Annotated in this window: 53 protein-coding genes, 1 other RNA gene and 1 pseudogene (1 of these 55 only partly in view); 15 read left to right on the top strand and 40 right to left on the bottom strand. The window is 62.9% G+C overall.

Annotated elements, in window-relative coordinates; translation table 11 throughout:
* Positions 1-600 carry the start of a glutamine synthetase family protein gene (locus CQW31_RS10460; RefSeq protein ID WP_099814431.1) on the bottom strand. The gene continues 759 nt to the left of window position 1, outside the view, so the window shows 600 of its 1,359 coding nt (coding positions 1-600); the start codon lies at positions 598-600; its stop codon lies beyond the left edge, outside the window.
* 574 nt (positions 601-1,174) lie between these two features.
* Here CQW31_RS10460 and CQW31_RS10450 point away from each other — a divergent pair.
* Positions 1,175-2,551, top strand: coding sequence for a glutamine synthetase family protein (locus CQW31_RS10450; protein ID WP_014592784.1), 1,377 nt, complete (start codon positions 1,175-1,177; stop codon positions 2,549-2,551).
* Positions 2,552-2,701: 150 nt separating this feature from the next.
* Here the strand turns inward: CQW31_RS10450 and argA are convergent, their stop codons facing one another.
* Together argA and argE are read right to left on the bottom strand one after the other, a co-directional pair.
* Positions 2,702-4,000, bottom strand: coding sequence for an amino-acid N-acetyltransferase (gene argA / locus CQW31_RS10445; protein WP_099814430.1), 1,299 nt, complete (start codon positions 3,998-4,000; stop codon positions 2,702-2,704).
* 125 nt (positions 4,001-4,125) lie between these two features.
* The gene (gene argE / locus CQW31_RS10440; RefSeq protein ID WP_099814429.1) at positions 4,126-5,268 is read right to left on the bottom strand and encodes an acetylornithine deacetylase; all 1,143 of its coding nucleotides are present in this window, start codon (positions 5,266-5,268) and stop codon (positions 4,126-4,128) included.
* A gap of 115 nt (positions 5,269-5,383) precedes the next feature.
* On the opposite strand from argE, the gene CQW31_RS10435 reads away from it, so the two are divergent.
* Positions 5,384-6,751 carry a CYTH domain-containing protein gene (locus CQW31_RS10435; protein ID WP_099814428.1) on the top strand — a complete coding sequence of 456 codons (1,368 nt, stop codon included), beginning with the start codon at positions 5,384-5,386 and terminating at the stop codon, positions 6,749-6,751.
* Between the two features lie 100 nt (positions 6,752-6,851).
* On the opposite strand, the gene CQW31_RS10430 is transcribed toward CQW31_RS10435, so the two are convergent.
* Positions 6,852-7,322: an Lrp/AsnC family transcriptional regulator gene (locus CQW31_RS10430; RefSeq protein WP_099814427.1), complete on the bottom strand. Its 471-nt coding sequence runs from the start codon at positions 7,320-7,322 to the stop codon at positions 6,852-6,854.
* A 127-nt stretch (positions 7,323-7,449) separates the two neighbouring features.
* Between CQW31_RS10430 and CQW31_RS10425 the strand changes: the two genes are divergently transcribed.
* The 3 genes from CQW31_RS10425 (at position 7,450) to CQW31_RS10415 (ending at position 9,946) form a co-directional block, all read left to right on the top strand.
* On the top strand, positions 7,450-7,767 hold the full coding sequence (locus tag CQW31_RS10425; RefSeq protein ID WP_099814426.1) for a hypothetical protein: 318 nt from the start codon (positions 7,450-7,452) through the stop codon (positions 7,765-7,767).
* A 98-nt stretch (positions 7,768-7,865) separates the two neighbouring features.
* Complete coding sequence (locus CQW31_RS10420; RefSeq protein WP_099814425.1) at positions 7,866-9,542, top strand: GspE/PulE family protein; 1,677 nt, start codon at positions 7,866-7,868, stop codon at positions 9,540-9,542.
* Between the two features lie 89 nt (positions 9,543-9,631).
* The gene (locus CQW31_RS10415) at positions 9,632-9,946 is read left to right on the top strand and encodes a DUF2388 domain-containing protein (RefSeq protein WP_054883887.1); all 315 of its coding nucleotides are present in this window, start codon (positions 9,632-9,634) and stop codon (positions 9,944-9,946) included.
* 116 nt (positions 9,947-10,062) lie between these two features.
* Here CQW31_RS10415 and gcvP read toward each other — a convergent pair whose 3' ends face one another.
* The 10 genes from gcvP to CQW31_RS10360 form a co-directional block, all read right to left on the bottom strand.
* Entirely contained in the window at positions 10,063-12,936 is a 2,874-nt protein-coding gene (gene gcvP / locus CQW31_RS10405; RefSeq protein ID WP_054883888.1) for an aminomethyl-transferring glycine dehydrogenase, read from the bottom strand.
* 195 nt (positions 12,937-13,131) lie between these two features.
* On the bottom strand, positions 13,132-13,515 hold the full coding sequence (gene gcvH, locus CQW31_RS10400) for a glycine cleavage system protein GcvH (protein WP_054883889.1): 384 nt from the start codon (positions 13,513-13,515) through the stop codon (positions 13,132-13,134).
* 48 nt (positions 13,516-13,563) lie between these two features.
* Entirely contained in the window at positions 13,564-14,646 is a 1,083-nt protein-coding gene (gene gcvT / locus CQW31_RS10395; protein ID WP_099814424.1) for a glycine cleavage system aminomethyltransferase GcvT, read from the bottom strand.
* Positions 14,647-14,769: 123 nt separating this feature from the next.
* Entirely contained in the window at positions 14,770-16,392 is a 1,623-nt protein-coding gene (locus tag CQW31_RS10390) for an iron ABC transporter permease (protein ID WP_099814493.1), read from the bottom strand.
* Positions 16,393-16,533: 141 nt separating this feature from the next.
* Entirely contained in the window at positions 16,534-17,535 is a 1,002-nt protein-coding gene (locus CQW31_RS10385) for an extracellular solute-binding protein (RefSeq protein ID WP_099814423.1), read from the bottom strand.
* Positions 17,536-17,774: 239 nt separating this feature from the next.
* Positions 17,775-18,992, bottom strand: a complete 1,218-nt coding sequence (locus CQW31_RS10380) for a 2-octaprenyl-3-methyl-6-methoxy-1,4-benzoquinol hydroxylase (protein ID WP_178075561.1) — start codon at positions 18,990-18,992, stop codon at positions 17,775-17,777.
* Between the two features lie 9 nt (positions 18,993-19,001).
* Positions 19,002-19,484 (bottom strand): DUF4442 domain-containing protein, encoded by a 483-nt coding sequence (locus CQW31_RS10375; protein WP_054883893.1) that lies wholly within the window; start codon positions 19,482-19,484, stop codon positions 19,002-19,004.
* On the bottom strand, positions 19,481-20,680 hold the full coding sequence (gene ubiH / locus CQW31_RS10370; RefSeq protein ID WP_099814421.1) for a 2-octaprenyl-6-methoxyphenyl hydroxylase: 1,200 nt from the start codon (positions 20,678-20,680) through the stop codon (positions 19,481-19,483). Before ubiH ends, CQW31_RS10375 begins: the two co-directional genes overlap by 4 nt.
* Complete coding sequence (gene pepP, locus CQW31_RS10365) at positions 20,677-22,011, bottom strand: Xaa-Pro aminopeptidase (protein WP_099814420.1); 1,335 nt, start codon at positions 22,009-22,011, stop codon at positions 20,677-20,679. Before pepP ends, ubiH begins: the two co-directional genes overlap by 4 nt.
* A gap of 22 nt (positions 22,012-22,033) precedes the next feature.
* Entirely contained in the window at positions 22,034-22,588 is a 555-nt protein-coding gene (locus CQW31_RS10360) for a YecA family protein (protein ID WP_054883896.1), read from the bottom strand.
* A gap of 182 nt (positions 22,589-22,770) precedes the next feature.
* Between CQW31_RS10360 and CQW31_RS10355 the strand changes: the two genes are divergently transcribed.
* From CQW31_RS10355 to CQW31_RS10340, 4 genes are all read left to right on the top strand, one after another.
* Complete coding sequence (locus tag CQW31_RS10355; protein ID WP_099814492.1) at positions 22,771-22,953, top strand: TIGR02449 family protein; 183 nt, start codon at positions 22,771-22,773, stop codon at positions 22,951-22,953.
* On the top strand, positions 22,950-23,270 hold the full coding sequence (locus tag CQW31_RS10350; protein WP_054883897.1) for a cell division protein ZapA: 321 nt from the start codon (positions 22,950-22,952) through the stop codon (positions 23,268-23,270). Before CQW31_RS10355 ends, CQW31_RS10350 begins: the two co-directional genes overlap by 4 nt.
* A gap of 17 nt (positions 23,271-23,287) precedes the next feature.
* Positions 23,288-23,467: non-coding RNA, 6S RNA (gene ssrS / locus CQW31_RS10345), on the top strand.
* 56 nt (positions 23,468-23,523) lie between these two features.
* Positions 23,524-24,132 carry a 5-formyltetrahydrofolate cyclo-ligase gene (locus tag CQW31_RS10340; RefSeq protein WP_054883898.1) on the top strand — a complete coding sequence of 203 codons (609 nt, stop codon included), beginning with the start codon at positions 23,524-23,526 and terminating at the stop codon, positions 24,130-24,132.
* Between the two features lie 18 nt (positions 24,133-24,150).
* Here the strand turns inward: CQW31_RS10340 and CQW31_RS31300 are convergent, their stop codons facing one another.
* A complete protein-coding gene (locus CQW31_RS31300) occupies positions 24,151-24,300 on the bottom strand; it encodes a hypothetical protein (RefSeq protein WP_176507540.1) in 150 nt (49 codons plus the stop codon).
* Positions 24,301-24,479: 179 nt separating this feature from the next.
* Here CQW31_RS31300 and CQW31_RS10335 point away from each other — a divergent pair, with 179 nt between their 5' ends.
* Complete coding sequence (locus tag CQW31_RS10335) at positions 24,480-24,932, top strand: EVE domain-containing protein (protein ID WP_099814419.1); 453 nt, start codon at positions 24,480-24,482, stop codon at positions 24,930-24,932.
* Positions 24,933-25,093: 161 nt separating this feature from the next.
* Here the strand turns inward: CQW31_RS10335 and CQW31_RS10330 are convergent, their stop codons facing one another.
* A complete protein-coding gene (locus CQW31_RS10330) occupies positions 25,094-25,498 on the bottom strand; it encodes a flagellar basal body-associated protein FliL (RefSeq protein ID WP_027920870.1) in 405 nt (134 codons plus the stop codon).
* Positions 25,499-25,654: 156 nt separating this feature from the next.
* Between CQW31_RS10330 and CQW31_RS10325 the strand changes: the two genes are divergently transcribed.
* Positions 25,655-26,632, top strand: coding sequence for an NADPH:quinone oxidoreductase family protein (locus CQW31_RS10325; protein ID WP_099814418.1), 978 nt, complete (start codon positions 25,655-25,657; stop codon positions 26,630-26,632).
* Positions 26,633-26,719: 87 nt separating this feature from the next.
* On the opposite strand, the gene CQW31_RS10320 is transcribed toward CQW31_RS10325, so the two are convergent.
* The 5 genes from CQW31_RS10320 to trxA all read right to left on the bottom strand — a co-directional run bounded on the left by CQW31_RS10320 (position 26,720) and on the right by trxA (position 32,018).
* Positions 26,720-27,394, bottom strand: coding sequence for a gamma-glutamylcyclotransferase (locus tag CQW31_RS10320; RefSeq protein WP_054883901.1), 675 nt, complete (start codon positions 27,392-27,394; stop codon positions 26,720-26,722).
* A 246-nt stretch (positions 27,395-27,640) separates the two neighbouring features.
* Positions 27,641-28,609, bottom strand: coding sequence for a CDP-6-deoxy-delta-3,4-glucoseen reductase (locus tag CQW31_RS10315; RefSeq protein WP_054883902.1), 969 nt, complete (start codon positions 28,607-28,609; stop codon positions 27,641-27,643).
* Entirely contained in the window at positions 28,609-30,075 is a 1,467-nt protein-coding gene (gene ubiD / locus CQW31_RS10310) for a 4-hydroxy-3-polyprenylbenzoate decarboxylase (protein ID WP_099814417.1), read from the bottom strand. Before ubiD ends, CQW31_RS10315 begins: the two co-directional genes overlap by 1 nt.
* A 123-nt stretch (positions 30,076-30,198) precedes the next feature.
* Entirely contained in the window at positions 30,199-31,458 is a 1,260-nt protein-coding gene (gene rho / locus CQW31_RS10305; protein ID WP_003253661.1) for a transcription termination factor Rho, read from the bottom strand.
* 230 nt (positions 31,459-31,688) lie between these two features.
* Complete coding sequence (gene trxA, locus CQW31_RS10300; protein ID WP_054883904.1) at positions 31,689-32,018, bottom strand: thioredoxin TrxA; 330 nt, start codon at positions 32,016-32,018, stop codon at positions 31,689-31,691.
* Between the two features lie 242 nt (positions 32,019-32,260).
* Here trxA and ppx point away from each other — a divergent pair, with 242 nt between their 5' ends.
* A complete protein-coding gene (ppx, locus tag CQW31_RS10295; RefSeq protein ID WP_099814416.1) occupies positions 32,261-33,763 on the top strand; it encodes an exopolyphosphatase in 1,503 nt (500 codons plus the stop codon).
* Here ppx and ppk1 read toward each other — a convergent pair.
* Positions 33,750-35,981 carry a polyphosphate kinase 1 gene (ppk1, locus tag CQW31_RS10290; protein WP_054883906.1) on the bottom strand — a complete coding sequence of 744 codons (2,232 nt, stop codon included), beginning with the start codon at positions 35,979-35,981 and terminating at the stop codon, positions 33,750-33,752. The two genes, ppx and ppk1, sit on opposite strands and share 14 nt — an antisense overlap.
* A 213-nt stretch (positions 35,982-36,194) precedes the next feature.
* On the opposite strand from ppk1, the gene CQW31_RS10285 reads away from it, so the two are divergent.
* Positions 36,195-36,839, top strand: coding sequence for a DedA family protein (locus CQW31_RS10285; RefSeq protein ID WP_177332348.1), 645 nt, complete (start codon positions 36,195-36,197; stop codon positions 36,837-36,839).
* A 501-nt stretch (positions 36,840-37,340) separates the two neighbouring features.
* Here the strand turns inward: CQW31_RS10285 and CQW31_RS31610 are convergent.
* Positions 37,341-37,739 (bottom strand): annotated as a pseudogene (locus CQW31_RS31610) (sterol desaturase family protein); the annotation flags it as partial.
* A 341-nt stretch (positions 37,740-38,080) separates the two neighbouring features.
* Between CQW31_RS31610 and elbB the strand changes: the two are divergent.
* Positions 38,081-38,746, top strand: a complete 666-nt coding sequence (gene elbB, locus CQW31_RS10275) for an isoprenoid biosynthesis glyoxalase ElbB (RefSeq protein WP_099814415.1) — start codon at positions 38,081-38,083, stop codon at positions 38,744-38,746.
* Here elbB and CQW31_RS10270 read toward each other — a convergent pair whose 3' ends face one another.
* The 12 genes from CQW31_RS10270 to CQW31_RS10215 all read right to left on the bottom strand — a co-directional run bounded on the left by CQW31_RS10270 (position 38,747) and on the right by CQW31_RS10215 (position 49,403).
* Entirely contained in the window at positions 38,747-39,199 is a 453-nt protein-coding gene (locus CQW31_RS10270) for a YaiI/YqxD family protein (protein WP_099814414.1), read from the bottom strand. It lies immediately after the preceding gene.
* 127 nt (positions 39,200-39,326) lie between these two features.
* Entirely contained in the window at positions 39,327-41,270 is a 1,944-nt protein-coding gene (locus tag CQW31_RS10265) for an FTR1 family protein (RefSeq protein ID WP_099814413.1), read from the bottom strand.
* Positions 41,271-41,490: 220 nt separating this feature from the next.
* The gene (locus CQW31_RS10260) at positions 41,491-41,742 is read right to left on the bottom strand and encodes a DUF3077 domain-containing protein (protein WP_054883912.1); all 252 of its coding nucleotides are present in this window, start codon (positions 41,740-41,742) and stop codon (positions 41,491-41,493) included.
* Between the two features lie 16 nt (positions 41,743-41,758).
* Entirely contained in the window at positions 41,759-42,013 is a 255-nt protein-coding gene (locus CQW31_RS10255; RefSeq protein ID WP_054883913.1) for a hypothetical protein, read from the bottom strand.
* Between the two features lie 389 nt (positions 42,014-42,402).
* Positions 42,403-42,687 (bottom strand): helix-turn-helix domain-containing protein, encoded by a 285-nt coding sequence (locus tag CQW31_RS10250; RefSeq protein WP_054883914.1) that lies wholly within the window; start codon positions 42,685-42,687, stop codon positions 42,403-42,405.
* Between the two features lie 17 nt (positions 42,688-42,704).
* Positions 42,705-43,031 (bottom strand): type II toxin-antitoxin system RelE/ParE family toxin, encoded by a 327-nt coding sequence (locus CQW31_RS10245; protein ID WP_054883915.1) that lies wholly within the window; start codon positions 43,029-43,031, stop codon positions 42,705-42,707.
* A 439-nt stretch (positions 43,032-43,470) separates the two neighbouring features.
* Positions 43,471-44,889, bottom strand: a complete 1,419-nt coding sequence (locus CQW31_RS10240) for an efflux transporter outer membrane subunit (protein ID WP_099814412.1) — start codon at positions 44,887-44,889, stop codon at positions 43,471-43,473.
* Positions 44,886-45,761: an HlyD family secretion protein gene (locus CQW31_RS10235; RefSeq protein ID WP_099814411.1), complete on the bottom strand. Its 876-nt coding sequence runs from the start codon at positions 45,759-45,761 to the stop codon at positions 44,886-44,888. Before CQW31_RS10235 ends, CQW31_RS10240 begins: the two co-directional genes overlap by 4 nt.
* A complete protein-coding gene (locus tag CQW31_RS10230) occupies positions 45,758-45,970 on the bottom strand; it encodes a DUF1656 domain-containing protein (protein WP_016392395.1) in 213 nt (70 codons plus the stop codon). The genes CQW31_RS10235 and CQW31_RS10230 overlap by 4 nt, the downstream gene beginning before the upstream one ends.
* Positions 45,967-48,054 carry an FUSC family protein gene (locus CQW31_RS10225; RefSeq protein WP_054883918.1) on the bottom strand — a complete coding sequence of 696 codons (2,088 nt, stop codon included), beginning with the start codon at positions 48,052-48,054 and terminating at the stop codon, positions 45,967-45,969. Before CQW31_RS10225 ends, CQW31_RS10230 begins: the two co-directional genes overlap by 4 nt.
* Positions 48,051-48,503, bottom strand: coding sequence for a MarR family winged helix-turn-helix transcriptional regulator (locus CQW31_RS10220; RefSeq protein WP_054883919.1), 453 nt, complete (start codon positions 48,501-48,503; stop codon positions 48,051-48,053). Before CQW31_RS10220 ends, CQW31_RS10225 begins: the two co-directional genes overlap by 4 nt.
* 105 nt (positions 48,504-48,608) lie before the next feature.
* Entirely contained in the window at positions 48,609-49,403 is a 795-nt protein-coding gene (locus tag CQW31_RS10215; RefSeq protein WP_054883920.1) for a tetratricopeptide repeat protein, read from the bottom strand.
* A gap of 206 nt (positions 49,404-49,609) precedes the next feature.
* On the opposite strand from CQW31_RS10215, the gene CQW31_RS10210 reads away from it, so the two are divergent.
* Positions 49,610-50,167: a WYL domain-containing protein gene (locus tag CQW31_RS10210; protein WP_054883921.1), complete on the top strand. Its 558-nt coding sequence runs from the start codon at positions 49,610-49,612 to the stop codon at positions 50,165-50,167.
* Positions 50,168-50,284: 117 nt separating this feature from the next.
* Here the strand turns inward: CQW31_RS10210 and CQW31_RS10200 are convergent, their stop codons facing one another.
* The 5 genes from CQW31_RS10200 to CQW31_RS10180 all read right to left on the bottom strand — a co-directional run.
* Entirely contained in the window at positions 50,285-51,148 is an 864-nt protein-coding gene (locus CQW31_RS10200) for an ABC transporter permease (protein WP_027919390.1), read from the bottom strand.
* A 12-nt stretch (positions 51,149-51,160) separates the two neighbouring features.
* Positions 51,161-52,024, bottom strand: a complete 864-nt coding sequence (locus CQW31_RS10195; protein WP_054883922.1) for an ABC transporter ATP-binding protein — start codon at positions 52,022-52,024, stop codon at positions 51,161-51,163.
* A gap of 6 nt (positions 52,025-52,030) precedes the next feature.
* A complete protein-coding gene (locus CQW31_RS10190) occupies positions 52,031-53,050 on the bottom strand; it encodes an ABC transporter substrate-binding protein (RefSeq protein ID WP_099814410.1) in 1,020 nt (339 codons plus the stop codon).
* A gap of 17 nt (positions 53,051-53,067) precedes the next feature.
* The gene (locus CQW31_RS10185; protein WP_099814409.1) at positions 53,068-53,967 is read right to left on the bottom strand and encodes a TauD/TfdA family dioxygenase; all 900 of its coding nucleotides are present in this window, start codon (positions 53,965-53,967) and stop codon (positions 53,068-53,070) included.
* Positions 53,968-54,328: 361 nt separating this feature from the next.
* Positions 54,329-55,485, bottom strand: a 1,157-nt coding sequence (locus CQW31_RS10180; protein WP_099814408.1) for an HlyD family type I secretion periplasmic adaptor subunit, incomplete at its 5' end; no start/stop codon positions are given.

Genomic DNA, 55,485 nt, shown 5'->3' with positions numbered 1-55,485 from the left:
GTCGAGGTCCAGGCGCTGCAGTTCGCACCAGTCGTAGACGTCTTCGAAAAGCGGGTCGAATTCGTTGGCGGCTTCGATCGAGAACGACTGGCGACCGGTTTCCGGGCGGCCCGAGCGGCCAACCGGCGGCTGCAGCGGGAAGTCCGGGTCTTCGCTGCGCTTGGTCAGGTAGAACTCCATCTCCGGCGCGACGATAGGCTGCCAGCCCTTGTCAGCGTAGAGCTTCAGAACTTTCTTCAGGACGTTGCGCGGTGAGAGTTCGACCGGGTTGCCTTTCTTGTCGTAGGTATCGTGGATCACCTGGGCGGTCGGCTCGATGGCCCACGGCACGAGAAACACGGCGTCCTGGTCAGGGCGGCAGATCATGTCGATGTCGGCCGGGTCGAGCAGGTCGTAATAGATGTCATCGTCGACATAATCGCCGGTCACGGTCTGCAGCAGCACGCTTTCGGGCAGGCGCATGCCTTTTTCAGCGATGAATTTGTTGGTCGGCGAGATCTTGCCGCGGGTGATGCCGGTCAGGTCGCTGATCAGGCATTCGACTTCGGTGATCTTGTGCTCTTTCAACCATTCGGTGAGCTGGTCGAGGTTGTTACTCATAAATACCTCAGGAGGTAAGGTGGTCCGCGCCCTGATTCTGGATGGAGTAGATGGCTAAAGCAAAAACCCACGCGCAGGCGCACTGTGGATACACTGAAAACAAGCGTGTCCGTAGTGGTGTCAAAGGGCAGGGATACGAGAAGAGCAACGAAAAAGCGTTACGAGGTTTGGTCCGGGTACGCAAAGCGTCAATTATTGCGGCCATGCGGGCCACAGCTCGACTGATGCGTGCGGGAACGGCAGGGATACCCGACTGCACTGCGCAGGCAGCGCATTCAGGTCGCGACAAGCGGACCATGTGACCCTCGTATTATTGTGTTCTGGGTTGAGTCCGAGCTTAGCCTTGTTAATTTTTTTACACAACACCTCCGTAAAAAATAAAACACGGCCGGTCGGAGATAGCCCTTTGCGTGGGAAATAGCGGATAATGGCATGCCCCGATATGCAGCAAATCTGCCGTCGATGTGCCATTTCGAGGCATCATGGGGTTGGCTTGACATCAGTTTGTCTTTTCGATTGACTGGTCCAGCAAGCCCCCCTTGATTGATATTTTTAACAACAAAGGTGTTGCATCATGTCGGTACCCCCGCGTGCCGTTCAGCTTAACGAAGCGAACGCGTTCCTTAAGGAACATCCTGAGGTTCTCTACGTTGACCTTCTGATTGCAGATATGAATGGTGTGGTGCGTGGCAAGCGCATTGAGCGCACCAGCCTCCACAAGGTTTACGAGAAAGGCATCAACCTGCCGGCCTCCCTCTTCGCCCTGGACATCAACGGTTCCACCGTCGAAAGCACCGGGCTGGGCCTGGACATCGGCGATGCTGACCGCATCTGCTATCCAATCCCCGACACGCTCTGTAATGAGCCATGGCAAAAGCGCCCGACCGCGCAGCTGCTGATGACCATGCACGAACTGGAGGGCGAGCCGTTCTTCGCCGACCCGCGCGAAGTGCTGCGTCAGGTGGTGAGCAAGTTCACCGATATGGGCCTGACCATCTGCGCCGCGTTCGAGCTGGAGTTCTACCTGATCGACCAGGAGAACGTGAACGGCCGCCCGCAGCCGCCACGCTCGCCAATTTCGGGCAAGCGCCCACAGTCGACCCAGGTGTACCTGATCGACGACCTCGACGAATATGCCGACTGCCTGCAGGACATCCTGGAAGGCGCGAAAGAGCAAGGCATTCCGGCTGACGCCATCGTCAAGGAAAGCGCCCCGGCGCAGTTCGAAGTCAACCTGCACCACGTTGCCGACCCGCTCAAGGCCTGTGACTACGCGGTACTGCTCAAGCGGTTGATCAAGAACATTGCCTACGACCATGAAATGGACACCACTTTCATGGCCAAGCCCTACCCGGGCCAGGCTGGCAACGGCCTGCATGTGCACATTTCCGTGCTGGACAAAGATGGCAACAACATCTTCACCAGCGAGGATCCCGAGCAGAACGCCGCGCTACGTCACGCTGTCGGCGGTGTGCTCGAGACCCTGCCCGCATCCATGGCTTTCCTCTGCCCGAACGTCAACTCGTACCGCCGCTTTGGTGCGCAGTTCTACGTGCCGAACGCACCGAGCTGGGGCCTGGACAACCGCACCGTGGCCCTGCGCGTGCCGACCGGCTCTGCCGATGCCGTCCGTATCGAGCACCGCGTGGCCGGCGCCGACGCCAACCCGTACCTGATGATGGCTGCGGTGCTGGCGGGCGTGCACCATGGGTTGACCAACAAGATCGAGCCAGGCGCGCCCATCGAAGGCAATTCCTACGAACAGCTGGAGCAAAGCCTGCCGAACAACCTGCGCGATGCCCTGCGCGAGCTGGACGACAGCGAGATCCTGAACAAGTACATCGATCCGAAGTACATCGACATCTTCGTCGCGTGCAAGGAGAGCGAGCTGGAGGAGTTCGAGCACTCGATCTCCGACCTCGAGTACAACTGGTATCTGCATACCGTGTAAACAAAAACGCCGCCCCCATTGTGGGAGCGGCCTTGCGTCGCGATTGGGGTGCGAAGCGCCCCCAAGATTTGTGCATCAAGCTGAAATCGCCGGGGCCGCTTTGCGGCCCTTTTGCGACAAGGCCGCTCCCACAGAGGCTGCGGCACAGGCTTATAGGGATTTCTCGAAAATCTTCGAATTGCGCTGGTAGTTGTACAGCGAAGCCCGCGCCGCCGGCAGGCGCTCCACGCCGCTAGGCGCAAACCCGCGTTCACGGAACCAGTGTGCCGTGCGCGTGGTAAGCACGAACAGGGTATTCAACCCCATCTGCCGCGCCCGCCCCTCGATGCGCTCAAGCAGCTCATCCCCGCGCCCGCCATGGCGGTACTCCGGGTTCACCGCCAGGCACGCCAGTTCACCCGCCTGCGACTCGGCAATCGGATACAGCGCCGCACAGGCGATGATCATGCCCTCACGCTCGACCACGCTGAATTGTTCGATCTCACGCTCCAGCACCTCACGCGAACGACGCACCAGAATGCCCTGCTCTTCCAGCGGGCTGATCAACTCCAGCAAGCCACCGACATCGTCGATGGTCGCCTCGCGCACCACTTCGAACTGCTCCTGCGACACCAGCGTACCGCTACCCTCACGGGTGAACAGCTCGGTCAGCAGCGCACCATCCTCGGCATAACTGACAATGTGGCTACGCGCCACGCCACCTTTGCACGCCTCGGCGGCTGCATCCAGCAGTTCGCCCTGGTAATCGCTGCCCAGGCGCGCCAGGTGAGGAGCGATCTGCTGCGGGCGCAGCTCACGCACCAAATTGCCGTTTTCGTCCAGCAGCCCGGGCTCGGCGCCGAACAGCAGCAGCTTGTCGGCGCCCAGTTCGATGGCTGCGCGAGTGGCAACGTCTTCACAGGCCAGGTTGAAGATTTCTCCGGTCGGCGAATAGCCCAGTGGCGACAGCAGCACGATGGAGCGCTCGTCGAGCAGGCGGCTGATGCCCTTGCGGTCGACCCGGCGCACTTCGCCGGTGTGGTGGTAGTCCACCCCCTCGAGCACACCGATCGGCCGCGCCGTGACCAGATTGCCGGAGGCCACGCGCAGGCGTGAACCCTGCATCGGTGAGGCAGCGATGTCCATCGACAGGCGCGCCTCGATGGCCAGGCGCAGGGCGCCGACAGCGTCGATCACGCAGTCCAGGGTGGCGGCATCGGTAATGCGCATGCCCCGGTGGTAATGTGGGGTCAGGCCCCGATCCGCGAGGCGGCTTTCGATCTGCGGGCGCGAACCATGCACCAGCACCAGGCGCACACCCAGGCTGTGCAGCAGCACCAGGTCGTGGACGATATTGCCGAAATTCGGGTGTTCAACCCCATCGCCGGGAAGCATGACCACGAACGTGCAATCGCGATGGGCATTGATGTAGGGGGAGGCATGACGCAGCCAGTTGACGTATTCGGGCATGACAGGGCCTGTGGATAAAGTGGACGGAGAACGGTGAATGACACGGCGTTCAGGATCATCGTCGGAACAGGCTTGCGGTCACGCGCGGTCTCCTCTAGGCAAGAACGAATCAACAGGGTGGACGTTTAGCTCAGGCAATAATGCCGGATCAGGTCACGCAATAGACGCACGGTAGGCTCGATTCGTGACATTTCAAGGTATTCGCCAGGCTGGTGGGCGCAGGCAATGTCGCCAGGGCCCAGTACGATGGTCTGGCAACCAAGCTGCTGAAGATAAGGCGCTTCGGTACCGAATGCTACCGCTTCGGCGCGGTGGCCGGTGAGGCGCTCGGCCACTTGCACCAGTTCGGCATCGGCGGCCTGCTCGAACGGTGGCACCTCAGGGAACAGCGGAGCGTAGTCGATACGCACCTCATGACGCTCGGCCACCGGCTGCAACTTGCCACGGATGGCGGCGCGCAGCTGTTCGACATCCATGCCTGGCAGGGGGCGCAGGTCGAACTCCAGGGCGCACTGGCCGCAAATGCGGTTGGGGTTGTCACCGCCATGGATGCAGCCGAAGTTCATGGTTGGCGTGGGTACGGTGAACTGCGGGTTGCTGAAGGTCGCCTGCCACTGCCGGCGCAGCCCCATCAACTCACCCATCACCTCATGCATGGCCTCCATCGCGCTATGGCCCAGGCTCGGGTCGGACGAATGGCCGCTGCGCCCGAGGATGTCAATGCGGTCCATGAGGATGCCCTTGTGCATGCGGATCGGCCGCAAGCCCGTGGGCTCGCCGATCACCGCCGCGCGGCCGAGTGGCTGGCCAGCGGTAGCCAGAGCGCGAGCGCCAGACATGGAGCTTTCTTCATCACAGGTGGCGAGGATCAGCAGCGGCTGCTTGAAGTCGTGCTCCAGCAGCGGGATCACCGCCTCGATGACCAAGGCGAAAAAGCCTTTCATGTCGCAGCTGCCCAGGCCCACCCAGCGGCCATCAACCTCAGTGAGCTTGAGCGGGTCGCTGGACCACAGCTGTTCATCGTAGGGCACCGTGTCACTGTGACCGGCCAGCACCAGGCCACCGGGGCCGATACCGCGGCTAGCCAACAGGTTGAACTTGCCAGGGCTGACCTGCTGGAGGTCACAACGGAAGCCCAGATCACCCAGCCAACCGGCCAGCAGGTCGATGACCTGGCGGTTGGACTGGTCCAGGGCGGCTTGGGTGCAACTGACCGAGGGCGCGGCGATCAAGGCGGCAAACTGGTCTTTCAGCGTCGGCAACGGCATGCGCATACTCCTCGGAAGCGTTGCCCATCATAGGACTATCCGCCGTCTGGAATAAACCGTTGGCGGCCGACTCCTGTAGACTGCCCTGCAACGACGCCCCTCCTTCGAGCCTGTGATGCACAAAGAAACCGAACTCAAGCTCCGCGCCAGCCGCGATACCCTGGCCGCACTGCGTGAACACCCTCTGCTGAAAAAGCGCAACAAGTCCGGCTGGCAGACTCGCGAGCTGCTCAACCAGTACTTCGACACCCCCGAGCGCGACCTCTCCGCCGCCCGTGTCGCCCTGCGTCTGCGCCGTGACGGCGAAGAAGTCATCCAGACCCTGAAATGCCGCGGCCAGAGCGTCGCGGGGTTGTCCGAACGCAACGAATACGAATGGCACCTGGACAAGGTCAAGCTCGACCTGAAAAAACTCGACGCCACCTGCTGGCCCGAGCAACTGGCCGAGCTGGACAAGAAAACCATAAAGCCGCTGTTCACAACCGATTTCACCCGCGAATACGCCGAGATCAGCTGGGGCCGCGGCAAGAGCAAGGTCGTGATCGAGGCCGCGCTGGACCAGGGCTTCGTGATTGCCGGCAAGCGCAAGGAAGAGATCAGCGAGGTGGAACTGGAACTGCGCGAAGGCGCCCCTGAAGCGCTGCTGGAGCTGGCCGCAGAGCTGGCCGCGAGCCTGCCACTGATGCCGTGCGATATCAGCAAGGCCGAGCGCGGCTACCGCCTGCTGGAGCCGGACAGCTACGAGCTGGGCCTGCCTTCCACCGAACTAAACGCCGAAATGGCTGTGGACGACGCGTTCACCGCGCTCGCCTGGCAGCTGCTGGGCAGCAGCCAGCGGCTGGCCGAGCAGTACCGCCACAATGGCCATTGGCGCCTGCTGCAAGACTGGGTTCAGTGCCTGGCCGAACTGCGCGCACTGGTTGCCAGCCTGGGCCAGGCCGCGCCACGCGCCACCACCCGCGAACTGCGCGCCAGCCTCGATGCGCTGCTGGAAGACTGGCGTCCGCTGGTGCAGGCCGGCAATGACGACGAAGACATCCGCCGTGCGGCGCCAGAGCAGTTCATCGAAGAACTCGAAGATGTACGCTGGGGCCAGTTCTCCCTGGAAACTTCGCGTTGGCTGCTGGCCCGTGCCTGGACCGTGGAGCGCAAGGGCCGTGGCGAGCGCCAGGGCAAGGCGCAGCTGGCCAGCTGGCTGGCGCACTTGCTGGGCGAAGAAGGCCGCTCGCTGAAGCTGCCGCTGTACACCCAGCGCCCGGAAGACCTCGCCGAACAGCTGCCGCGTATCGAACAGCTGCTGGCCTGGCTGCACCATGCCCGCCAAGTGCTCGAAGCGCCGCAAATGGACCGCCTGTATGGCGACATGAAAAAACTGCATGAACTGGCGGAACTGCCGATCAGCGACGAAGTGCTGGAAGCACGGATCGAGCAGGCTCGGGCCGTGGATCAGAGCCGGGGCTGGAAGCACTTGCTCAAGGCCTGATACCGCATCTGCTTCTTCGCGGGCTTGCCCGCTCCCACGGGTACTGCGCCGCCCTCGCGGCAGTAGATATCCTGTGGGAGCGGGCGAGCCCGCGAAGGCCTCACCGCGATAGTGGCAAGCTGGTAGTGGACTTGATCTCCGACAGCGCCACGATCGAGTTCACTTCCTGAATACCCGGCACGTTCGATAGCCTTTCGAAGAAGAAGCGTTCATAAGCCTCGATATCCGAAGTAACGATACGCAGCAAAAAGTCCACGGCCCCCATCAGCACATAGCACTCCAGCACTTCCGGAAAGCCGCGGATCGCCTCGGTGAACTCGGCGAAGTTGGAACGGCCGTGGGCGTTCAGTTTCACCTCGGCGAAGATCTGCGTATTAAGGCCGACCTTCTTGCGATCCAGCAGGGTCACCTGCCCTCGGATCACACCCTCCTCTTTCAAGCGTTGAATCCTGCGCCAGCAGGGGGACTGTGACAGCCCTACCCGATCGGCGATCTGCGCACTGGACAGCGATGCGTCCTCTTGCAGGAGTTCGAGAATGCGTCGGTCATAGGCATCCAGTTCGTCTTGCATGAATAATTCTCCAAACCACACTTATTCGAATTGAATGATCGGCAGCACCCGCACTTTGATGGAATCATAGCGAAAACATACCGGCCCGGACGTGCAAAAATTTCTCCCATATTTTGCGGAGACCAGCATGAACGCACTCGAACGCCCACTGCCCCGCAGCGATGCCTGGGCCGCCAGCGCCAGCCACAGCAACGTAAGCTATCGCCTGCAGGCCGAAGCCGAGCCGGATACCCTGTGCCGGGTGCTCAACTTGTTTGCCTTGCAGTTCCTCACGCCGCACAGGGTGCATGTCCGCCAGCAGGATGACTGGCTCGATATCGAAGTCGGTATCGGCGGGCTGAGCTGGCATCGGGCGGAGGTGATTGCACAAAAACTGCGCAACCTGGTGTGCGTCGCGGACGTGAGCCTGGAAAACCTGGCGCGCCTGGAGCTGGCGGTGGTCTGACCTGCGCTGGCGCAAAATCCTGACAACCTTTGCCGCGCCTCGCCCAGCCTGGCGCGGCTAGCCTTGCATCAGGATCCCCCGAAGGCACGGACGCCGTTATGTTCCTCCCCAACGAACAACCCCTCGACCTCAAAAGCCTGCTGGATGCCTTGCAAGCCGACCAGCACCTGAACGCCAACGATTGCTGCCATGTCCGCGAACAGGCGTCTCGCTACAGTGCTCACCACCCGCTTGAAACCATCGCGGCCGCGGGCCTGGAAGACCGCAGTCAGCCCGGTCAATGGCTGAATCTGGACACCCTCTGCCAGTGGTTGGCGGGAAAGGTCGGCCAGCCTTACCTGCGTATCGACCCCATGCAACTCGACCTGGCCCAGGTCAATGGCCTGATCTCACCCGCCTTCGCGCAACGCCACGGCATCCTGATCGTGGCCAACGACGCCAACGCCATCACCGTGGCCAGCGCCGAGCCCTGTCAACAGCTGTGGCAGGCCGACCTGGCTCGCAGCCTGGGCAAGCCAATCCGCCGCGTACTGGCCAGCCCGCTGCAAATCCGCCAACTGGGCCAGTCGCTGTTTCGCCTGGCCCACTCGGTACAAGGTGCGCAGCACCAGCAAGCCGCCAGCCTGGGCGAGCTGGAACACTTGCTTGAACTCGGCAAGCGTCAGGCGGAGGCCACGGCAGACGACGCGCACATCGTGCATATCGTCGACTGGCTGCTGCAGTACGCCATCGAGCAACGCGCCAGCGATATCCATCTGGAGCCGCGACGCGAACAAGGCCACCTGCGCTACCGCATCGACGGGCTGCTGCACAGGGTCTACACCTTTCCGGCCAACGTCATGCTCGCCGTGGTCAGCCGCCTGAAACACCTGGGCCGCATGGATGTTGCGGAAAAGCGCCGGCCGCAGGATGGCCGGGTAAAGAGCAGCCTGCCAGGCGGCAGCGAGGTGGAGCTGCGCCTTTCGACACTGCCTACACCCTTTGGTGAAAAGCTGGTGCTGCGCTTGTTCGACCCCCGGCAATTGCAGGAAAATTTCGACCAGTTGGGCCTGGAGGGCGAACAATTGGTCCAGTGGCAAACACTGCTGCAGCGCCGCCAGGGCATGCTGCTGGTCACCGGGCCTACCGGCTCCGGCAAAACCAGCACGCTCTACGCCAGCCTCAAGCAACTGGCTACGCCACAGGTCAATCTATGCACCATCGAAGACCCGATCGAACGACTGGAGCCGGCGTTCAACCAGTTGCAGGTGCAGCCTGCCCTGGGCCTGGGTTTTGCCGATGGCGTGCGCGCCCTGCTGCGCCAGGACCCGGACATCATCATGATCGGCGAAATTCGCGACCGCGAGACTGCACTGGTGGCAGTTCAGGCTGCGCTCACCGGTCATCTGGTGCTTTCGACCCTGCACACCACTGACACCTGTAGCGCCATTACCCGCCTGCTGGAGCTGGGCGTGGCCGACTACCTGATCCGCGCGACCCTGGGCGGGGTCATGGCCCAACGCCTGGTGCGCTTGTTGTGCGACACGTGCCAGGGCCTCCCATCGAGCGATCCTTGCCAGGTCTGTCGGGGTACCGGCTACCGTGGTCGCACAGGCTTGTTCGAATTGCTGATCCCGAGCGAGAGCCTGCGTGCACGAATAAGCGCCAGCACCGACCTGGCAGAACTGCAGCGCCAGGCTCTAGCCGACGGGTTACAGGATTTACGCAGCTGCGGGGAGGCAAAAGCGGCCCGTGGGCTGACCCGCCCCGAGGAGGTATTGCGGGTCTGCTCTTGAGCAAAAAACCCATGTATTCAAGGAACTTGCGCCCGTTTTACTGGATCAAAGCGGCCATCTCCAACCCTCACCCTTCGAGGTGTTTCATCATGCGTCTCAAAACCGCCATTGCAGCGGCTGCCCTGCTTTCGCTGCCTGTTGGCTCTGCCATGGCCGATACCTTCTGGCGTAACGTAATGACCTCCGGCGCGACCACCGCGTCGAGCTATATCACTTCGCACGATCACAAGCTGGTACTCGCGGCGCAGGATGACGCCGGTAGCTTCGTCGCCAGCGAGGGCGCAATTCGTGGGCCGTTCCTGGAACAGGCGCTGCAGCAGGTGCGCGCTGAAAACCCAGGCCTCGAAGCCTCTGATATGGATCTGGCCAACGCCATCCTGGCCAAGAACGCGGTAGCCAAATAACCGCGCCGCCTGCTTCGCGGGCAAGCCTGCTCCCACAGGTATTGCGCATCACTTGAGAGCGGTGCGGTTCCTGTGGGAGCGTCTTTACCCGCAAAGAGGCCTACGCCGATCCTACCTTACCGGTAAGCCTCCACCGGCACGCAAGCACAGAACAGATTCCTGTCCCCATACACATTGTCGACCCGATTCACCGCTGGCCAGTACTTGTGCAAGCGCACGTGGGCACTGGGCGCAATCGCCTGCTCCAGGCTGTAGGGCCGGTTCCAGGGTGCCAATACATCGGCCAGGGTGTGTGGCGCATGCTTGAGCGGATTGTCCTCTGCCGGCCAGTTACCCTCCTGCACCTCGGCGATCTCTGCCCGAATCGCCAACATCGCGTCGACAAACCGGTCCAGCTCGGCCTTCGACTCGCTTTCCGTGGGCTCAACCATCAAGGTTCCCGGCACCGGGAACGACATGGTCGGGGCATGGAAGCCATAGTCCATCAGGCGTTTGGCGACGTCCTCCTCGGTGATGCCGGTCTGCGCCTTGAGCGGCCGCAGGTCGAGGATGCACTCATGGGCCACGCGCTGATTGCGCCCGCGATACAGCACCGGGAACGCGCCACCGAGCTGGCTGGCCAGGTAGTTGGCCGAGAGGATCGCCACCTCGCTGGCATCGGCAAGCTGTGGGCCCATCATGGCGATATACATCCAACTGATCGGCAGGATGCTCGCACTGCCCCAGGGCGCGGCGCTGACTGCAGTGTTGTTCGGGTCCAGCCCCGGCACCGGGACGACCGGATGGCTGGCGACGAACGGCTTCAGATGAGCACGAATGCCAATCGGCCCCATGCCTGGGCCACCACCGCCATGAGGGATGCAGAACGTCTTGTGCAGGTTCATGTGCGAAACATCGGCGCCAATGTCCGCCGGCCGCGCCAGACCGACCTGAGCGTTGAGGTTGGCGCCATCCATGTACACCTGGCCACCATGCTGGTGAACCACTTCGCAGATCTCGCGGATGCCCTCTTCATACACACCATGGGTCGAGGGATAGGTGATCATCAGGCACGACAGCCTGGCCCCGGCGGCATGAGCCTTGGCCTTGAGGTCTTCCAGGTCGACGTTGCCAGCATCGTCACAATCGACGATCACCACCTCCATGCCAGCCATCTGCGCCGAGGCCGGATTGGTGCCGTGGGCTGACGACGGAATCAGGCAAAGCGTGCGTTGAGGCTCATGGCGGCTGCGGTGATAACGGGTGATGGCCATGAGCCCGGCGTATTCACCTTGGGCACCGGAGTTGGGTTGCATGCAGATGGCGTCGAAGCCGGTAATCGCGCACAACCAGCTTTCCAGCTCATCGATCATCGCCTTGTAGCCCATGGCCTGCGCGGCGGGGGCAAAGGGGTGCAGCTGGGCGAAGGCTGGCCAGGTGATGGGAATCATCTCGCTGGTGGCATTGAGCTTCATGGTGCAGGAGCCTAGCGGGATCATCGACTGGTTCAGCGCCAGGTCCTTGCTTTCCAACTGCTTGAGGTAGCGCAGCATCTCGGTTTCGCTGTGATGCAGGTTGAACACCGGGTGGCTGAGGAACGGCGTGCGTCGCACCAGCGCAGCGGGGATGCCTTCGGGCAGCGCCTGCTGGTCGAGCGCGGCGATGTCCAGGCCGTGATCGACGCCCAGGAAGATGTCGAGCAGCCGCTGCACTGTGGCTTCGTTGCAGGTTTCGTCCAGGCTCACACCCAGATGGCCGCGGCCCAGGATGCGCAGGTTGATGCGCGCAGCCTCGGCGCTTTCAATGATCGCTGCCTGGGCGCCACCGACATCGAGGGTCAGGGTGTCGAAAAAGTGCTGGTTGAGGCGCTTGATGCCTTTGGCCTCAAGGCCTGCGGCCAGCACAAAGGTCAACCGGTGCACCCGCTGGGCAATGCGCTGCAGGCCTTCCGGGCCGTGATACACCGCGTAGAAACTGGCGATGTTGGCCAGCAGCACCTGAGCGGTGCAGATGTTGGAGTTGGCCTTTTCGCGGCGGATATGCTGCTCACGCGTCTGCAGGGCCATGCGCAGTGCAGTGTTGCCACGGGCATCGCGGGATACGCCGATGATGCGCCCGGGCATCGCCCGCTTGTACTCGTCCCGGCAGGCGAAGTAGGCCGCGTGCGGGCCACCGTAGCCCATCGGTACGCCAAAGCGCTGGGTCGACCCCAGCACCACATCGGCACCGAGCTCGCCGGGCGGTGTCAGCACCACCAGGCTGAGCAGGTCGGCAGCTACGCAGGCCAAGGCCTGCTGGCTGTGTAACTGGTCGATCAACGGGCGCAGGTCGCGCACCTCGCCGTGGGTATCCGGGTATTGCAGCAAGGCACCGAATACCTGGTGCCTGGCCAGGTTATCCACAGCGTCGATGATCAATTGGAAACCAAACCCTTCGGCGCGGGTTTTCAGCACCGACAAGGTCTGTGGATGGCAATGCTCATCGGCAAAGAACGCGTTGCTCTTGTTGCGCGCCACTCGCTTGGCCAGGGCCATGGCTTCGGCAGCTGCCGTGGCCTCGTCGAGCAATGACGCGTTGGCCAGCGCCAGGCCCGTGAGGTCGATGACCATCTGCTGGAAGTTGAGCAGCGCCTCCAGGCGGCCTTGGGCGATTTCGGGCTGATAGGGCGTGTACGCTGTGTACCAGCCGGGGTTTTCCAGCACATTGCGCAGGATTACCGTAGGCGTGACGGTGCCGTGGTAGCCCATGCCGATGAGGCTGGTCCACACTTGGTTCTGCCCGGCGAAGCCGGCGAGCCTGGCCAACGCAGCCTGTTCATCGAGGGCCGGTGGCAGGTCAAGGGCGCGGTTGAAGCGGATGCCAGGCGGCACGGTCTGCTCGATCAGCTCACTGCGGCTGTTGAGGCCAAGGGTGCTGAGCATTGCTTGCTGCTCCGAGGCGTCGGGCCCCAGATGGCGGCGCAGGAAAGGGTTGAGCTCTTGCAGTTGATGCAGGGATGGCGACTGGGACATGTCGACGCTCTCTTCCTAGACCAGGTCTCGTGGAGACTTATAAGTCTAGGAAGGATTGCCGATTCTGCGGGGAATCTTGCTCTGGCTGTACCGCTCTCTTCGCGGGCATGCCCGCTCCCAAAGGTTAACGAGAAGCCCTGAGGCATACGCTATCCCTGTGGGAGCGGGCGCGCCCGCGAAGCAGGCGACGCGGTCTTACTCGCCGATAGCGGCTTTGTAGCCAGCGGCATCCAGCAGCTTGTCCAGATCAGCCGGGTTGCTTGGCTTGAGCTTGAAGATCCACGACGCGTAAGGTTCTTCGTTGAGCAGTTCCGGGCTGTCGGCCAGCTCCTCGTTGACCGCGATCACTTCGCCGGCAACCGGGGCATAGATATCGGAAGCGGCCTTGACCGATTCGACCACGCCAGCAGCGTCGCCAGCAGCGAACACCTTGCCGACTTCGGCCAGCTCGACGAACACCACGTCACCCAGCGCCTGCTGGGCGTGGTCGCTGATGCCGACGGTGACAGTGCCATCGGCTTCCAGGCGCGCCCACTCGTGGCTTTCGGCGAAACGCAGATCGGCGGGGATATTGCTCATGTCTTGAATTCCTCGTTTGGGTCAGCGGTTCGGCCCGCCGTTGAATGTTCAGATCAAAATCTTGCCGTGGCGCACGAAGGTCGGCTTGACCACCCGCACCGGGTACCATTTGCCGCGGATCTCGACCTCGGCGCGGTCACCGGTGGCCATGGGCACGCGCGCCAGGGCGATGGACTTGCTCAGCGTAGGAGAGAAACTACCACTGGTGATCTCTCCTTCGCCAATCCCGGCTACACGAACCACCTGGTGAGCCCGCAGAACACCGCGCTCTTCCAGCACCAGGCCAACCAGTTTTTCCTGCACGCCACGCTCGATTTCCGCCAGCAGGCTGGTACGGCCGACAAAGTTGCGCTCTGCCGGCTCCCAGGCAATGGACCAGCCGAGGTTCGAGGTCAACGGGGTGTGGCTTTCGTCGATGTCCTGGCCGTACAGGTTCATGCCGGCTTCCAGGCGCAGGGTATCGCGCGCGCCCAAGCCGCTCGGCGCAATGCCGGCGCCGACCAGGTCGTTGAAGAAGGCGACGGCCTGATCGCCCGGCAGGATGATCTCCAGGCCGTCTTCACCGGTGTAGCCGGTACGGGCGATGAACCAGTCGCCTTCGGCAACACCTTCGAACGGGCGCAGTTCACGGATCAACGCGGCACGGGCAGGGCTCAGCAGCGCGGCGACTTTCTCTCGGGCATTCGGCCCCTGGATGGCGAGGATGGCCAGGTCGGGGCGAACGTCGAACGATACGCTGAAACCGGCGCTCTGCCGATGCAACCACTCGATGACCTTGGCCCGGGTGGCCGCGTTGGTGACCAGGCGGTAACCGCTCTGGGTACGGTAAACGATCAGATCGTCGATGACCCGGCCGTCTTCGTTGAGCAATGGGCTGTACAGGGCCTTGCCAGTGCTGTCGAGACGGGCCACGTCGTTGGCCAGCAAACGCTGCAGCCAGGGAGTGGCATCTTCACCGGCGATGTCGATGACCGTCATGTGGGATACATCGAAGACACCGCAGTCGCTGCGCACCTGATGGTGCTCCTCGACCTGCGAGCCATAGTGCAGCGGCATGTCCCAGCCGCCGAAATCGACCGTCTTGGCGCCGAGCGCCAGGTGCAAGTCGTACAAAAGCGTGCGCTGTCCCATGGGTTTCTCCTTCCGGGCGTGGCGAAGCGGCGGCGGTCGATGACGTTTGATCGTCAGCTCTTCTTGTAGGACCCGCCGCGCGAATGCCGCGCATTGTAGCCGCAAGGGCGCAAGCTGGCATCCTTAGTGACTGTGACCCGGACGACGCGCTGAACGGCGGATCAACCCGATGACCGGCAACAGCCCTACCAGCACCAAGGTCAACGCCGGCAGCGAGGCACGCGCCCATTCGCCTTCGCTGGTCATCTCGAATACTCTGACTGCCAGGGTGTCCCAGCCGAACGGGCGCATCAGCAAGGTGGCGGGCATTTCCTTGAGCACATCGACGAACACCAGCAACGCGGCGCTCAAGACCCCTGGCACCAGCAGCGGCAGATACACCTTGAAAAACAACCGCACGCCACCGACGCCAAGGCTACGCGAGGCTTCCGGCAAGGAGGGGCGGATACGTTCCAGGCTGCTCTCCAACGGGCCATGGGCCACGGCGATGAAGCGCACCAGGTAAGCCAGCAGCAAGGCCGCCAGACTGCCCAACAGCAGCGGCTTGCCTGCACCTCGCAACCAGGTGGACAGCGGAATGACCAGCTGATTGTCCAGGTAACTGAACGCCAGCATGATAGAGACCGCCAGTACCGAGCCAGGCAAGGCATAGCCCAGGTTGGCCAGGCCAACGCCAGCGCGAATGCCGGCCGTCGGCGCCTGACGGCGGGCGAAAGCCAGCAGCAATGCCACGCAAACGGTAATCAGAGCGGCCATGCCGCCCAGGTACAGCGTGTGCAGCACCAGGCCGACATATCGCTCGTCCAGGTCATGCCGACCGCGCTGCCAGCACCACACCAGCAACTGCAACAGTGGAATGACGAATGCGCAGGCGAACACCAGCAGGCACCAGCCGCTGGCGAGCAGCGCCTTGGCCCCGCGCAAGTGATAGAGCGCATGCCCGCGCGGGCGTTCGTTGCCGCTGCGGGTTGCGCCACGGGCGCGGCGCTCGCCGTACAGCACCAGCATTACCGCGAGCAGAAGCAGACTGGCCAGCTGGGCCGCGCTGGACAGGCTGAAGAAGCCGTACCAGGTCTTGTAGATGGCCGTGGTGAAGGTATCGAAGTTGAACACCGCCACTGCACCGAAATCGGCCAGGGTTTCCATCAGAGCCAGGGCGATGCCCGCGCCAATGGCAGGCCGCGCCATTGGCAAAGCCACCCGCCAGAAGGCCTGCACGGGCGACAGGCCAAGTACCCGGGCGGCCTCCATCAAACCCTTGCCCTGGGCCAGGAACGCCGAGCGCGCCAACAGGTAGACGTAGGGGTAGAACACCAGCACCAGGACGACGATCACCCCACCGGTGGAGCGGACCCGTGGCAGGCGCATGGGCCCGAACACCTCGCGCAAGGCGCTCTGCACCGGGCCGGCAAAGTCCAGCAGGCCGACGAAGACAAAGGCCATCACATAGGCCGGGATGGCGAACGGCAGCATCAGCGCCCAGTCGAGCCAGCGCCGGCCGGGGAACTCGCAGAGGCTGGTCAGCCAGGCCAGGCTGACGCCGAGCAGGGTCACCCCGATACCAACGCCGACCACCAAGGTCACGGTATTGCCCAGCAGGCGTCCCATCTGGGTGTCGAGCAGGTGCGACCAGATCTGCATGTCGACCGACTGCCAGGACAGCAGCAGCACGCTCAGGGGCAGGAGCACCAGGGCGGCGGTCAGGGTGACCGGGAGGTACCAGCGGCGTTGGGCGGTATGGGGCAAGTGAATGTCTCTGTGGCTGATTGCGACCGCTTTGCGGTCGTTCGCGGGCATGCCCGCTCCCACAGGGATCGAGTATTCCTGTGGGAGCGGGCATGCCCGCGAAGAGGCCCGTGAAGGCCCCGGAAGCTTAAGGCCGGGTGCTTAGTTCCAGCCAGCCCGATCCATCAGGCGAATGGCCTCGGCCTGACGCTTGCCGGCCACTTCCACTGGAATGCTGTCAGCTTTGAAGCTGCCCCAAGCCGCCACCTCATCCGACGGCTTGACCTTCGGGTTGGCCGGGAACTCCTGGTTGATGTCGGCGAACAGCTTCTGCGCTTCCTCGCCGGTCATCCACTCGACCAGCTTCCTGGCGGCTTCCGGGTGCGGTGCATGTTTGGTCAGGCCGATGCCCGACAGGTTGACGTGCACGCCACGGTCACCCTGGTTGGGCCAGAAGATCTTGACCGGCAGTTTCGGGTTCTGGGCATGCAGGCGGCCGTAGTAGTAAGTGTTGACCACGCCCACATCGCACTGGCCGGCTTCGATGGCCTGGATCACCGAGTTATCGTCGGAGAACACATCGGTGGCCAGGTTGCCGACCCAGCCTTTGACGATCTGCTCGGTCTTGGCCTCGCCGTGGTTTTCGATCAACGTGGCAGTCAGCGACTGGTTGTACACCTTCTTCGCAGTGCGCAGGCACAGGCGGCCTTCCCAGTGCTTGTCGGCAAGGGCTTCATAGGTGGTCAGCTCGGCCGGTTTGACCCGCTCGGTGGAGTAGACGATGGTCCGTGCACGCAGGCTCAGGCCGGTCCAGTCATGGGACGAAGCGCGGTACTGCGGGGGAATGTTCTGGTCGATGATGGCCGACTTGATCGGCTGCAGGATGCCCATTTGCTCGGCCTGCCACAGGTTGCCGGCATCGACGGTGAGCAGCAAGTCGGCCACACCGTTCTCGCCCTCGGCCTTGATGCGCTGCATCAGCGGGGCTTCCTTGTCGGTGATGAACTTGACCTTGACCCCCGTCTCGGCGGTGTAGGCGTCGAATACCGGCTTGATCAGCTCGTCGATGCGCGAGGAGTACACCACCACTTCGTCCGCCGCCTGAGCGGTGCCGCCGAACAGGGTCAGGGCCAGGGCGGCCAGTAGGGGCTTGCGTGGCAACATGGAAAGCACTCCTCGGATCGTATGAGAGGCGCAAATGGTAGTGAATCCCATTTTCCAGCTCATCATCAGAGCAGTTACCGGATGTTGCAAAACGAGCGCAAGCGCACCCTGTGGGAGCGGCCTTGTGTCGCGAAAGGGCCGCAGAGCGGCCCCGGCGATATCTGCTGGGAAGCTGAAATCTGGGGCCGCTACGCGACCCTTTCGCGACACAAGGCCGCTCCCACAAAAAAGCGGTGACTTCAGGCCTTGGCCAGTTCCGGCAGGTCCCCGGTCAGCCCCAACGCCTGGCGCACGAACAGCGCCTTGGCCTCCGGCATCTGCTCCACCAGCTTCAACCCGCTGTTACGCAACCAGCGCAACGGCAACGGATTGGCCTGGAACAACCGCTCGAAACCTTCCATTGCCGCCATCAACGCAAGGTTGTGCGGCATCCGCCGGCGCTCATAACGGCTGAGCACTTTCACATCCGCCAACCGCTCGCCGCGCTCGCTGGCATGCTCCAGCACCTCGGCCAGCACCGCAGCATCGAGAAAGCCCAGGTTGACGCCTTGCCCGGCCAACGGGTGAATGGTGTGTGCGGCATCGCCAATCAACACCAGCCCTTCGTCCACGTAGCGCTTGGCGTGACGCTGGCGCAACGGCACGCAGACGCGCGGGTCGGCCTCCAGCACCTCACCCAGTCGCCCCTCGAAGGCCCGCTCCAACGCCTTGAGGAAGGCCGGTTCATCCAGAGCCATGATCTGCTCGGCCTGCTCTGGAGTCGTCGACCAGACAATCGAGCACCAATCCTGCTTGCCGTCACGCGACAGCGGCAAGAAGGCCAGCGGCCCCTCGTCGGTGAAGCGCTGCCAGGCGGTAGCCTGGTGCGCGGCGCTGCAGCGCACGCTGGTGACGATCGCGTGGTGCAGGTAATCCCACTCTCGCGTCTCGCAGCCAGCCAGGCGGCGCACCGCCGAGTTGGCGCCGTCGGCGGCCACCACCAGCGGCGTACGCAACTGACGGCCATCGGCCAGGGTCAGCAGCCATTCGTCACCGGAGCGGCGCAGCTGCTCCAGGCGGGCATTGGGCAACAGGCCGATATCGCTATCGTGCAGGCGCTCCAGCAGACCGTCCTGCACCACCCGGTTCTCGACGATATGGCCGAGGACCTGGGCGTGCACACTGGCTGCCGAGAAATGTATCTGACCGGTACCGCTGCCGTCCCACACATGCATGTCGGAATACGGCGACACGCGCCGCCCGGCGATGCCGTCCCAGGCCTCCAGGCGTTCGAGGATGCGCTGGCTGGCCGCCGACAGTGCACTGACCCGCGGCTCGAACGGTGCATCGGCGTCGAACGGTTTGACCGACAGCGAGCCGCCGTCGAGCAGGAGAATTTCCAGGCCGCTGTGGCGAAGCGCCAGGGCCAGGGCGCTGCCGACCATACCGGCACCGACAATCAACAGATCTGCGCGCATTTCCATGCCTTACGCCTGCCTCGCTTGCGGCTTGAGCCGCACGTATAGGGTTTTATCGACCCGTGCCACCAGCTCGCCGGCTTCGTCACGGATATCGACCTGCACACGCGGCAGGTACTTCTTGCCGGTGGCAGTCTGCTGGCGAATGTCGTCCAGCAGCGCGTCATCGACGTGGAATTCGGCATACACCGTGCCCTTGCCCGGCGCAACGAAATCGATGCTGGCAGCCTTGTCCCAGACAATGTATTCGCGGCCCAACTGCTCGATCAGCAGCAACATGTAGAACGGGTCGACCATCGAATACAGGCTGCCGCCGAACTGGGTGCCGACGTAGTTGCGATTCCAGCGGGTCAGCTTCATGCGTACCTTGACGCTGCGCATGTCCGGGCTGATGTGCTGGATGTGGATGCCTGCGCCGAGGTACGGCGGGTAGAAATTCAGCAGCCAGCGCAACATGCGCGCCCGGCGCGCCAGCCTGCGCGGGTTGCTCATGCCTGGCCCCGCGGATCGGGGCGGGTACCGAGGCCCATGGCCTGGCGAGCGAACCAGCTTTTTGCCGGTGGCAACAGGTCAAGCCCGAGCAGGCCGATATTGCGCCCGGCCGCCAGCAGTGGCTGGTTGCTGCCGAACAGGCGGGTGACCTGGTCGGAGAAGCCGATGGTCAGGGCCTGGTCGAGACGCTGGCGCTGGTGATAGGCCTGCAGAGTGGCAAGGTCGCCCGGAAGCTGTGGGCCGAGCAGCAGCGCGTCGGCCAGCGCCTGCACATCACGCAGCGACAGGTTGAAACCCTGGCCGGCAATCGGGTGCAGGCTGTGCGCGGCGTTGCCCAGCACCACCAGGTGTGGACGGACCTGCTCCTGGGCTTCGATCAGCGCCAGCGGGTAGAGATGCCTGGCACCGACCTGGCGCAAGCCGCCGAGCCGATAACCGAAGGCACCCTGCAACTCGCGCAGGAAACTGCGCTCGTCGATCTCGGCCAGACGCTTGGCATCCATCCCCTGGCGCGTCCAGACCAGCGCGCAGCGGTTTTCCGGCAGTGGCAGCAAGGCCATAGGACCTTGCTCGGTGAAACGCTCAAAGGCTTGGCCGCAGTGGGCCTCGCCGGGTGTGATGTTGGCGATCAGGGCGCTTTGCTCATAGGGCGTACGGCGCACGTGGATTCCCAACTGCTCACGCAGGCCGGAGCGGCCACCGTCAGCCAGCACCGCCAGGTCACATTCCAGGCTGGTGTCGTCGTCCAGCAGCAGGCGGTAGCCACCCTCGATGGCTTGCATCGCCTTCACTTCGGCCGGGCAGCGCCAGCTCACCACCTCGCTGTCCAGCCCTTGCCACAGGCACTGCCCGAGCCAGGCGTTCTCCACCACGTATCCCAGGGCCGGCACGCCTTCTTCCATGGCGTCCAGGCGAGTGGCGCCGAAACGGCCACGGTCGGAAACCTGGATCTGCCGGATCGGCTCGGCGCGCGGGCTGATGGTTTGCCAGAGGCCGAGGTGCTGGTAGATCTGCCGAGTGCCGAACGACAGTGCCGAAGAGCGCGCATCGTAGCTGGGCTGGAAGCTGTCGCCGGGGGCGAACGGCTCGATCAGCAGGATCTTCCAGCCGCGCGCCTTGGCGCCTGCCTGCAGGGCCAAAGCCAGGCTTGCGCCCACCAGCCCGCCACCAATGATCGCCAGGTTGACCCGACTCATGCCGCGTCCTTGCGCGCAGCCTGCATCAGCGCCTCGATCTCGGCAACCGTGCGGGGCACACCCGAGGTCAGAATTTCACAACCTTGCTTGGTCACTACCACGTCGTCCTCGATCCTGATACCGATGCCGCGCCATTTCTTCGCGACCTCCTGGTTGTCGGCGGCGATGTAAATGCCTGGCTCGACAGTCAGGGCCATGCCGGGCTCCAGCACGCGCCATTCGCCACCGACCTTGTATTCGCCGACATCGTGCACGTCCATGCCCAGCCAGTGCCCGGCGCGGTGCATGTAGAAAGCCCGGTAAGCCTCGCTGTCGATCAGCGCCTGCACCTCACCCTTGAGCAAACCGAGCTCCACCAGGCCCTCCGTGATCACCCGCACGGTCGCCTCATGGGCGTGGTTCCAGTGCTTGCCCGGGGCGATCTCGGCAAAGGCGGCAGCCTGTGCCTTGAGCACCAGCTCATAGATCGCCTTCTGCTCCGGCGAAAAACGCCCGCTGACCGGAAAGGTCCGGGTGATGTCGCTGGCATAGCAATCGATCTCGCAACCAGCATCGATCAGCACCAGGTCGCCATCCTTGAGCGGCGCATCATTTTGCTGATAGTGCAGGATGCAGCCATTGCGCCCGGCGGCGACGATCGAGCCGTACGCCGGCATTTTCGCGCCACCCTTGCGGAATTCGTAGTCCAGCTCGGCTTCCAGGCTGTACTCGTGCAACCCGGCCCGGCAGGCCTGCATGGCGCGCACATGGGCGCGCGCAGAGATCTCCGCGGCGGCACGCATCACCTTCACTTCCGCAGCCGATTTATACAGGCGCATATCGTGCAGCAGATGATCCAGCGCAACGAATTCGTTTGGCGGCTGGGCGCCGAGGCGTGCCTTGGAACGGATCACGTTGATCCAGTCCATCAACCGGCGGTCGAACTCAGCGTTGCTGCCCATGGCGCTATAGACCCGCTCGCGGCCTTCGATCAGGCCCGGCAGGATCTCGTCGATATCGGTGATCGGGAAGGCATCGTCCGCGCCAAAGTCACGGATTGCGCCTTCCTGGCCGGCACGCAGCCCGTCCCACTGCTCACGCTCCGGGTTGCGCTCGCGGCAGAACAGCACGTACTCGCCATGCTCGCGGCCAGGGATCAGTGCAATCACCGCCTCAGGCTCGGGGAAGCCGCTGAGGTACTGGAAATCGCTGTCCTGGCGGTACACGTGCTCGACGTCGCGGTTGCGGATGGCGACTGCGGCGGCGGGCAGAATGGCGATGCTGTTGGGGACCATCTGCGCCATCAGCGCCTTGCGCCGACGGGCATACTCGGCCTTGGGTATGTGGCTCATGGGCAGAACTACCCCCGGTTGATCAGTGCAGCGAAGGTTTTGGTGCGGGTGCGGCAGGCGCGGCCAGCTCCGTGTACAGCAGCAGCGGTGCGACGCGCAGGTATTCCATGACTTCCATGTAGTCGCTTTCGCCGTCTTCGGATTCCTCGAGGGCTTCCTGGACCTGCGAAATGGCCACCAGGTCCTGCAGCACTTCCTTGGCTTCGGTAGACAGGTCCTGCCCCCCGGCGTTCAGGCCGAAGCCGGTGATGAAACCCTGGCACCACAGGCCCAGCGCTTCGGCGCGGTCGGCAAGTGCCGCATCGTCGCTCGGCAGCAGCAGGACAATGGCCATGTCTTCGCTGCTCAGCTCGCCCTTGACCATCTCCTGCAGGCCGATCAGGGCATTGCGCACGGCGTCACCGGGTTCGGTTTCCAGCAGTTGGGCGGCATCAGCCAGCCAGGCCTCGGCATCGAAGCCTGCGCCGGCACAACTGCGGCCGATCAACAGGCCGTGCAGTTCGGCAGGGGTTACAGGGTGGCCATTGCTGGAAAGGAGCATGGCGAAGGCAACGTAAGGCGATTGAGTATTAGGCATGGTCGGCTAGGCGCCAGACGGCGCATTTGACTAGAATGAAGACCTTGTATCCTAGCACCGGCAGGCGCGCCAAGACCATCGGCACTGGCCGCCGCTGCGCCGGGAGAGGCATCCTCGCAGGGTGATTCAACGACGGAGCGAATCGAGTGCAACCCACGCAAGAGAACGACCTGCAAGCGCTGATGAGCCGATTCGAGTTGCTGATTGAACGCATCGAGCAACTAAAACGGCAAAATGCACTCCTAGTAGTTCAGGAAAAATCCTGGCGCGAAGAGCGCGCCCACCTCATCGAAAAGAACGAGATCGCCAAGCGCAAGGTCGAGTCGATGATTTTACGCCTGAAGGCCCTGGAGCAAGACTCATGAGTTCAAGCAATAGCGTCACCGTGCAGATCCTCGACAAGGAGTATTCGATCATCTGCCCGCCGGAAGAGCGCAACAACCTGGTCAGCGCCGCGCGCTACCTGGACGGCAAGATGCGCGAGATCCGCAGCAGCGGCAAGGTGATCGGTGCAGACCGCATTGCGGTCATGGCGGCGTTGAATATCACTCACGAGATGCTGCACCGCCAGGAGGATCGCGCCGATGCCCCAGTGAGTGGCACCAGCCGTGAACAGGTGCGGGACCTGCTGGAAAGGGTCGATCAGGCGTTGTCCGACGATGCGGGTACCAAAAACGGCTGAGATTGGTATACTGGCGCCACTCCCTGGGGGATGCGCCAGTCGGTTATGTCCCTGAGCCGATACGCACAACCACGGGGGTTGCACGCTGGGGCAGGTGTGCATGTCCGCCCGACGGAAAGCCTTAACGCCCCCTGCAATCTCCACCTTGAACTTTCGGGTTCAAGGGCTACACCGATAGCGGTCTTATCGGGGAGCCTGATTCCTCCTGCCGAGCGCTCAGCTGGGCAATCCGACACCTGGGATAACCAGTGCCATGACCGAAACTGCGTCGCTTTCCCGCCCCCAGCTTCGTCGCCTGCTTCGCAATGCCCGCCGCGCCCTGACACCCGCACAGCAGCACCAGGCCTCACGCGGCCTGTACCGCCAATTGGCGCAGCACCCCTTGTTTCGCCGCGCCCGGCATATCGCCCTGTACCTGCCCAACGACGGTGAAATCGACCCGCGCCTGCTGCTGCGCGAGGCTCAGCGCCGCGGCAAGCGCACTTACCTGCCGGTACTGCATGCCTGGCCGCGAACGCGCATGGTGTTCCAGCGTTTCGAGCAGGGCGAAAAACTCAAGCGCAACCGCTTCCGTATTCCTGAGCCATTGACCGACCGTCGGCGCCAGCGCCCGATCTGGTCGCTGGATCTGATCCTTTTGCCACTGGTCGGCTTCGATGAGGTCGGCGGGAGGCTGGGCATGGGCGGGGGGTTCTATGACCGCAGCCTGGCCTACCAGGCACGTCGCAAGACCTGGAAGAAACCATTGCTGCTGGGGCTGGCGCATGAGTGCCAGAAGGTCGAGCGACTGGCGCAAGCCAGTTGGGACGTACCGCTGCAAGGGACGGTCAGCGACCGCAGTTGGTACCTGGCGCCGACCTGAGCGGCGTTAGCGGGTAGTTCAGCGTTTCTGCAGGGTGGCGTCGACCGGTGTCTGATAGGCGGTATCCAGCTTGCGCTCCCAGATACCCTGGGCATAACCGGTGGTGACCACACCCAGGCCAAAGATGAAGACCAGGATCCACAGTAGATCCGGTTTGCGTTGGTTCATCGAAGAATGCCCCCCTAGGCATACGTTCAGGCTCGGCGACCTTCTAGGTGCCGCCGGAGCGTCTAGCTTTAAAATCGGCGCATTTTCCGACAACCTGAGTCGTCAACGCAAACGTTGACGCCAACCGGCTGTCGGTTTCGTGCAACAGGTTATTTCAAACCTTTTCAGGAGCAGTATCCATGGCCTATTGGCTGATGAAATCCGAGCCCGAGGAGCTCTCGATCGAAGACCTTGGCCGGCTGGGCGAGGCGCGCTGGGATGGCGTACGCAACTACCAGGCGCGCAATTTCATACGGGCCATGAGCGTAGGCGACGAGTTTTTCTTCTACCACTCCAGCTGCCCGCAGCCGGGCATTGCCGGTATCGCCCGTATCACCACGGCGGCCTACCCGGACCCGACGGCACTGGACCCGCAAAGCCACTACTTCGACGCCAGGGCCAATGCCGAGAAGAACCCGTGGAGCGCGGTAGATGTGGCCCACGTGAAAAATTTCCGTCAGGTGCTGGGGCTGGGTTTGCTGAAGCAGCAGAGTGCGCTGGCAGAGTTGCCGCTAGTGCAGAAAGGCACTCGGTTGTCGGTGATGCCGGTAACTGAAGAGCAGTGGGCGGCGATCATTGCGCTGGCGCGCTGAGCACGAGCAATCGCGACCAACTGCAGGAGCGGCCTTGTGTCGCGAAAGGGCTGCGCAGCAGCCCCAGGATTTCAGCTTCGCCGCTTAGAATGCCGGGGCTGCTACGCAGCCCATTCGCGACACAAGGCCGCTCCTGCAGGCTTCAACTTGAGCATGTTGCGTTATTGAACAATCAGGTTGTTGAACAGCAGATCCTCGACAATCGGCTTGCCCTCTTCCGACTCCATCACCTGCTGCACCTGCTTCAACGCTTCCTGGCGCAGCTTCTCCTTGGCGTCGACGTTGCTCATGCTGTCCACCGTCTGCTGGGTGAACAGTGCCACCAGCTGGTTGCGGATCAGCGGCTCCTGGTGCTTGACCGCAGCCGCTGCGGCGTCGCCCGTTACGCGCAGGGCCACATCGGCCTTGTACACACGCAGCTTGGGGCTGCCATCGAGGGCGTAGTTGCCGACGAAGGGCGGGCTCAGGGTGATATAGGAAACCTTCGGCTCCCCTTCCTTGGCTTCCTCGGCCATGGCCGCCGCTGGCAGCATCAGCGCCAGTACCATCAAGATCCACGCTTTCACGAATTCGCTCCTCAAAACAATTGGCGCCAGCTTACCCAGCATGCCGTTCAAACCCAAGCCCAGGCTTATGCCAGCACATCAGGGCGGGCCATGCTCGTTGACCCGGCAGACGACCCTCCTACACTTATCGGCCACTACACGCAAAGGAATAGCCCGATGAAAGCTGTGTTGTGCAAAACCCTGGGCCCAGCTCGTGACCTGGTGCTGGAGGACGTGGCCAGTCCGGTACCGAAGAAGAACGAGATCCTGCTCGATGTGCAGGCCGCCGGGGTCAATTTCCCCGACACGCTGATCATCGAAGGCAAATACCAGTTCCAGCCACCCCTGCCTTTTTCACCGGGTGGCGAAGCCGCTGGGGTGATCGCAGCGGTCGGCGAACGGGCTGGGGCCTTCAAAGTCGGCGACCGGGTGATGGCCCTGACCGGCTGGGGAGCATTTGCCGAGCAGGTGGCAGTGCCGTTCTACAACGTGATGCCAATTCCCGAGCACATGGATTTTGCCACCGCCGCCGCGTTCGGCATGACCTATGGCACCTCGATGCATGCATTGAAGCAGCGCGGCCAGCTGCAGCCCGGCGAAACCCTGCTGGTGCTCGGTGCCTCCGGTGGTGTTGGCTTGGCAGCGGTAGAAATTGGCAAAGCCATGGGCGCAAGAGTGATCGCCGCAGCCAGCAGCGCCGAGAAACTTGCCGTTGCCAAGGCCGCAGGGGCTGACGAAACGATCGACTACAGCCAGGCCAGCCTCAAGGAAGAGATCAAACGCCTGACCGGCGGCCAGGGCGTGGATGTGATCTACGATCCGGTAGGCGGTGAGCTGTTCGACCAGGCCGTGCGCGGACTGGCGTGGCAGGGCCGACTGCTGGTGGTGGGGTTTGCCAGCGGGACGATTCCGCAGATGGCGGCAAACCTGGTGCTGCTCAAGGGGGCCGCGGTGCTTGGGGTGTTCTGGGGGGCCTTTGCCCAGCGCCAGCCCGAGGACAATGCGGCGAACTTCCGGCAGCTGTTTGCCTGGCATACCGAGGGCAAGTTGAAACCGTTGGTGTCGAAGACTTATCCACTGGCTGAAGCCGGGGCAGCCATTGAAGAACTTGGGCAACGGCGGGCTGTGGGTAAGTTGGTGGTATTGGCCCAGTAAGGGTAGGTCTGGCCTCTTCGCGGGTGAACCCGCTGCCACAGAGACCGCGTAATATAGAAAGATTGCGCAGTGCCTGTGGGAACGGGTTTATCGAGGCGTCGAACCGCCGCGAAGAGGGCCGTGCAGGTTATGGCAGCGCCGGAACCGTGCCTCGAGGTTGCGATCCGGCATCTGATGGCTGCGCAGCGCATTCAGTGTCTGCTCGACATAATCCCGCGTGGTGCCGTAGCGCCCCTTGGCACTGGCCAGAATCTGGCTAAGCAACGTATCGGGCAAGTTGCCTGCATAACACGGCAAGTGCCGCTCCAGTACGAAGCCCAAGGCCTGTACCTTGCTGCCATCATCCAGTCGGCAGCTAAGCCAGTGCGGCCGATACGCCGGATAAGGCATTTCCCGCTGCCACAGGGCCATCAGCGAATCATCGAGGTTGCTGTCTTCAAGTCGGTAGGCAAAACCGCTGCAGGAGCCGCCGCGATCAAGGCCGAACACCAAGCCTGGCGTTTCCGGCGTACCGCGGTGCTCATGCGACCACAGGTACAACCCACGGTGATAACCATGCACTCGCGCCCGTTGGCGCTCCACCGAATTGCATTCCGGGCGCCAGATCAACGAGCCATAGGCAAACAACCAGACAGGGCCACCTTCGTGGCGAGACATGGTCATTTGCATGGAAGTGAGCAATTGCTCACGGGTGAGTTGCTGACCGAAGTCGAGCGCCGGAGGATAGGCAACTTCCCAGGACAAACTTTCAAGTGCCGACATAAGCTGCCGCCATTATTCCCTGTTTACTACGCATAAAGCGGGAGGCGCTGATGACGTGGCCTGTGCGGCCGCGCCAGCGGCGCTTGCAGTAACCATAGGATAGAAATACGCCAATACTCAAGTCCCATGAACAGAGTTTCATGCGCAGTTCCGACGACTGGGAAGTATTGTTTCGATGGCCGCGAAAGTTAATGGCCAAGGCGGTAACAATGACCGCCTTATACCCACTACTTCAAACTTCGGTTATTAAGCGCGTGGTGCGTAGGCAAACACATCGGCGCGCATGCGATGCGCATCCATGCCAGCCTCGACCAAGGCGTCGAGGGTGGCGTAGACCATGTTCGGCGAACCACTGGCATACACATGCACGGTATTGAGGTCTTTCACATCTTCACGCACCGCGTCGTGCAGCATGCCGCAACGCCCTTCCCAGCCACAGAGGTCACTGACCACTTTGTGCAAGAACAGGTTGGGCAAGCGCTCCCATTCAGCCCAATGCTCGATGCTGTAGAAGTCTTCCGGGCGGCGCACGCCCCAGTACAGGTGCACCGGGTGCTTGAAGCCCTGGGCGCGGCAATGTTCGACCAAGCTGTGCATCTGGCCCATGCCGGTGCCAGCGGCAATCAGCACCAGCGGCCCGTCAGGCAGCTCGGCGAGGTGGGTATCGCCGAATGGCATTTCGATCCGCGCCATGCGGTCACGCTGCAACTGCGCCAGCAACTGCAGCGCGCTAGCCTCGCGGCCCAGCACATGCAGCTCAAGCTCGCGCCCGGAATGTGGCGCAGAAGCCAGCGAAAAGGCCGCCGGCTTGCCGCCCTCGCGCTCGATCATCAGGTACTGCCCAGCATGGTAACGCGGCGGCTTGCCGGCTGGCGCCAGCAAGCGCACGCGCCAGACGTCGCCACCGACCTCGACGCATTCGCTCAGGCTGCACGCCAGTTTGCGCACGGGCAGCTCGCCCGGGGCCAGCACACCATCCCAGAGCAACACACAGTCCTCCAGCGGTTCGGCAATACAGGTAAACAACTCGCCATGGTCACGGACTTCACCGTCCTGACGCACGCTTCCTTCGACCAACAACGCGGCGCAGACATGGCAATTGCCATTGCGGCAGCTATTCGGGCAGTCATAGCCCAGCCGCCGCGCTCCATCCAGGATCCGTTCCCCGGGTTCAAGCGCCAGCACCGCCCCGGACGGCTGCAACGTTACCTGCATCAATCTATTCCCAACTGATCCCACAGCTCATCGATACGGCGGGTGACGGCCTCGTCCTTGACGATAACCCGGCCCCATTCGCGTGTAGTCTCGCCCGGCCACTTGTGCGTGGCGTCCAGGCCCATCTTCGACCCCAGCCCGGATACCGGCGACGCGAAGTCGAGGTAATCGATCGGGGTGTTGTCGATCATCACCGTATCACGCTTGGGGTCCATGCGCGTGGTAATGGCCCAGATCACGTCGTTCCAGTCGCGAGCGTTGATGTCGTCGTCGGTGACGATAACGAACTTGGTGTACATGAACTGTCGCAGGAACGACCACACACCCAGCATCACGCGCTTGGCGTGGCCTGGGTATTGCTTTTTCATGGTCACCACAGCCATGCGGTACGAGCAGCCTTCAGGCGGCAGGTAGAAATCGACGATTTCCGGGAACTGCTTCTGCAGGATCGGCACGAACACTTCGTTCAGTGCCACCCCCAGAATCGCCGGCTCATCCGGCGGCCGGCCCGTGTAGGTGCTGTGGTAGATCGGGTTTTGCCGGTGGGTGATGCGCTCGACGGTGAACACCGGGAAGCTGTCCACCTCGTTGTAATAGCCGGTGTGATCGCCATAAGGGCCTTCCGGGGCCATTTCGCCCGGGTGTATCACGCCTTCGAGGATGATCTCAGCGGTGGCGGGTACCTGCAGGTTGCTGCCACGGCACTTGACCAGCTCAGTACGATTGCCACGCAGCAGGCCGGCAAAGGCGTATTCGGAGAGGGTGTCCGGTACTGGCGTCACGGCGCCAAGGATGGTGGCCGGGTCAGCGCCCAGGGCCACGGCGACCGGGAACGGCTGGCCCGGGTTCTTTTCGCACCACTCACGGTAGTCCAGCGCGCCGCCTCGGTGGCTCAGCCAGCGCATGATCACCTTGTTGCGGCCGATCACCTGCTGGCGGTAGATGCCCAGGTTCTGGCGGTCCTTGTTCGGACCACGCGTCACAGTCAGGCCCCAGGTGATGAGCGGCGCCACGTCGCCCGGCCAGCAGTGCTGGATCGGCAACTGGCCGAGGTCGACATCGTCACCCTCGACGACCACTTCCTGGCACACCGCATCCTTGACCACCTTGGGTGCCATCGACACGACCTTTTTGAAGATCGGCAGCTTGGACCAGGCATCTTTCAGGCCTTTCGGCGGCTCGGGCTCCTTGAGGAAGGCCAGCAGTTTGCCGATCTCGCGCAGTTCGTCTACCGACTCGGCACCCATGCCCATGGCCACGCGCTCTGGTGTGCCGAACAGGTTGCCAAGCACCGGCATATCGAAGCCGGTGGGCTTTTCGAACAACAAAGCCGGGCCCTTGGCGCGCAGGGTGCGGTCGCAGACCTCGGTCATTTCCAGGACTGGGGAAATCGGAACCTGGATGCGCTTGAGTTCACCGCGCTGCTCCAGGCCACGGATGAAGTCGCGCAAATCGCGATACTGCATGCATGAGCCTCGTATTGGCCGTATCGGTCGGGGTGCAGAGTGTAGCGCCGATAGGGCAGCAATAGCCAAAGTACAGATAGCAAAAAGCCGGGTTTCCCCGGCTTTTCGTGTGGTACGACGTTCTTACTTGCGCTTCATCGACAAGAAGAACTCGTCGTTGGTCTTGGTCTGCTTGAGCTTGTCGACCAGGAACTCGATGGCGGCGATCTCGTCCATCGGGTGCAGCAGCTTGCGCAGGATCCACATGCGCTGCAGTTCGTCGTCGGCGGTCAGCAACTCTTCGCGGCGGGTACCGGAACGGTTGATGTTGATGGCCGGGAACACACGCTTCTCGGCGATACGACGGTCCAGGGGCAGCTCCATGTTGCCGGTACCCTTGAACTCTTCGTAGATCACTTCGTCCATCTTCGAGCCGGTTTCGACCAGCGCGGTGGCGATGATGGTCAGCGAGCCGCCTTCCTCGATGTTACGCGCGGCGCCGAAGAAACGCTTCGGCTTCTCCAGTGCATGGGCGTCGACACCACCGGTCAGTACCTTGCCGGAGCTCGGGATCACGGTGTTGTAGGCACGGGCCAGACGGGTAATGGAGTCCAGCAGGATGACCACGTCCTTCTTGTGCTCGACCAGGCGCTTGGCCTTCTCGATCACCATCTCGGCAACTTGCACGTGGCGGGTTGGCGGCTCGTCGAAGGTCGAAGCGACCACTTCGCCGCGCACGGTGCGCTGCATTTCGGTCACTTCTTCAGGGCGCTCGTCGATCAGCAGGACGATCAGGTGGCACTCTGGGTTGTTACGGGTGATGTTCGCCGCGATGTTCTGCAGCATGATGGTCTTACCGGCTTTCGGCGGAGCGACGATCAGGCCACGCTGGCCTTTGCCGATCGGGGCGCACAGGTCGATGACGCGACCGGTCAAGTCTTCGGTGGAGCCGTTGCCGGCTTCCATCTTCAGGCGCTTGTTCGGGAACAGCGGCGTCAGGTTTTCGAAGAGGATCTTGTTCTTCGCGTTTTCCGGGCGGTCGAAATTGATGGTGTCGACCTTCAGCAGGGCGAAGTAACGCTCCCCTTCCTTCGGTGGGCGGATCTTGCCGACGATGGTGTCGCCGGTACGCAGGTTGAAACGGCGGATCTGGCTTGGCGAGACGTAGATGTCGTCAGGGCCGGCCAGGTAGGACGCATCAGCCGAACGCAGGAAACCGAAACCATCCTGGAGAATCTCCAGCACGCCGTCACCCGAGATCTCTTCGCCGCTTTTCGCGTGCTTTTTCAGCAGGGCGAAAATCACGTCCTGTTTGCGCGAACGGGCCATGTTTTCGATGCCCATCTGTTCGGCCATTTCCAAAAGATCGGTAATCGGCTTTTGCTTGAGTTCAGTCAGGTTCATAAGGGGAATGACGTAATCATGTAAGAAGGGAGAATTAAGCTTTGGCTTAATGAGGCCGCGCCGCTTGATGGCGACAGGATCGCGTACTGATTCGAATTAGGGATGCTTCGGCGACGGCGTGCAGAGGGCACTGAAGAAGCAGTGCGAGGCCGAATGTAACACTTGCTTTTTTCTGCGTCCAGTGCTCTGAAAAAGAAAAAACCCCGCATTTGCGGGGTTTTTTCTTCACATCACAGGTGGGCGTCGAGGAACGCGGCCAGCTGCGATTTGGACAAAGCGCCGACCTTGGTGGCTTCGACGTTGCCGTTCTTGAACAGCATCAGGGTCGGGATGCCACGCACGCCGTGCTTGGCCGGGGTTTCCTGGTTTTCGTCGATGTTCAGCTTGGCGACGGTCAGTTTGCCCTCATAGGAGGAGGCGATGTCGTCCAGAACCGGAGCGATCATCTTGCATGGACCGCACCATTCAGCCCAGTAGTCGACCAGCACCGGGCCTTGAGCCTGCAGGACTTCGGCATCGAAGGTGGCGTCGGTGACGTGTTTGATCAGATCGCTGCTCATGGATATCTCCAGGGTCGTAAGCAAAAAAACGTGGCCCATGATAGCGGCACCCAGGCCCTACAGGAAGTCACGGACGATTGAGTGTAACTATAGTTGTGCAAGACACCACGAATCCAAACTGTCACACAAGTGTCATAGCATGGAATGGCACATTGCCTTGCATCAAGGCCCGGTGCGGTGCGCGTTGGCGTCAGCCAAGGATCGTGGCACGATTGCCGGGTTACCGACCGAGAACACACAGAATGCCGCATACCTCCGCGAAGAACCTGTCCCTGATCGCCGCCATCGACCTGGGCTCCAACAGCTTCCACATGGTCGTGGCCAAGGCTCACCATACCGAAATCCGCATTCTCGAGCGGCTCGGCGAGAAGGTTCAGCTGGCCGCCGGCATCGACGATGAGCGCAAGCTCAGCGAAGAAGCCATGGAGCGAGGCCTGGAATGCCTCAAGCGTTTTGCCCAACTGATCAACGGCATGCCGGCAGGCTCCGTGCGCATCGTCGGCACCAATGCCTTGCGCGAAGCGCGCAACCGCAACGAATTCATCCAGCGCGCCGAAGCCATTCTCGGCCACCCGGTCGAAGTCATCTCCGGCCGTGAAGAGGCACGCCTGATCTACCTCGGCGTGTCGCACACCCTGGCCGACACGCCCGGCAAGCGCCTGGTCGCCGACATTGGCGGCGGCAGTACCGAGTTCATCATCGGCCAGCGCTTCGAACCGCTGCTGCGCGAAAGCCTGCAAATGGGCTGCGTGAGCTTCACCCAGCGCTACTTCCGCGACGGCAAGATCACCCCGGCGCGCTACGCCCAGGCCTACACCGCCGCACGCCTGGAACTGATGAGCATCGAAAACGCCCTGCATCGCCTGACCTGGGACGAGGCCATCGGCTCGTCCGGCACCATCCGCGCCATCGGCGCCGCAATCAAGGCCGGCGGCCTGGGCAACGGCGAGGTGAATGCCGAGGGCCTGGCCTGGGTCAAGCGCAAGCTGTTCAAGCTCGGCGAGGCCGACAAGATCGATTTCGAAGGCATCAAACCCGACCGGCGGGCCATCTTCCCGGCCGGCCTGGCGATTCTCGAAGCCATTTTCGACGCCCTGGAGCTGCAGCGCATGGACCACTGCGACGGCGCCTTGCGTGAAGGCGTGCTGTTCGACCTGCTCGGCCGCCACCACCACGAGGATGTACGCGAGCGCACCCTCAATTCGCTGATGGAGCGTTATCACGTCGATCAGGGCCAGGCGGCACGCGTCGAACGCAAGGCACTGCACGCCTTCGACCAGGTGGCCAAGGCCTGGAAGCTTGAAGAAGGCAACTGGCGCGACCTGCTGGGCTGGGCGGCGAAAATTCATGAAATCGGCCTGGATATCGCCCATTACCATTATCACAAGCATGGCGCCTACCTGATCGAGCACTCCGACCTGGCGGGGTTTTCTCGCGACGAGCAGCAGATGATGGCGCTGCTGGTTCGCGGCCATCGGCGCAACATCCCCAAGGACAAGTTTTTGGAATTCGGCGACGAAGCCGTGCAGCTGATCCGCCTGTGCGTGCTGCTGCGCTTCGCCATCCTGTTCCACCACATCCGTGGCAACCAGCAGATGCCCAAGGTAGAGCTGCAGGCCGGCGAAGACAGCCTTGAAGTGGTGTTCCCTGAAGGCTGGCTGGAACAGAACCAGCTGACCCAGGCCGACTTCGCCAATGAGGCGGAGTGGCTGGCCCGGGTCGGCTTCGTCCTCAGCGTACGTTGAGGACCGGGTTGCTCAGGCGCTCCAGCAGGGTCGCCTGGGCACTGCGCGGGTTCTGGTTGCCGGTCGGGGTGCTGCGCACGTAGCGCCCGTCAGGCTGCAAGGTCCAGGCGTGGGTGTTGTCGGTCAGGTAGCCTTCCAGCTCCTTTTTCACCCGCAGCAACAACTTCTTGCCCTCGACCGGGAAGCACGTCTCGACGCGCTTGTCGAGGTTGCGTTCCATCCAGTCGGCACTGGACAGGTAGATCTGCTCTTCGCCGCCATTGAGGAAGTAGAACACCCGCGTGTGCTCGAGGAAGCGGCCGATGATCGAGCGCACCTGAATGTTGTGCGAAACCCCCGGAATGCCTGGACGCAGGCAGCACATGCCGCGCACCACCAGGTCGATCTTCACGCCCGACTGGCTGGCCTTGTACAGCGCCTTGATGACCTTGGCGTCGGTCAGCGAGTTGAACTTGGCGATGATGTGCGCGGGCTTGCCTTCCAGGGCGAACTGAGTCTCCCGGGCGATCATGTCGAGCATGCCCTTCTTCAGGGTGAATGGTGCGTGCAGCAGCTTCTTCATGCGCAGGGTCTTGCCCATGCCGATCAGCTGGCTGAACAGCTTGCCGACGTCCTCGGTGAGGGCGTCGTCGGAGGTCAGCAGGCTGTAGTCGGTGTACAGGCGGGCGTTACCGGCGTGGTAGTTGCCGGTACCGAGGTGCGCATAGCGCACGATCTCGCCCTGCTCGCGGCGCAGGATCAGCATCATCTTGGCGTGGGTCTTGAACCCGACCACACCGTAGATCACCACCGCACCGGCAGCCTGCAGGCGGCTGGCCATCTGCAGGTTGGACTCTTCGTCGAAGCGCGCGCGCAATTCGATCACCGCAGTGACCTCCTTGCCGTTACGCGCCGCATCCACCAAGGCGTCGACGATTTCCGAGTTGGCCCCTGAACGGTACAGGGTCTGGCGCACGGCGAGCACGTGCGGGTCCTTGGCGGCCTGGCGCAGCAGGTCGATCACCGGGGTGAAGGACTCGAACGGGTGCATCAGCAGGATGTCCTGCTTGCCGATCACGCTGAAGATGTTGTCCGCGTTCTGCAGCAGCTTGGGGATCGCCGGGGTGAATGGCGTGTACTGCAGCTCCGGGTGGCTGTCGAGGCCGGTGATGCTGAACAGGCGGGTCAGGTTGACCGGGCCGTTGACCTGGTAGAGCTCGCTCTCGCTCAGGCTGAATTGCTTGAGCAGGTAGTCCGACAGGTGTTTAGGGCAAGTGTCGGCAACTTCCAGTCGCACGGCATCGCCGTAGCGGCGCGAGAAAAGCTCACCGCGCAGCGCACGGGCAAGGTCGTCGACCTCTTCGGAGTCCAGCGCCAGGTCGGCGTTGCGGGTCAGGCGGAACTGGTAGCAACCCTTCACCTTCATGCCCTGGAACAGGTCATCGGCGTGGGCATGGATCATCGACGACAGGAAGACATAATTATCGCCTGGGCCGCCAACCTCCTCCGGCACACGAATCACGCGCGGCAGCAGGCGTGGCGCCGGGATGATCGCCAGGCCGGAATCGCGGCCGAAGGCGTCGACCCCTTCGAGCTCGACGATGAAGTTCAGGCTCTTGTTCACCAGCAGCGGGAACGGGTGGGTCGGGTCAAGGCCGATCGGGGTGATGATCGGCGCGATCTCGTCGCGGAAGTAACGGCGCACCCACGACTTGAGCTTGGGTGTCCAGTAGCGGCGACGAATGAAGCGGATGGCGTGCTTTTCCAGCTCCGGCAGCAGCACATCGTTGAGGATCGCGTACTGGCGCTCCACCTCGATGTGCACCAGCTCACTGATACGTGCCAGCGCCTGATGCGGCTGCAGCCCATCGGCGCCGGCCAGTTCGCGGGCGAAGTTGATCTGCTTCTTCAGGCCGGCGACGCGAATCTCGAAGAACTCGTCGAGGTTGCTGGAAAAGATCAGCAGGAATTTGAGGCGCTCGAGCAGCGGGTACGATTCGTCCAGCGCCTGCTCCAGCACACGGATGTTGAATTGCAGCTGGGAAAGTTCGCGATGAATGTACAGGCTGCTGTCGTCCAGGCTCGGGACGGCAATGGCCGGCGTCGGCGCAGGGGCCGGAGCGGCGACTTCGACCACCGGCTCGACGACCTCGGGCAGGTCTGGCGGGGTCTGTACCATCTGTTCGGGGACTGCCTGGGCGTCCTTGATCGCGACAGGGGTTAGCACTTCATTATTCATCTGACGTTCCTGAGGACGTTAACGCCCTATGATCAATTGAGCGGCAAGATAAGCGCCCATTATGACGGCTGTGTTACCGCTTCGCGCAAGCCGCGACTTAAGGCTGCCGGTATTGTCCGTGTAGGAATTGTTCACGTCGAGACACATTTGGACACTTTCACGAATGCGCGCGAAGGGGTAGGCTGCGCGTTCATTTCGCCAGCACCTCAGAAAATGCTCCAACAATTCCTGCAGGATTTCGGCTACTTTGCCCTTTTTCTAGGCACCTTCTTCGAAGGCGAGACCATTCTGGTACTTGCGGGATTCCTCGCGTTCCGCGAATACATGGACATCAAGCTGGTGGTTCTGGTGGCCTTCTGTGGCAGCTACGCTGGCGACCAGCTGTGGTACTTCATGGGCCGACGCCACGGGCGCAAGATCCTTGCGCGCAAGCCGCGCTGGCAGGCCATGGGTGACCGCGCGCTGGAGCATATCCGCCGCCACCCCGACATCTGGGTGCTGAGCTTCCGCTTCGTCTACGGCTTGCGCACGGTGATGCCGATCGCCATCGGCCTGTCTGGCTACTCGCCGCGTCGCTACCTGCTGCTCAACGGCATCGGCGCCGCCGTCTGGGCCCTGGTATTGGGCCTGGCGGCCTATCACTTCGGCGCTATCCTCGAAGGCATGCTGGGCAGCATCAAGAAGTACGAGCTATGGGTGCTCGGCGGCCTGTTGCTGCTGGGTGGCCTGCTCTGGCTGCGCCGGCGTTTTCGTACCCTGCGTGCCGAACGCCGCGCGGCGGCAGAAGAACAGCCCGCCAACGCTGAACAGCAGGTAAACACCGAGAAGCAGCCAGAACACGGGCACGACCACCGCTAAGCCGAGCGTGCCGGCCAGGTACAGCGCCGGCACCAGCGTCAGCAGGCGCGCCAGTTCCAGGCGCACCGCCCACGGCCGGTTTTCCAGGGCCGCACCCAGCACGAACAAGCCAAACGCCATCAGCGACCAACCCAGCACCAGCGCGGCGCTTGGCACACGCTCGGCCACGTCCATCAGATAACTGCCCAACGCGATGTAGACCGCGAACTGCACCGCCACGTACACCTGCCACGCCCGGCCCAGGGCAATCTCGAATTTGCGGAACAACGCCAGGTTCTGCTTCGCCTGCGGATAAGCTGCCGCGACATCGGCCGGGCGCCAGCCAGTGGGCATGAACCAGATGCGCAGCTTGTCCTTCCAGCTGCGCGTGCGGCGGGCATCGCTGTAAAGCTGGGCGTAGAACTGCAGGTTGGCCCACAGCGGATTCCAGCTGGCCAAGGGCGTGGTCACACCGAACACGACCGGCTCGGCCGGGTCTTCCTCCCTGAACGTGCCGAACAGACGGTCCCAGACAATGAACACGCCGCCGTAGTTGCGATCCAAGTAAACAGGATTCTGCGCATGGTGGACGCGATGGTTGGAGGGCGTGATCAACACCCACTCGAGCCAGCCAAGCTTGGGGATATGCCGGGTATGTACCCAGAACTGATACAGCAGGTTCAGCGACGCCACGGTGATGAACACCACGGGCGGCACGCCGATCAGCGCCAGCGGCAAGTAGAAGATCCACGAGAAGATGAAGCCGCTGCTGGTCTGGCGCAGGGCGGTGGTGAGGTTGTATTCCTCACTCTGGTGATGAACCGAGTGCGCCGCCCACAGGACGTTGCGCTCGTGCCCCAGACGGTGCAGCCAGTAGTAGCACAGGTCGTACAGCACGAAAGCAAGCAGCCAGACCCACATGGCATTCGACGGCAGACGCAGCAGCGCAAGGTGCTCCCAGGCCAGCGCATAGCTCAGCAGCCCGACCCCTTTGGTCAACAGGCCGGTGCTGGTGGACAGCGCGCCGGTGCTCAGGCTGTTGATCGAATCGGCAAGGGTGAAGTTGCGTTGGCCGCGCACGCGGTCGGCAATCAGCTCCACAGCGATCAGCACGAAGAAGAACGGCACGGCCAGCAGAATCAGGTCCATGGGCAACGCTCGATAGGGTTATCCACAGAGATTAGGATGCGCCCGGCGTAATCCCTATGGCCACATCTGCCAAACTAGACGACATTTAGCGCCTCGAAAATGGAGTAATGAGCATGACCAAGAAAGTAGCGGTGATTCTTTCCGGCTGTGGTGTGTACGACGGCGCGGAAATCCACGAAAGCGTGATCACCCTGCTGCGCCTGGACCAGCGCGGCGCACAGGTGCAGTGCTTTGCGCCGAACATTGCGCAGATGCACGTGATCGACCACCTGACCGGTCAGGAAATGCCCGAGTCACGCAATGTGCTGACCGAGTCGGCGCGAATCGCCCGTGGCGAAGTGAAGGACATCCGTGAGGCAAAGGCCGAGGATTTCGATGCGTTGATCGTGCCCGGCGGTTTCGGCGCGGCGAAGAACCTGTCCAACTTTGCCGTGGAAGGCACCGAATGCACGGTAAACCCGGACGTGCTGAGCCTGGCCGAAGCCTTCGCCGAAGCCTGCAAGCCGATCGGCCTGATCTGCATCTCGCCGGCGCTGGCGGCGAAGATCTATGGCCCGGGCGTGGTCTGCACCATCGGCAATGACGCAGGTACCGCGGCGGCGGTGGAAAAGATGGGCGGCAAGCACGAAGTGTGTGATGTGCATGACATCGTCGAAGACACCCAGCGCAAGCTGGTGACCACCCCGGCCTACATGGTGGCCAAGTCGATCAGTGAAGCCGCCAGTGGCATCTACAAACTGGTCGACCGGGTGCTGGAGCTGACACACGAAGGGGAGTGATCAGCCCTTGCCCAGGCGGGTGAGGATACGGTCCAGAGCATTGGCGAACGCCTGCTTCTCGCGGTCGCCATAGGGCGCCTGCCCGCCTCCGACCTGGCCCTGTTCACGCAGCTCGGTGAACAGGTTGCGCACCGCCAGGCGCTCACCCATGTTGCGTTCGTCGAACTCGCGGCCACGCGGATCCAGCGCGGCCACGCCCTTCTTGATCAGGCGGTCGGCCAGCGGTACGTCGCTGCAGATCACCAGCTCGCCAGGCACAGCGTGCTCGACCAGGTAATCATCGGCCGCGTCCATGCCGCTGGGCACCACGATCAGGCGGACGATCGAGAAGGCCGGCTTGGCAACGGCCTGGCCGGCAACCATGATGACCTCGAGCTGGCGCTTGAGGGCGAATTTGACGATCAGGTCCTTGGCTGCCTTGGGGCAGGCATCGGCGTCGATCCAGATGCGCATTGCATTTTTCCTCGAGAAAGCTGGGAGGGCTTTGCCCTCCTTTCGCGACACAAGGCCGCTCCTACAGGGAACGCGATCGTCTGTAGGAGCGGCCTTGCGTCGCGATGGGCCGCGCATCGGCCCCCAATCAGTTAGCTGTTGCCCGACGCTTCTCGCTCAGGCGACTACGCCCATACAACACCAGAATCGCCAGCAACGCCACCGCCTGCGCACTCAGCGAGTAAACATCGGGGTGAATCCCCAGCCAGTCGAATTCGAAGAACGCCATCGGCCGCGTGCCCAGCACGCCCGCCTCCTGCAGCGCCTTCACGCCATGCCCGGCGAACACGACCGACAGGGCACACAGCAGCCCGGCGTTGATGCTGAAGAACAGCGACAGTGGCAGCTTGGCCGACCCGCGCAGGATCACCCAAGCCAGGCCCACCAGCAGCACCAGCGCAGTGGCCCCTCCGGCGAGCACCGCCTGGTGACCCGCCGGGCCAGCCTGCAGCCACAGGGTTTCGTAGAACAGGATCACTTCGAACAGCTCACGGTACACCGAGAAGAACGCCAGCACGGCAAAGCCGAAGCGCCCGCCGCCACTGACCAGGCTGCTCTTGATGTAGTCCTGCCAGGCAGCCGCATGACGTCGGTCGTGCATCCACACGCCCAACCACAGCACCATCACGCTGGCAAACAAGGCCGTACTGCCTTCCAGCAGCTCACGCTGGGCACCGCCGACGTCGATCACATAGGCCGCCACGGCCCAGGTGGCAAAGCCTGCGACAAGCGCCAGGCCCCAGCCGATGTTGACGCTGCGCATGGCCGATTGCTGGCCGGTGTTGCGCAGGAAGGCCAGGATCGCCGCCAGAACCAGAATGGCTTCAAGACCTTCGCGCAGCAGGATGAGTAGGCCGGAGATGTAGCTCAGCGACCAGCTCAGGCCATCGCTGCCCAGCAGCTTGGCGGCCTGGTCGAGCTTGGTTTTCGCTTCGGCCAGACGCTGTTCAGCCTGGGCGACTGACAGGCCATCCTGCAGCGACTGACGGTAAGCCATCAGCGTCTTTTCAGTGCTCTTGCGCGCTACGGTATCGATGTTGTCCAGCGAGCTTTCAACCAGTTCGAAGCCTTCCAGATAAGCCGCTACCGACAGGTCGTAGGCCTGATCACGATCGCCTGCACGGTAAGCCGCCAAGCTCTTGTCCAGCGTGCTGGCAGTGTAAGCGAGCAACTGCGACGGGCCGCGCTTGACCTGCGGCGGCTGGGCACGCTGAGCGCGGAACGCCTCGACCAACGCAGCGCCTTCGTTGGCGGCGACTTCGGCCGGGGTCTGGCGGGCCAGATCAGCGATGTTCCAGGTCTTGTCGCCCTTGGCGGCTTCCGGCTTGGCCGTAAAACTGGCGACGTAGGCGGCCACGTCCCAGCGCTGGCGCTCATCCAGCTGATCGGCGAAGGACGGCATTTCTGTGCCGTCGATCCCCAGCGCCAGGGTGTTGTAAAGGTCGAACAGGCTCAACTGGTCGAGGCGTGCGGTGTCCCGCAGGTTGGCCGGTGCGGGTTCCAGGCCCACACCTGCCGGGCCATCACCGGCGCCGGTATCACCGTGGCAGATCGAGCAGTTCTGTGCATACAGCGACGCACCTCGGGCGGGGTCCGGGGTGATTACCGGGGCCTGGCTGACCTCGTAGGCCACCGCCAGGCGCGCACCCAACTGGCGGGCCTGCTTGGCTACCGCAGCGCCGTCCTGGCGCTGGTCGATGGCCTGGCGCAGCGCTTGCACGCCCTGCTGAAGCCCGGCTTGTTCGGCGTTGGCCGGCAGGCCTTTGACCAGGTCGGCCAGAACCGTGCTGAATTCCTGCTGCTCGCGGTATTCGCCGTCGTCGATGACCGTGCCGTTTTCCACGGTTGGCGGATAGTCGGCACCAATGTAGTCCAGTAAATGCAAGGCCTTGGCGGCCTCAGCGGGCGCTTCGGCCTGCGCCAGGGAACTGCACAGCGCCAGCAGCGGGCCGAGCAGTACAGCTGGCAACCAGGCGAGCAGACGGGAACGGGTTTTCATGGCCAGTCTCGGAGGGAATGCGAAAGAGAACATTGTTCACTTCCACTTTGCTTCGCTCAAGGGCTGGGGGTGGATTTCATGAAATATCTTGAGACTAATCAGATGAAGTGGGGAAAGGGATGACAGCCGGGCAATGCGTTCAATTCTCTTCAAAGAAGCGCGATCCCTGTGGGAGCGGGTTTACCCGCGAAGAAGTCGACGCGGTCTACGCGGGCAAGCCCAATCCCTGTAGCGATGCAAAAGGTTGTGAAGCCTATTGATGTACCTTGTTCAGCCCGCGTTCCATATCATCAATCAGGGCCTTGGCCATCTCGCTGAGAATCCGCGCCGCACTTCCAGCCACGCGGTCATTCTCCATTTCCGCTTCGGTGGTCAGGTGGCGGATGCAGCCGAGCAACACCGAAAGCTGCGAGAACGCATGGTCAAAGGGCACGTTGGGCTTGAGGCTGAACAGATCGAAGGTCTCAATGCCTGCTGTTACTGCATCTTGTGGATAAGTGCTCATCCTGTCGCTCCTTGCTTTAGATGGGGAGGTCCGAATGGTCGGCCAAGGCAGAAACCATTCGGCATAGCAGACGGATGTTCATGGCCATGGCATCGCGTTGTGGGCCTGGTTCGCTGTCCAGCAGGACGCTGTAGGTTTGCTGCACGGTAAGGGTCAAAGCATGGACCAGCGAGTCGCATTGTTCGGTGCTGGGCGGGGTGATGAACGAGAAGCCAGGGATGTCGAGTTGAGGCATAGAGGATGAAGGTGGGTCGGGTACGAGCTTTTTCATGTCGGAACTCCGTATGAGAGATGGAACTGCTCTCCTCTTCGTCTCACGGAATTGGGTGGCAGTCGTGCACGGTGTGAGACCCGGGACATACGGTAACCCCGGCCAGGCCAAAGCCTGTCCGCACACGACCGCCATGAAGCGGTGCTACCGAATGTAAACCGGGTGTCTCACGCCCGATCGCCTTGCGAGGCGACCCAGGGACAGTAGTCCGGGAGCACTTCCCAGCCAAGACAGCACCTTCCGACAGGTGCCGTAGGATAATTCGACATGGAACCCGAATTGAAGCATTTGGTTTCAGGTTCGGAAATATCTGACAGCGCAGGTAGACTGGCCAGCGCTAACAATGCTGGCCAGCGCAAGGCCAACCCGAAGCGAATCAATTGCCCGAACTATGCTGCCTTCCCTTTCACCGTGAAATCTACTTCCAGATCAGCATTGGCCAGCAGGTTTACCAGGGCATCCAGTGAAAATTTATCAATCTTGCCATTGAGCAACTCGCTCAAGCGCGGTTGAGTCACTCGCAACCGCTTTGCTGCATCTTTCTGCGGAAGATCCCAGGCTCGCACAGCCTTGGTCAATTCGCGCATCAGCTTCGAACGCAGCCGGAGGTTCTCGGCCTCTTCAGGCGAATCAACCAACACGTCCCAAACCGAGGTAGATCGCTCGTTTGCCATCGTTGAATCTCTCCGTTTTAACTCAGCGACTTGAACCGGGCTCTTGCCAAGTCGATGTCGCGTCTTTCAGTCTTCTCAGTAGTCTTGCGAAACGCATGCAGGACATAGATGGCTTCAGGGCGGCTAATGACATAAAAAACGCGAAAAGCGCCGTCTTTGCATTTGATGCGAATCTCCCGTACGCCTTGTCCTACCGTTTCCACAGGCTTCCAGTCCGCAGGCTCCTCGCCTGCCTGAATCAAATCCAGTTGGTACCCAGCTCGCTGTCTAGCTACCAGCGGAAAACTGCGTACGTCCTCTTTACTGCTGCCCACCCACTCGATGGGTTTCTCATCGACCCGCATGCAGATCCCCCTATGCCGTCGATCCAGACGCTTGATGTGCAATTCATGACTCGCCCTTTCCAAGGCACTGAATCACACTGCTCCATCCGTCCGTCTCACAAGGCTTGGCTGAACATGCAGGAAGCTGCAGATCAAAAAATATATCCATATCGATATAAATTCAAGCCAGGGAACTGCACCCGGACCAATGCGTGCGGCGCAGGAAGTAAACAGAAGGAATGAATTGCGAAAGGGTCAATGCCTTTGGAAAGGAGACCCGAGGACATTATTCCGGGAAGACTTTTCAGCCAAGACAGCTGCTTCCGACAGGCCCAGTAGGATAGTTCGGAGGGAGATCAAGACTGAGGGATTTGATTCAGGTCCAAAAAAGTGATACCCCTCAAGTGCTCGAGGCATACTTGTGGGAGCCTGTAGAACCGCTCCCACAACGACCGCAATCTCAGTGCTTGGCAGTTTCCTTCCACCCCCCACCCAACGCCAGGAACACGCCAATCTGCCCCAACGCCACCTGGCTGTTAGCCGCCGCCAGCTGCGAGCGCATGTCGGTGTAAGTCCGCGTCGCCTGCAAATCCGCCAGGAACGACTCACGCCCTGCCTGGTAATACCGGTGCGTCTGGTCCGCCGCTTCCTTCGCCGACTTCTCCGCCTCGGCCAGCGCATCACGCCGGTCAAGCAAGGCGCTGTACTGCGCCAAACGGGTCTGGGTTTCGCGAATGGCGTTCAACACCACCCCATCAAAATGCGCCAGCGCCGCCTGGGTCGAGGCTTCGGCCATGCGAATGCGGGCGCGGGTGCCGTTGGTCGGGATGCTCCAGCTGATCTGCGGGCCAAAGCCCCAGCGGTTTGTCGACGGATCACCGAGGTCCTCGAGGATACCGATGGTGCCGACCTGAGCCCCGATGCTGATATCCGGATACAGCGCACCGGTCGCCACACCGATCTCGGCGGTGGCCGCCGCCAGCTGGCGTTCGGCCTGGCGCACGTCGGGGCGGCGCTTGAGCAGCGCCGCACCGTCGCCAACCGGCACCAGCTGGTTCAGCTGTGGCAGCTCGGCGCAGTCAGCGGTGCCGGCAGGTAACTTATCCACAGGCTTGGCCAGCAGCGCTGCCAGGGTGTACAGGCCGGTCTCGCGCTCGGCTTTGAAGCGCGGCAGTTCGGCACGCAACGACTTGAACTGGGTCTGCGAGCGGGTGACCTGGGTTTCGTCGCCACGGCCGGCGTCACGCAGGCGCTGGTTGAGCTTCACGCTCTGCTCCTGCAGGTCGAGCGACTCGCGGGCGATGTGGTATTCCTCGTTGGCCGAGCACACCTGGGTGTAGGCCTTGACCACGTCGGCCACCAAGGTAATGCGCGCGGTGTCGGCGGCGGCCTGCACCGCGTCGGCGTTGGCCTTGGCGGCCTCGGTGCCGCGCTTGAAGGTGCCCCACAGGTCGAACTGGTACGAGGCACTGATGATCGCCTCGCCGATGTTGGCCACCGGTACCTTCTCCGGCAGCAGGAAGGCCTGGCCGGACTCCTGTAGGCGCTGGGCGCCGGCCTTGATGCCGCCATTGAAGCCACCCTGGGACTCAGCCACTTCGACCTGTGCACGGGCCTTGGCGATGTTCGCCGCAGCGACGCGCAGCTCTGTGTTGGCGCTCAGCGCCTGGCGCACCAGTTCGTTGAGGCGCTGATCCTGATACAGCTGCCACCAGTCCTCGGGCACCGGCGCCGACACCACGCTGTCGGCATCCTGGCGCAGCGGGCCGTTGAGGTCGCTGCGTTGCACCGCCGCGTCCTTCGGTACTTGGTAATCGGGGCCGACCATCATGCAGGCCCCCAGGGACAGGCAGAACCCCGCCAGGATCAGCTGCTTCATGGGCGCTGGCCCTCGAGGATCGACACCGTGGCAGTGCGCCCGGCGATCATGCGGAAGTCTTCCGGCACTTCGTCGAAGGCGATGCGCACCGGAATACGCTGGGCCAGGCGCACCCAGCTGAACGCCGGGTTGACGTTGGGCAACAGGTTGGCACCGCTGCTGCGGTCACGGTCTTCGATGCCGGCAGCGAAGCTCTGCACGTGGCCGCGCAGACGGGTGTTGTCGCCCATCACGCGGATGTCCACTGCGTCGCCGATGTGGATGCCACCCAGCTTGGTTTCCTCGAAGTAGCCATCGACGTGGTACGAGGCGCTGTCGACCACCGACAGCACAGGGTGACCCGCGCTGACGAATTCGTGGTCGCGCGGGGCGCGGTCGTTGAGATAACCATCCACCGGGCTGCGCACCACCGAGCGATCCAGATTGAGCTGGGCAGTGTCGACCGCCACCTGGGCCTCGCTGACCGCCGAGCGGGCGCGGGCCTCGCGGGACTGGCTCTCTTCCAGCTGCTCGGCCGCCACCAGGTTGCCGAGCTTGCGGTTACGCTGCGCTTCGCGGGACGCCTGGGCCAGGGTTTCCTGGCGCTCGCCGAGAGTCGCCTTGGCCTGGCGCAACGCCAGGGTGAAGCGGTCCTGGTCGATGGTGAACAGCACGTCGCCGCGCTTGACGGTCTGGTTGTCGCGCACCTCGACCTTCTGGATCAGGCCGGACACGTCCGGGGCGATCTGGATCACGTCGGCGCGGATGTGCCCGTCGCGGGTCCAGGGGGCGAACATGTAGTACACCACCATCTGCCACACGAGCACGGCGGCGAAGGTCACTACCAGCAAGGTCAGGACCACACGGCCCAGGGTCAGCAAAGGTTTTTTCATGGCAGCATCAGGCTTCGGCAAAAGTGGTCGACCGCGCCCAGCAGCACGGCGTACAGGGCAACGTTGAACAGCGCCCGGTGCCAGACCAGGCGGTAGAAATGCAGGCGCACCAGCACCGCGTGCACCCCCAGGAACAGCAGGTAGGTGCCAAACATCATCACCAGCAGCGTGGGCAGGAATACCCCGCTGATATCCAGTTCACCGATCACAGGGGCGCTCCGTCCAGGCCGGGGGGCAGTTGCGGTTGTTCGGCAGGCTCGAGCATCACCTCGACACCCGGCAGCAGCGCCAGGCGCAGGCCTGCCAGGGCATGCAGCAAGTGGGTGCGGGCATCGCCGCGTTCGTACAGTTCATCCAGGTTCAACGACAGGCGTGCCCGCTCCATGTTGCGCAGCAGTGCGGCTGGCGCGTGCAGACGTTCACCGGCCCGCAGGCAGGCGGCGTAGTGCGCGCCGACCTCCTCGATCACCGTGCCCAGGCGTTCGCGGGCCTGCTGACCGGCCCGCGGCAGGTAGGCCAGCAGGTCGAGAAGGTTAAGCCCGACGCGCAGGTCGCGCAGTGCCACCCCGCTGTCCTGGCCGGTCTGCGACAGGCGGGGCAGGTGCTGCATCAAGCGGTCGAGCATCTGCACGCCGAGTTGGCGGTGCTCGGCCAGGGTCGCCGGCTCGGTCATTTCGACGATGTCGCGCCAGGCAAAGCGGGTCATGCGCTTGGCCGCCAGCTCCACGCCGAACGGGCGCATCACCAGGGTCCAGATGAAAGCGAACAGTAGGCCGGCCGGGCCCGCCAGGTTGGAGTTGAGGAAGGTCAGGAAGTCGGCGTCATAAGCACCCTGGATGCTGATGAAGGTCGAGGTGTTGACGATGGTCAGCAAGGTGCCGAGATAGAAGCGCGGCTGCACGGTGAGGGTGCCGACACAGATGAACGGGATCGCGAAGGCCAGCACCAGCATCGGGAAGTCGTGCAGGTTGGGCAGCACCAGGAACAGGTACAAGCTGGAGAAGATCACCGACATCAAGGTCCAGAAGAAGAACCGGTAGATCTGCGGCGCCGGGTCGTCCATGGCGGCGAAGAAGCTGCACGACACCGCGGCGAGGATCACCGCACTGGCGCCGTCGTTCCAGCCCAGGCCGATCCACAGCCCGCAGGCGACGACAATCGCCAGCACCGTGGAGACCACCGAGTAGAGCATCAGGCCGCGGTCGAAGAATGCGGTCAGGCGGCCCAGCCGCCAGTGGCGGTAGACCGCGCGCCAGGGTTTGGGGTCGTCGCTGCGCAGGGCATGCTGCAGGGAGCAACAGTCCTGCCACAGGTCGGCCCATTCCGTCAGGCGGTAAAGTGCGTTGGACAGCAGCAGCTCGGCACGCTGATCGAGCGCGGCGGCGCCGGGCTGCAAGCGGTCGATCTGCTCGTGCAAAGCCGTCCAGCGCGAGACAGACGCGCTGTCGGCGGTGCCCTTGAGCCATTCGCGGGCGGCATCCAGCACTGGCTGGAGCTGCGCGTAATGGAGCGGGGCGCGGCCTTCGAGGGCGATCAGAGCGTCGTCAAGGGCATCAATCACCGGCAGCAGATGGATCATCCGCCCGCGCAGCTCGCGGGCATTCTTCAGGGTGTGCGGGCCGGCACCTTCGTGGCCGAGCTGGCCGATCATCAGCTCCAGCGAGTTGAACGTGGTGACCATCGCTGCACGCATGCCTGCGACCTTGTCGGCGCTGGCTTCACGGGCGAGGTAAATGTCGCTGTAGCGGATCGCTTCGGTGAACCAGTTGCCGGTGGCACCCACCACCACCGGGGCCAGCCGGCGCGGCCAGAAAATCGCACCGACCACCGCCGCGCAGACGATCCCCAGGCAGATCTCCTGGGCCCGGGAGGACGCCACGTCGAACACCGCCAGCGGGTTGTCGACCACCGCCAGGGCAATCATCGGCAAGGTGTAGCCGGCCAGCATCAGCACGTAATTGTTGGCCGTGCGCACGTTCAGCGAGAGGAACAGCAGGGTGCCGGTCCACAGGGCGATGGCGATGCTCAGCAACAGCGGTGACTGCACCAGCGGCGGCACGAAGAAGATCGCCCCGGCAGCACCGAGCAGCGTCCCCACGGCACGATACAGCGCCTTGGAGCTGGTTGGGCCGACGAACGGGCTGGAGACAATGTAGACGGTGGCCATCGCCCAATATGGACGCGGCAACTGCAGCAGCAGGGCAATGTACAGGGCGATCATCGACGCGGCGAAGGTACGTACGCCGTAGAACCAGTCGCGGGCCGGTGGCACCGAGCTGAAGAAACCGTTCATGCCGCCCCGCCCGCAATGCCCAGGCCAGCAGCCTCGAAGGCACGCAGCACGCGCAATGCGGCCAGCAGGTCCGCCTCGTCGATCCCCTGCAGCACGTCATGGCGCACGCGCACCAGTTCGGCTTCGATCGCTTCGGCCAGGCGACGGCCTTCGGCAGTCAGGCTCAGGCCCTTGGCGCGGCGGTCCAGCGGGTCCTCGCTGCGGCAGACCAGGCCAGCCTTGCACAGTTGGTCGAGCAGGCGCACCAGCGACGGGCTTTCCAGGCCGGCAGCCTGGGCCACGGCCACCTGATGCACGCCATCGCCCAAGCGCACGATCATCAGCAACGGTGCGGCGCAGGCCTCGGAGATACCGTAGCCGATCAACGCGTTGTGGCAGATGCGCCGCCAATGGCGAGCGGCAACCACCATGCCGCTGCTGACCTGCAGGCGCAAGGAGTCAATGGACATGTGGGGAACCAAGGATATTCATAGTTTGCTAACTATCAATATACGCCTGTGCCTCCCCCTGTCGTCAACCGTGTGCGACGGAGGACCTCATGAATTCATGTTCATTCAGGGCTGAACCTGGTCTTCCAGCTTCATGGTCAGTGCCAATGTGCTGCCCATCTGCACCGCGCGATCACGCCAATCCAGATAGCGCGCTTCATCGCGGCTGCTGAAATGTACCGCCAACTCTTCGGCAGCCTGCATGACTCCGGCTGCAGCCGCCAGTTCCAGCCAATACAACGCGGCCTTGACGTCAGCGTCCACATGCAGACCATGCAGCAAGCGGTAGCCCACCTCGAATCGGCAGCGCGCCTCGCCGCGTTCGGCGCCGCGCTGAAACCATTGATAGGCCTGGACCAGGTCCACCTGCCAGCCCAGCGCGGCATCGCAGACCTCTTCTTCATACAGGTCGCCCAGCGCGGCAGCGGCATGCAGCATGCCGCGCTCAAACGCTTGGCGATAACATTCCTCGGCCTGGACATAGGAAGTTGCAACGCCCTTGCCGAAGTAATGCTGCTGCCCGAGGTTGAACCAGGCCGCCGCATTGCCCTGCAGCGCCGCCATGCGCAGCAGGTGCCCGGCCAGCGCGGTGTCGGCGCGCCAGTACTTGCCGTTGAGCCAGATCCAGCCCAGGTCGTTGAGTGCTGCGACATTGCCGGCCAGCGCCTGCTGGCGCAGGTCCAGGTATACCGCCTGCAGGTCGTGCGCTTCGTCCAGTCGGTTGACCAGCAACGCACGCTGGCTGGGCTGCCCTACCCCGGCAAACAGCCGCTGTCGCCTGCCGGCGGGTGTCGGTGGGCAAATGACCTGCTCAGGCAGAAGACGGGCGAGCAGCGAATGGATATTGCTGACAGCAGACATGTTCATCCTCATTGAACGACCCACAGGCCCGACCGCGGCTGTGATGAGGCGTGATTCTGCGCGACGTCACGTCAAAACCTGTCGCGGACGATTCAAGGCAAGGCAACCAATTGCGCATTCCTTGATCTGAACGAGTTATGGCTAATTGCCATGACCCGTTCGAGCCGCCATCCTGTTGCGGCAAGCCTAGACAAGGACGTTACCTTTTGCCGTTCGCCACCACCCGCGCCACCCTCAGCCGTCAATGGGCGCTGCTGCGCCAGTTACCCAGCCGTTCTCCAGGTATCACCAGTGCCGAACTGGTATGGCGCCTGCGCGATGTGGGCTTCAATGTCAGCAAACGTACGGTGGAACGGGACCTCAACGAGCTGTCGCTGATCTTTCCGCTGGACCGCAATGACAAGAGCATTCCGTTTGGCTGGCACTGGTCGGCGAACTCTGCTGGCGAGCTGCGGGGTAATTTCGATTTGCAGGGATTTTTGCGTGGTGATTCGCTTCAGCCTGGGCAAGGTGCAGGAATCGAGATGCAAGCTTGGGTCAGCGATCCATTGGCCAAGCAGTTGCGTGAAGCGCCGTTGAGCATGGACATGCAATTGACGGCGCTGGACCACGGGCATCGGCTGCGGGCCACGGTGGAAGATGGCGGGCCATTGCGCTGGTGGGTGCTGAGCCAGGGCGACGGCGTGGTGGTCGAAGAGCCGCAGGCACTGCGCGAAGAGATCGCCAGGACCTTGAGCAATGCGGCTGCACAGTACATGAATTAGTCGCCTGTGCTGGCCTCTTCGCGGGCAAGCCCGCTCCCACAGGGATCGCGCAGGTCCTGAACACTGTGAAGTACCTGTGTGTGCGGGCGTGCCCGCGAAGAGGCCGGCACAGGAAAACTACCGCTGCATGCCCCACCGCCGAACAGTCAACCGCTCCAGGGTATTGAACACCAGCCCCTCGACCAGCAAGCCGATCAGGATCACCACCGCCAAACCGGCAAACACCTTGTCGGTATACAGCTCGTTGCGGTTCTGGAAGATGTACCAGCCCAGCCCGCCCTTGCCGCTGCTGGCACCGAACACCAGTTCGGCGGCAATCAGGGTGCGCCAGGCGAACGCCCAGCCGATCTTCAGCCCCGAGAGGATCGACGGCAACGCTGCCGGCACCAGGATGTGCAGGACCAGCCGCAGCCCTTTCAGGCCGTAATTGCGCCCGGCCATGCGCAAGGTTTCCGATACCCCGAGAAAGCCCGCATAGGTATTCAGCGCCAGCGCCCACAGCACCGAATGCACCAACACGAAAATCAGGCTGTTGTCACCCAGCCCGAACCACAACAGCGCCAACGGCAGCAGGGCAATCGCCGGCAACGGGTTGAACATCGAGGTCAGCGTCCCCAGCAGGTCGCGACCGAGCTGGGTCGACACTGCCAGGCTGGTCAGGCCGAAGGCCAGCACGATGCCCAGCAGGTAACCCTTGAGCAGGATCACCAGCGACACGCCGACCTTGGCCGGCAGTTCACCACTGAGCAGTCCGTCCCACAGTGCCGCAGCCGTCTGCAGGAAGGTCGGCAGCAGCAGGTCGTTGCCCTGGTAGCGGGCGATCGCTTCCCACAAGGCGGCGATCACCACCAGGATCACCGCCTTGCGCAGCCAGCCGTGCTGCCACAGGCGTTGGGCCAAGGGTAGATTGCGTTCCACAGGCACGCTGAGCAAGGGCTCCAGCTGCACCTCGTATTCCTGGCGTACAGGTGTAGGGGTCATGGCTGAAGCTCCTCAGTAGGCGATGCGAATGTCGTTGAAGCCCAGGTCATCGGCCGGCTCAGGGGCTTCGGCCTCGTCGAACAGCAAGCGATGGATGCGCCGCGCACTGGCCTGGAAATCGGCAGCGCCGAGGCTGCCGAGGTCGTACTGGTGGCTGTGCACCTCGGCACGTACCCGGCCTGGGTGGGGCGACAACAACAGGATACGGTTGCCGACCACCAGCGCCTCCTCGATGGAATGGGTGACGAACAGCAAGGTGAAGCGCACTTCCTCCCACAACAGCAGCAGTTCTTCCTGCATCTTGCGCCGGGTCAGCGCATCGAGCGCGGCGAACGGCTCGTCCATCAGCAGGATCTTCGGCTGGGTCGCCAGCGCCCGGGCGATCGCCACGCGTGCCTTCATCCCGCCCGACAGCATGTGTGGGTAGACATCGGCAAAGGCGGCCAGGCCGACCTTGTCCAGGTAATGCAAGGCCCGCTCCTCGGCCTCGGCGCGCTTGAGCTGGCCGGACACCAGCAGTGGGAACATGACGTTCTCTTTCACCGTCTTCCAGGGCGGTAGCTGGTCGAACTCCTGGAACACCACGATGCGGTCAGGGCCGGGGCCGTTGACCGGCTGGCCCTGCAGCAGGATCTGCCCTTCCTGGGGGGCGATGAAACCGGCCACGGCCTTGAGCAAGGTCGACTTGCCGCAGCCTGATGGGCCCAGCAGGACAAAGCGGTCAGCGCGATCGACTTCGAAGCTGACCTGGTGGGTGGCCCGCACCACGCGTTGCGCGGTGCGGTATTCGAGGCTCAGGCTGTCCACCTTGAGCAACGGCGGTGTAGCGATACGGCTCAGGTTGCTGGCCGTGTGGCCTGGCAAAGGGGCGGTCATGGTCGGTCAGCTCCCCTGCAGCGGGCGTTCATCCTGGAAGAAGTAGTCCTTCCACGATGCCGGCTTGTGCTTGATGGCGCCAACCCGATACAGGAACTCGGCCAGCTTGTAGGTGTTCTTCGGCGTGACGGTGAATTCGTACTGCGGGTTGTCGATCAGCTTGATCAGCGCGTCGCGGTCGATCTTGGCCTTGGTCACGCGGATGTAGGTATCCGCTGCGGCGGCCTTGTCGTTCTGGGCGAAGTCCGCCGCCTCGGCCAGTGCGTCGACGAAGGCCTTGTAGGTCTTGGGGTTGTCGTTGCGGAATTTCTCGGTGGCGAACAGCAGGGTCGGCGAGTTGGGGCCGAGCAGGTCATAGCTGTTGAGCACCACATGCACGTTCTTGTTGGCCAGCGCCTGGTCCTGGAACGGCGGGTTGGAGAAGTGCCCGTTCAGTTCGGTACCGCCGGCCAGCAGCGCGGCGGTGGCATCCGGGTGCGGCACGGCCAGGGTGTACTTGTCGAGGCGGTTGTATTCCTTGTCGCCCCACTGCTGGGCGGCGGCGTATTGCAGGAAGCGAGACTGCACCGAAACACCTACCGCAGGCACCGCAATGCGGTCCTTGTCAGAAAGGTCGGCGATGGTCTTCACGTTCGGGTTGCTGCTGACCAAGTAGTACGGGAAGTTGCCCAATGAGGCTACGGCCTTGACGTTCTGCCGGTCCTTGGTACGGTCCCACACGGTCAGCAGCGGGCCGACCCCGGCACCGGCGATGTCCACCGAACCGGACAGCAGCGCGTCATTGATCGCCGAGCCGCCAGACAGCTGGGCCCAGTCGACCTCGATGTCGATGCCCTGCTGCTTGCCGTGCTTCTCGATCAGGTGCTGGTCACGCACCACGTTGAGCAGCAGGTAGACGATGCCGAACTGCTCGGCGATGCGGATCTTGCCTTCGGCTTGTGCCACGGCGGGGGCCGCCAGGCTGCCGACGACCAGGCTGGCGCCCAGGCCGATGCTTGCCGCCAGGCGGCTGATGGATTTGCGCATGATGAATTCCTCAGTCGTCAGAACGGGGCATCGCCCTGGATGGTGGTGCGGAACAGTTTGCGGCGCAGGTGCGCCGGGCAACCGGTGGCCAGGTGAATCAGTGAACGGTTGTCCCAGAACACCAGGTCATGGGGTTGCCACTGGTGACGGTAGATGTTCTGTTCGAGCACGCTCAGCGCGTACAGCTGTTGCAGCACGTCGCGGCTTTCGTCATCCGGCAGGCCGACGATGCGGGTAGTGAAGCCTTCGCTGACGAACAGCGCCTTGCGGCCGTTTTCCGGGTGGGTACGCACCACCGGGTGGATGACTTCCTTCACCTGCGCGAGCTGCTCGGCGGTCAAGGTCGGGCGCCAGTTGCCTTCGAATTTGGTTTCGGCGTAACGGGCGGTATAGGAGTGAGCGGCACTGCGGCCCTCGACCACTTTGCGCAGGGCTTCGGGTACCGCATCCCAGGCTTTGTGCATGTCGGCGAACAGGGTGTCGCCGCCTTCGCTGGGAAGCTCCTGGGCATGCAGCATGGAGCCGAGGCTCGGCAGCTCCTTGTACGACAGGTCCGAGTGCCAGAACTTGCCGGCATCGCCAAGGCCGATATTCTGACCGTTCTCGATGATGTTGGAGACGATCAGGATTTCCGGGTGGCCGGCAAGCAGAAACTGCTTGAGCACATGGATCTGCAACTCGCCAAAGCGGCGGCTGAAGGCGATCTGTTGTTCCGGGCTGATGCGCTGGTCACGGAACACCAGCACATGGTGGTCGAGGTGGGCGCGATGAATACGGGCGAAATCCTCGGCGCTGACCGGCCTGGCCAGGTCCAGGCCAATGAGCTCGGCGCCGACGGCACCGGAGAAAGGGCGGATTTCGAAGGTTTGCGGCTGGGCGCTGTCGATGGTCGACAAGGCGTTCGAGGCGGCTGGCATGTGTCACTCCCACGCAGTGCGCGACTTCAATGGCGCGCAACGATCAGAAACGCACGGGGATTACCCGTGTGGGTTCAAGTCGTGCGGCGCATCGATTGGTCGACGGGTACGCAGTGGGAGCGACTATAGGGGTATAAGAAAAATAATTTAAATATCTTTAAAGAATAAAGATATGAAGGGTTGTGGTGCCTGATTTTGGTGCTCGAACCATGCACTGCCCTTGTAGGAGCGGCCTTGTGTCGCGAAAGGGCCGCAACGCGGCCCCAGCAATCTCTGCCTCTGTGCTGATACCCCTGGGGCCACGTTGCGGCCCTTTCGCGACACAAGGCCGCTCCTACAGGGGCGCGCGCCTGCGTCGGGCTTACCGCTCGCGCAGAGCCTCGTCGCGGGCCTTCATGATCGGCTTGAGCAGGTAGCTCATGATGGTCTTCTTGCCGGTCATGATGTCTACCGTGGCGACCATCCCGGGGATGATCAGCAGCGGCTTCTGGTCGGTGCCCAGGTGGCTCTTGTCGGTGCGCAGCCTGATCAGGTAGTAGGTGGTCTTCTTGTCTTCGTCGGTGATGGTGTCGGCGCCGATCTGTTCAAGCTTGGCCTTCAACCCACCGTAGATGGTGTAGTCATAGGCGCTGAACTTGATGGTCGCTTCCTGCCCCGGGTGAAGGAAGGCGATGTCCTTGGGCAGGATCTTGGCCTCGATCACCAGCGTATCGTCCAACGGCACGATCTCGATGATGTCGCTGCCCGGCTGGATCACGCCACCAATGGTGTTGACCAACAGCTGCTTGACGATGCCGCGTACCGGCGAAGTGACCAGGGTACGGTTGACGCGGTCGTCCAGTGCCTTGCTGGTAGCGGTGGCCTTGTTCAGCTCGGTGCGGGCTTCGTTAAGCTTGGTCAGGGCCTCGCTGCGGAACTTGCCGCGGGTCTCTTCGATCTTGCTCTCGACTTCCTTGATGGCCGCTTCCGCACGCGGGATAGCCAGCGCCGTGGACTCCATCTGGCCACGAGTTTCCACCTCGGAGCGGCGCAGGCGCAGCACCTCTACCTGGGAGACCGCGCCCTGGGCCACCAGCGGCTCGGACATGCCGATCTCCTGGCGCAGCAACTGCAAACTGTTGGCGTACTGGGCGCGCTTGGAAGTGAACTCCCGCAGCTCCTGTTGCTTCTGCACCAGCTGCTGTTGCAGGCCAGCGAGTTCGTCCTGCAACTGCTGGCGGCGGCTCTGGTACAGCGACTGCTCGTCCGCCGCCTGGCTGGGCGCGGCCTTGCGCAGTTCTTCGTCTATTTTCAGCGGGCGGTCCTCAACCTCGGCACTCAGACGCTCGACACGCAGGGCCATGGCCAGGCGGTCGGCTTCGGTTTCACCGACATTGGAGGCAAAACGGGTCTCGTCCAGGCGCAGCAGCGGCTGGCCGACCTCGACCACCTGCCCTTCCTTGGCGAAGATCTCGGCGACGATGCCGCCTTCGAGGTTCTGCACCTTCTGCACCTTGGACGAGGGAATGGCCTTGCCCT

Origin of the sequence: Pseudomonas sp. 382 (genome assembly GCF_002759075.1) — a bacterium.
In the GTDB taxonomy this organism is placed as follows: domain Bacteria; phylum Pseudomonadota; class Gammaproteobacteria; order Pseudomonadales; family Pseudomonadaceae; genus Aquipseudomonas; species Aquipseudomonas vlassakiae.
This window is presented reverse-complemented; position numbering and strand designations above follow the sequence as displayed.

Excerpts from the sequence above, each read along its gene's own strand:
- CQW31_RS10450 (WP_014592784.1), top strand. The coding sequence starts at position 1,175 with ATGTCGGTACCCCCGCGTGCCGTTCAGCTTAACGAAGCGAACGCGTTC.
- argA (WP_099814430.1), bottom strand. The coding sequence starts at position 4,000 with ATGCCCGAATACGTCAACTGGCTGCGTCATGCCTCCCCCTACATCAAT.
- argE (WP_099814429.1), bottom strand. The coding sequence starts at position 5,268 with ATGCCGTTGCCGACGCTGAAAGACCAGTTTGCCGCCTTGATCGCCGCG.
- CQW31_RS10435 (WP_099814428.1), top strand. The coding sequence starts at position 5,384 with ATGCACAAAGAAACCGAACTCAAGCTCCGCGCCAGCCGCGATACCCTG.
- CQW31_RS10430 (WP_099814427.1), bottom strand. The coding sequence starts at position 7,322 with ATGCAAGACGAACTGGATGCCTATGACCGACGCATTCTCGAACTCCTG.
- CQW31_RS10425 (WP_099814426.1), top strand. The coding sequence starts at position 7,450 with ATGAACGCACTCGAACGCCCACTGCCCCGCAGCGATGCCTGGGCCGCC.
- CQW31_RS10420 (WP_099814425.1), top strand. The coding sequence starts at position 7,866 with ATGTTCCTCCCCAACGAACAACCCCTCGACCTCAAAAGCCTGCTGGAT.
- CQW31_RS10415 (WP_054883887.1), top strand. The coding sequence starts at position 9,632 with ATGCGTCTCAAAACCGCCATTGCAGCGGCTGCCCTGCTTTCGCTGCCT.
- gcvP (WP_054883888.1), bottom strand. The coding sequence starts at position 12,936 with ATGTCCCAGTCGCCATCCCTGCATCAACTGCAAGAGCTCAACCCTTTC.
- gcvH (WP_054883889.1), bottom strand. The coding sequence starts at position 13,515 with ATGAGCAATATCCCCGCCGATCTGCGTTTCGCCGAAAGCCACGAGTGG.
- gcvT (WP_099814424.1), bottom strand. The coding sequence starts at position 14,646 with ATGGGACAGCGCACGCTTTTGTACGACTTGCACCTGGCGCTCGGCGCC.
- CQW31_RS10385 (WP_099814423.1), bottom strand. The coding sequence starts at position 17,535 with ATGTTGCCACGCAAGCCCCTACTGGCCGCCCTGGCCCTGACCCTGTTC.
- CQW31_RS10380 (WP_178075561.1), bottom strand. The coding sequence starts at position 18,992 with ATGCGCGCAGATCTGTTGATTGTCGGTGCCGGTATGGTCGGCAGCGCC.
- CQW31_RS10375 (WP_054883893.1), bottom strand. The coding sequence starts at position 19,484 with ATGAGCAACCCGCGCAGGCTGGCGCGCCGGGCGCGCATGTTGCGCTGG.
- ubiH (WP_099814421.1), bottom strand. The coding sequence starts at position 20,680 with ATGAGTCGGGTCAACCTGGCGATCATTGGTGGCGGGCTGGTGGGCGCA.
- pepP (WP_099814420.1), bottom strand. The coding sequence starts at position 22,011 with ATGAGCCACATACCCAAGGCCGAGTATGCCCGTCGGCGCAAGGCGCTG.
- CQW31_RS10360 (WP_054883896.1), bottom strand. The coding sequence starts at position 22,588 with ATGCCTAATACTCAATCGCCTTACGTTGCCTTCGCCATGCTCCTTTCC.
- CQW31_RS10355 (WP_099814492.1), top strand. The coding sequence starts at position 22,771 with ATGAGCCGATTCGAGTTGCTGATTGAACGCATCGAGCAACTAAAACGG.
- CQW31_RS10350 (WP_054883897.1), top strand. The coding sequence starts at position 22,950 with ATGAGTTCAAGCAATAGCGTCACCGTGCAGATCCTCGACAAGGAGTAT.
- CQW31_RS10340 (WP_054883898.1), top strand. The coding sequence starts at position 23,524 with ATGACCGAAACTGCGTCGCTTTCCCGCCCCCAGCTTCGTCGCCTGCTT.
- CQW31_RS31300 (WP_176507540.1), bottom strand. The coding sequence starts at position 24,300 with ATGAACCAACGCAAACCGGATCTACTGTGGATCCTGGTCTTCATCTTT.
- CQW31_RS10335 (WP_099814419.1), top strand. The coding sequence starts at position 24,480 with ATGGCCTATTGGCTGATGAAATCCGAGCCCGAGGAGCTCTCGATCGAA.
- CQW31_RS10325 (WP_099814418.1), top strand. The coding sequence starts at position 25,655 with ATGAAAGCTGTGTTGTGCAAAACCCTGGGCCCAGCTCGTGACCTGGTG.
- CQW31_RS10320 (WP_054883901.1), bottom strand. The coding sequence starts at position 27,394 with ATGTCGGCACTTGAAAGTTTGTCCTGGGAAGTTGCCTATCCTCCGGCG.
- CQW31_RS10315 (WP_054883902.1), bottom strand. The coding sequence starts at position 28,609 with ATGCAGGTAACGTTGCAGCCGTCCGGGGCGGTGCTGGCGCTTGAACCC.
- ubiD (WP_099814417.1), bottom strand. The coding sequence starts at position 30,075 with ATGCAGTATCGCGATTTGCGCGACTTCATCCGTGGCCTGGAGCAGCGC.
- rho (WP_003253661.1), bottom strand. The coding sequence starts at position 31,458 with ATGAACCTGACTGAACTCAAGCAAAAGCCGATTACCGATCTTTTGGAA.
- trxA (WP_054883904.1), bottom strand. The coding sequence starts at position 32,018 with ATGAGCAGCGATCTGATCAAACACGTCACCGACGCCACCTTCGATGCC.
- ppx (WP_099814416.1), top strand. The coding sequence starts at position 32,261 with ATGCCGCATACCTCCGCGAAGAACCTGTCCCTGATCGCCGCCATCGAC.
- ppk1 (WP_054883906.1), bottom strand. The coding sequence starts at position 35,981 with ATGAATAATGAAGTGCTAACCCCTGTCGCGATCAAGGACGCCCAGGCA.
- CQW31_RS10285 (WP_177332348.1), top strand. The coding sequence starts at position 36,195 with ATGCTCCAACAATTCCTGCAGGATTTCGGCTACTTTGCCCTTTTTCTA.
- elbB (WP_099814415.1), top strand. The coding sequence starts at position 38,081 with ATGACCAAGAAAGTAGCGGTGATTCTTTCCGGCTGTGGTGTGTACGAC.
- CQW31_RS10270 (WP_099814414.1), bottom strand. The coding sequence starts at position 39,199 with ATGCGCATCTGGATCGACGCCGATGCCTGCCCCAAGGCAGCCAAGGAC.
- CQW31_RS10265 (WP_099814413.1), bottom strand. The coding sequence starts at position 41,270 with ATGTTCTCTTTCGCATTCCCTCCGAGACTGGCCATGAAAACCCGTTCC.
- CQW31_RS10260 (WP_054883912.1), bottom strand. The coding sequence starts at position 41,742 with ATGAGCACTTATCCACAAGATGCAGTAACAGCAGGCATTGAGACCTTC.
- CQW31_RS10255 (WP_054883913.1), bottom strand. The coding sequence starts at position 42,013 with ATGAAAAAGCTCGTACCCGACCCACCTTCATCCTCTATGCCTCAACTC.
- CQW31_RS10250 (WP_054883914.1), bottom strand. The coding sequence starts at position 42,687 with ATGGCAAACGAGCGATCTACCTCGGTTTGGGACGTGTTGGTTGATTCG.
- CQW31_RS10245 (WP_054883915.1), bottom strand. The coding sequence starts at position 43,031 with ATGCGGGTCGATGAGAAACCCATCGAGTGGGTGGGCAGCAGTAAAGAG.
- CQW31_RS10240 (WP_099814412.1), bottom strand. The coding sequence starts at position 44,889 with ATGAAGCAGCTGATCCTGGCGGGGTTCTGCCTGTCCCTGGGGGCCTGC.
- CQW31_RS10235 (WP_099814411.1), bottom strand. The coding sequence starts at position 45,761 with ATGAAAAAACCTTTGCTGACCCTGGGCCGTGTGGTCCTGACCTTGCTG.
- CQW31_RS10225 (WP_054883918.1), bottom strand. The coding sequence starts at position 48,054 with ATGAACGGTTTCTTCAGCTCGGTGCCACCGGCCCGCGACTGGTTCTAC.
- CQW31_RS10220 (WP_054883919.1), bottom strand. The coding sequence starts at position 48,503 with ATGTCCATTGACTCCTTGCGCCTGCAGGTCAGCAGCGGCATGGTGGTT.
- CQW31_RS10215 (WP_054883920.1), bottom strand. The coding sequence starts at position 49,403 with ATGTCTGCTGTCAGCAATATCCATTCGCTGCTCGCCCGTCTTCTGCCT.
- CQW31_RS10200 (WP_027919390.1), bottom strand. The coding sequence starts at position 51,148 with ATGACCCCTACACCTGTACGCCAGGAATACGAGGTGCAGCTGGAGCCC.
- CQW31_RS10195 (WP_054883922.1), bottom strand. The coding sequence starts at position 52,024 with ATGACCGCCCCTTTGCCAGGCCACACGGCCAGCAACCTGAGCCGTATC.
- CQW31_RS10190 (WP_099814410.1), bottom strand. The coding sequence starts at position 53,050 with ATGCGCAAATCCATCAGCCGCCTGGCGGCAAGCATCGGCCTGGGCGCC.
- CQW31_RS10185 (WP_099814409.1), bottom strand. The coding sequence starts at position 53,967 with ATGCCAGCCGCCTCGAACGCCTTGTCGACCATCGACAGCGCCCAGCCG.